This is a genomic window from Pseudomonas fluorescens, from assembly GCF_018614655.1.
GTDB lineage: Bacteria > Pseudomonadota > Gammaproteobacteria > Pseudomonadales > Pseudomonadaceae > Aquipseudomonas > Aquipseudomonas fluorescens_BX.
Window position 1 is genome coordinate 115344 of the sequence record NZ_JAGGOG010000026.1, and the last position, 57671, is coordinate 173014.

44 protein-coding genes (2 of these 44 cut by a window edge) are annotated in these 57671 nt (G+C 60.1%); 27 read left to right on the top strand and 17 right to left on the bottom strand.

All coding sequences use genetic code 11. The features are described from left to right. The 3 genes from J7E41_RS24710 to J7E41_RS24720 form a co-directional block, all read left to right on the top strand. On the top strand, nucleotides 1-5491 hold the final stretch of the coding sequence (locus J7E41_RS24710) for a non-ribosomal peptide synthetase (protein ID WP_214996909.1). Its footprint begins 6014 nt before the window's first position; 5491 of the gene's 11505 nt are visible here — the last part of the coding sequence; its start codon lies beyond the left edge, outside the window; its stop codon occupies nucleotides 5489-5491. A gap of 91 nt (nucleotides 5492-5582) precedes the next feature. Then, entirely contained in the window at nucleotides 5583-6734 is a 1152-nt protein-coding gene (gene macA / locus J7E41_RS24715; protein WP_214996910.1) for a macrolide transporter subunit MacA, read from the top strand. A gap of 3 nt (nucleotides 6735-6737) precedes the next feature. After that, nucleotides 6738-8696 (top strand): MacB family efflux pump subunit, encoded by a 1959-nt coding sequence (locus J7E41_RS24720; RefSeq protein WP_214996911.1) that lies wholly within the window; start codon nucleotides 6738-6740, stop codon nucleotides 8694-8696. A 194-nt stretch (nucleotides 8697-8890) separates the two neighbouring features. On the opposite strand, the gene J7E41_RS24725 is transcribed toward J7E41_RS24720, so the two are convergent. After that, complete coding sequence (locus J7E41_RS24725; protein WP_214996912.1) at nucleotides 8891-9628, bottom strand: helix-turn-helix transcriptional regulator; 738 nt, start codon at nucleotides 9626-9628, stop codon at nucleotides 8891-8893. A gap of 268 nt (nucleotides 9629-9896) precedes the next feature. Beyond that, nucleotides 9897-11147 (bottom strand): methionine gamma-lyase, encoded by a 1251-nt coding sequence (locus J7E41_RS24730; RefSeq protein ID WP_214996913.1) that lies wholly within the window; start codon nucleotides 11145-11147, stop codon nucleotides 9897-9899. Nucleotides 11148-11271: 124 nt separating this feature from the next. On the opposite strand from J7E41_RS24730, the gene J7E41_RS24735 reads away from it, so the two are divergent. Beyond that, complete coding sequence (locus tag J7E41_RS24735) at nucleotides 11272-11742, top strand: Lrp/AsnC family transcriptional regulator (RefSeq protein ID WP_214996914.1); 471 nt, start codon at nucleotides 11272-11274, stop codon at nucleotides 11740-11742. A 119-nt stretch (nucleotides 11743-11861) separates the two neighbouring features. Here J7E41_RS24735 and J7E41_RS24740 read toward each other — a convergent pair whose 3' ends face one another. Together J7E41_RS24740 and J7E41_RS24745 are read right to left on the bottom strand one after the other, a co-directional pair. Continuing rightward, nucleotides 11862-13865: a serine hydrolase gene (locus J7E41_RS24740; protein ID WP_214996915.1), complete on the bottom strand. Its 2004-nt coding sequence runs from the start codon at nucleotides 13863-13865 to the stop codon at nucleotides 11862-11864. Nucleotides 13866-14062: 197 nt separating this feature from the next. After that, a complete protein-coding gene (locus tag J7E41_RS24745) occupies nucleotides 14063-15307 on the bottom strand; it encodes an MFS transporter (RefSeq protein WP_214996916.1) in 1245 nt (414 codons plus the stop codon). A gap of 55 nt (nucleotides 15308-15362) precedes the next feature. On the opposite strand from J7E41_RS24745, the gene J7E41_RS24750 reads away from it, so the two are divergent. Next, nucleotides 15363-16298 (top strand): LysR substrate-binding domain-containing protein, encoded by a 936-nt coding sequence (locus tag J7E41_RS24750; RefSeq protein WP_353049424.1) that lies wholly within the window; start codon nucleotides 15363-15365, stop codon nucleotides 16296-16298. Nucleotides 16299-16531: 233 nt separating this feature from the next. On the opposite strand, the gene J7E41_RS24755 is transcribed toward J7E41_RS24750, so the two are convergent. Beyond that, nucleotides 16532-17932, bottom strand: a complete 1401-nt coding sequence (locus J7E41_RS24755; protein ID WP_214996917.1) for a PLP-dependent aminotransferase family protein — start codon at nucleotides 17930-17932, stop codon at nucleotides 16532-16534. 124 nt (nucleotides 17933-18056) lie between these two features. On the opposite strand from J7E41_RS24755, the gene J7E41_RS24760 reads away from it, so the two are divergent. The 3 genes from J7E41_RS24760 to J7E41_RS24770 all read left to right on the top strand — a co-directional run bounded on the left by J7E41_RS24760 (nucleotide 18057) and on the right by J7E41_RS24770 (nucleotide 21148). Beyond that, nucleotides 18057-18692 carry a LysE family translocator gene (locus tag J7E41_RS24760; protein ID WP_214996918.1) on the top strand — a complete coding sequence of 212 codons (636 nt, stop codon included), beginning with the start codon at nucleotides 18057-18059 and terminating at the stop codon, nucleotides 18690-18692. A 94-nt stretch (nucleotides 18693-18786) separates the two neighbouring features. Continuing rightward, nucleotides 18787-19845, top strand: coding sequence for a diguanylate cyclase (locus tag J7E41_RS24765; RefSeq protein ID WP_214996919.1), 1059 nt, complete (start codon nucleotides 18787-18789; stop codon nucleotides 19843-19845). Between the two features lie 67 nt (nucleotides 19846-19912). Then, complete coding sequence (locus J7E41_RS24770) at nucleotides 19913-21148, top strand: M20/M25/M40 family metallo-hydrolase (RefSeq protein WP_214996920.1); 1236 nt, start codon at nucleotides 19913-19915, stop codon at nucleotides 21146-21148. A gap of 225 nt (nucleotides 21149-21373) precedes the next feature. On the opposite strand, the gene J7E41_RS24775 is transcribed toward J7E41_RS24770, so the two are convergent. Both J7E41_RS24775 and J7E41_RS24780 read right to left on the bottom strand, forming a co-directional pair. Then, entirely contained in the window at nucleotides 21374-24445 is a 3072-nt protein-coding gene (locus tag J7E41_RS24775; RefSeq protein ID WP_214996921.1) for an efflux RND transporter permease subunit, read from the bottom strand. A 1-nt stretch (nucleotide 24446) separates the two neighbouring features. Continuing rightward, nucleotides 24447-25559: an efflux RND transporter periplasmic adaptor subunit gene (locus J7E41_RS24780; protein WP_214996922.1), complete on the bottom strand. Its 1113-nt coding sequence runs from the start codon at nucleotides 25557-25559 to the stop codon at nucleotides 24447-24449. Nucleotides 25560-25670: 111 nt separating this feature from the next. On the opposite strand from J7E41_RS24780, the gene J7E41_RS24785 reads away from it, so the two are divergent. Continuing rightward, nucleotides 25671-26873, top strand: coding sequence for a Bcr/CflA family efflux MFS transporter (locus J7E41_RS24785; RefSeq protein ID WP_214996923.1), 1203 nt, complete (start codon nucleotides 25671-25673; stop codon nucleotides 26871-26873). On the opposite strand, the gene J7E41_RS24790 is transcribed toward J7E41_RS24785, so the two are convergent. After that, complete coding sequence (locus J7E41_RS24790; RefSeq protein WP_214996967.1) at nucleotides 26874-27782, bottom strand: LysR family transcriptional regulator; 909 nt, start codon at nucleotides 27780-27782, stop codon at nucleotides 26874-26876. A 106-nt stretch (nucleotides 27783-27888) separates the two neighbouring features. Between J7E41_RS24790 and J7E41_RS24795 the strand changes: the two genes are divergently transcribed. From J7E41_RS24795 to J7E41_RS24815, 5 genes are all read left to right on the top strand, one after another. Further along, nucleotides 27889-28755: a pirin family protein gene (locus J7E41_RS24795; protein WP_214996924.1), complete on the top strand. Its 867-nt coding sequence runs from the start codon at nucleotides 27889-27891 to the stop codon at nucleotides 28753-28755. 90 nt (nucleotides 28756-28845) lie between these two features. Continuing rightward, nucleotides 28846-29529 (top strand): isochorismatase family protein, encoded by a 684-nt coding sequence (locus J7E41_RS24800; RefSeq protein WP_155586459.1) that lies wholly within the window; start codon nucleotides 28846-28848, stop codon nucleotides 29527-29529. 45 nt (nucleotides 29530-29574) lie between these two features. Continuing rightward, nucleotides 29575-30201 (top strand): isochorismate family cysteine hydrolase YcaC, encoded by a 627-nt coding sequence (gene ycaC / locus J7E41_RS24805; RefSeq protein ID WP_214996925.1) that lies wholly within the window; start codon nucleotides 29575-29577, stop codon nucleotides 30199-30201. 217 nt (nucleotides 30202-30418) lie between these two features. Continuing rightward, nucleotides 30419-31861: a mechanosensitive ion channel family protein gene (locus tag J7E41_RS24810; protein WP_214996926.1), complete on the top strand. Its 1443-nt coding sequence runs from the start codon at nucleotides 30419-30421 to the stop codon at nucleotides 31859-31861. Between the two features lie 104 nt (nucleotides 31862-31965). Next, nucleotides 31966-32403 (top strand): carboxymuconolactone decarboxylase family protein, encoded by a 438-nt coding sequence (locus tag J7E41_RS24815; protein ID WP_169353867.1) that lies wholly within the window; start codon nucleotides 31966-31968, stop codon nucleotides 32401-32403. Nucleotides 32404-33118: 715 nt separating this feature from the next. Here J7E41_RS24815 and J7E41_RS24820 read toward each other — a convergent pair. Both J7E41_RS24820 and J7E41_RS24825 read right to left on the bottom strand, forming a co-directional pair. Then, nucleotides 33119-35293, bottom strand: coding sequence for a TonB-dependent siderophore receptor (locus J7E41_RS24820; protein ID WP_214996927.1), 2175 nt, complete (start codon nucleotides 35291-35293; stop codon nucleotides 33119-33121). A gap of 98 nt (nucleotides 35294-35391) precedes the next feature. Further along, the gene (locus J7E41_RS24825; protein ID WP_214996928.1) at nucleotides 35392-36303 is read right to left on the bottom strand and encodes a helix-turn-helix domain-containing protein; all 912 of its coding nucleotides are present in this window, start codon (nucleotides 36301-36303) and stop codon (nucleotides 35392-35394) included. Between the two features lie 161 nt (nucleotides 36304-36464). Here J7E41_RS24825 and J7E41_RS24830 point away from each other — a divergent pair, with 161 nt between their 5' ends. From J7E41_RS24830 to J7E41_RS24840, 3 genes are all read left to right on the top strand, one after another. Further along, entirely contained in the window at nucleotides 36465-37823 is a 1359-nt protein-coding gene (locus tag J7E41_RS24830) for a glutamine synthetase family protein (RefSeq protein ID WP_214996929.1), read from the top strand. Nucleotides 37824-38060: 237 nt separating this feature from the next. Continuing rightward, nucleotides 38061-39149 (top strand): polyamine ABC transporter substrate-binding protein, encoded by a 1089-nt coding sequence (locus J7E41_RS24835; protein ID WP_214996930.1) that lies wholly within the window; start codon nucleotides 38061-38063, stop codon nucleotides 39147-39149. Continuing rightward, on the top strand, nucleotides 39146-40450 hold the full coding sequence (locus J7E41_RS24840; protein ID WP_214996931.1) for an NAD(P)/FAD-dependent oxidoreductase: 1305 nt from the start codon (nucleotides 39146-39148) through the stop codon (nucleotides 40448-40450). Before J7E41_RS24835 ends, J7E41_RS24840 begins: the two co-directional genes overlap by 4 nt. A gap of 838 nt (nucleotides 40451-41288) precedes the next feature. Here the strand turns inward: J7E41_RS24840 and J7E41_RS24845 are convergent. From J7E41_RS24845 to J7E41_RS24875, 7 genes are read right to left on the bottom strand one after another with little or no spacing between them, the layout of a single operon-like run. Next, complete coding sequence (locus J7E41_RS24845; protein ID WP_214996968.1) at nucleotides 41289-42320, bottom strand: ABC transporter substrate-binding protein; 1032 nt, start codon at nucleotides 42318-42320, stop codon at nucleotides 41289-41291. Continuing rightward, nucleotides 42317-43441 carry an NAD(P)/FAD-dependent oxidoreductase gene (locus tag J7E41_RS24850; protein ID WP_214996932.1) on the bottom strand — a complete coding sequence of 375 codons (1125 nt, stop codon included), beginning with the start codon at nucleotides 43439-43441 and terminating at the stop codon, nucleotides 42317-42319. Before J7E41_RS24850 ends, J7E41_RS24845 begins: the two co-directional genes overlap by 4 nt. Continuing rightward, nucleotides 43438-44781, bottom strand: a complete 1344-nt coding sequence (locus J7E41_RS24855; RefSeq protein ID WP_214996933.1) for an NAD(P)/FAD-dependent oxidoreductase — start codon at nucleotides 44779-44781, stop codon at nucleotides 43438-43440. The genes J7E41_RS24850 and J7E41_RS24855 overlap by 4 nt, the downstream gene beginning before the upstream one ends. Further along, the gene (locus tag J7E41_RS24860) at nucleotides 44778-45068 is read right to left on the bottom strand and encodes a (2Fe-2S)-binding protein (RefSeq protein ID WP_214996934.1); all 291 of its coding nucleotides are present in this window, start codon (nucleotides 45066-45068) and stop codon (nucleotides 44778-44780) included. Before J7E41_RS24860 ends, J7E41_RS24855 begins: the two co-directional genes overlap by 4 nt. Further along, nucleotides 45068-45862, bottom strand: coding sequence for an ABC transporter permease (locus J7E41_RS24865; RefSeq protein WP_214996935.1), 795 nt, complete (start codon nucleotides 45860-45862; stop codon nucleotides 45068-45070). Before J7E41_RS24865 ends, J7E41_RS24860 begins: the two co-directional genes overlap by 1 nt. A 3-nt stretch (nucleotides 45863-45865) precedes the next feature. Beyond that, a complete protein-coding gene (locus J7E41_RS24870) occupies nucleotides 45866-46711 on the bottom strand; it encodes an ABC transporter permease (RefSeq protein WP_169353893.1) in 846 nt (281 codons plus the stop codon). After that, nucleotides 46708-47736, bottom strand: a complete 1029-nt coding sequence (locus tag J7E41_RS24875) for an ABC transporter ATP-binding protein (RefSeq protein WP_214996936.1) — start codon at nucleotides 47734-47736, stop codon at nucleotides 46708-46710. The genes J7E41_RS24870 and J7E41_RS24875 overlap by 4 nt, the downstream gene beginning before the upstream one ends. 241 nt (nucleotides 47737-47977) lie before the next feature. Between J7E41_RS24875 and J7E41_RS24880 the strand changes: the two genes are divergently transcribed. The 10 genes from J7E41_RS24880 to J7E41_RS24925 all read left to right on the top strand — a co-directional run. After that, nucleotides 47978-48814: an IclR family transcriptional regulator gene (locus tag J7E41_RS24880; RefSeq protein ID WP_214996937.1), complete on the top strand. Its 837-nt coding sequence runs from the start codon at nucleotides 47978-47980 to the stop codon at nucleotides 48812-48814. A 54-nt stretch (nucleotides 48815-48868) separates the two neighbouring features. Further along, complete coding sequence (locus J7E41_RS24885; protein WP_214996938.1) at nucleotides 48869-49453, top strand: DUF2239 family protein; 585 nt, start codon at nucleotides 48869-48871, stop codon at nucleotides 49451-49453. 25 nt (nucleotides 49454-49478) lie between these two features. Further along, nucleotides 49479-50834, top strand: coding sequence for an MATE family efflux transporter (locus J7E41_RS24890; RefSeq protein ID WP_214996969.1), 1356 nt, complete (start codon nucleotides 49479-49481; stop codon nucleotides 50832-50834). Between the two features lie 267 nt (nucleotides 50835-51101). After that, nucleotides 51102-52121 carry a hypothetical protein gene (locus tag J7E41_RS24895; RefSeq protein WP_214996939.1) on the top strand — a complete coding sequence of 340 codons (1020 nt, stop codon included), beginning with the start codon at nucleotides 51102-51104 and terminating at the stop codon, nucleotides 52119-52121. 154 nt (nucleotides 52122-52275) lie between these two features. Beyond that, the gene (locus J7E41_RS24900) at nucleotides 52276-52905 is read left to right on the top strand and encodes a LysE family translocator (protein WP_214996940.1); all 630 of its coding nucleotides are present in this window, start codon (nucleotides 52276-52278) and stop codon (nucleotides 52903-52905) included. Between the two features lie 404 nt (nucleotides 52906-53309). Beyond that, entirely contained in the window at nucleotides 53310-54086 is a 777-nt protein-coding gene (locus J7E41_RS24905; RefSeq protein WP_214996941.1) for a transporter substrate-binding domain-containing protein, read from the top strand. Between the two features lie 64 nt (nucleotides 54087-54150). Next, nucleotides 54151-54828: an amino acid ABC transporter permease gene (locus J7E41_RS24910; RefSeq protein ID WP_214996942.1), complete on the top strand. Its 678-nt coding sequence runs from the start codon at nucleotides 54151-54153 to the stop codon at nucleotides 54826-54828. Continuing rightward, complete coding sequence (locus tag J7E41_RS24915) at nucleotides 54825-55559, top strand: amino acid ABC transporter ATP-binding protein (protein WP_285229523.1); 735 nt, start codon at nucleotides 54825-54827, stop codon at nucleotides 55557-55559. The genes J7E41_RS24910 and J7E41_RS24915 overlap by 4 nt, the downstream gene beginning before the upstream one ends. A 20-nt stretch (nucleotides 55560-55579) precedes the next feature. Continuing rightward, nucleotides 55580-56815 (top strand): cysteine desulfurase-like protein, encoded by a 1236-nt coding sequence (locus J7E41_RS24920; RefSeq protein ID WP_214996943.1) that lies wholly within the window; start codon nucleotides 55580-55582, stop codon nucleotides 56813-56815. Nucleotides 56816-56851: 36 nt separating this feature from the next. Further along, nucleotides 56852-57671, top strand: partial view of a MurR/RpiR family transcriptional regulator gene (locus tag J7E41_RS24925; protein ID WP_214996944.1) — the 5' portion only. 50 nt of this gene lie beyond the right edge of the window; the window shows 820 of its 870 coding nt (coding positions 1-820); the start codon lies at nucleotides 56852-56854; the stop codon falls past the right edge of the window.

Below are 57671 nucleotides of genomic sequence, written 5' to 3' on the forward strand. Positions count from 1 at the left end.
AATCCGTGGCCTGCGCATCGAGCTGGGGGAAATCCAGGCACGGCTGACCGAGTACCCACGGGTGCAGGAGGCGGCGGTCCTGGCCCGGGAAGACGTACCGGGGGACAAACGCCTGGTGGCTTACTACACCGGCGAGCAGGCGCAAATCGAACAACTGCGCCTGCATCTGCTGGAGCAGTTGCCGGACTACATGGTGCCGGCGGTGTTTGTTCACCTCGACACCTTTCCCCTGAGCCCCAATGGCAAGCTCGACCGCAAGGCCCTGCCGGCACCGGGGCTGGACGCGGTGATCGTGCGCGCGTACGAAGCGCCGGTCGGTGACACCGAAATCCTCCTGGCCGGGCTGTGGGCCGAGTTGCTGAATGTGGAGCGGGTCGGTCGTCATGACCATTTCTTCGAGCTGGGAGGGCATTCGCTGTTGGCGGTCAGCCTGATCGGGCGGATGCGCCGAGCCGGGTTGTCGGCGGATGTCAAAGTGCTGTTTGGCCAACCGACGCTGGCGGCCTTGGCGGCAGCCATTGGCGGCGGGCGCGAAGTGGTAGTGCCGGCCAATGGCATTGCGGCGCACTGCACACGGATTACGCCGCAGATGCTGCCGTTGGTGGCGCTGGAGCAACCGGCCATCGACCGGATCGTCGCTGCTGTCCCTGGCGGTGCGGCCAACGTGCAAGACATCTATCCGCTGGCGCCGTTGCAAGCCGGCATTCTCTATCGTCACCGGGCCTCGCGCGACGGTGACCCGTACCTGTTGCAAGCGCAGTTCGCGTTTTCCAGCCTGGAACGCTTGCAGGTATTCACCGATGCCTTGCAAGGGGTAATCGAGCGCCATGACATTCTGCGTTCGTCGATGCACTGGGAAGGCCTGGAAGAACCGGTACAAGTGGTCTGGCGTCAGGCGTCGCTGAGCTGTGAGCGGTTTGAACCGGAGGCGGGTGACGCGCTGGCCGGCCTGTTGGAGCGCTTTGACACTCGTCACTATCGCCTCAACCTGGCGCAGGCGCCGTTGATCCGGCTGGTGTACGTCGAGGACACGCTCAACCAGCGCGTTGTAGCGCTGTTGCTGTTCCATCATCTGGTGATGGACCACGTCGCGCTGGAAGTCCTGCAGCAGGAAATGCAAGCCAGCCTGCTGGGCCGACGAGAACAGTTGGTGGCGGCAGTGCCGTACCGCAACTATGTGGCCCAGACGCGTCTGGGGATGACCGAGGAAGAACACGAAGGATTCTTCCGCGAACTGCTGGGTGACATTGACGAACCCACCTTGCCGTTCGGGATGCAAGCGGTAGACGGCGACCACGCACCGACCGAACAGGCTCGGCTGGCGGTCGACTCACTGTTGGGCCAGCGTCTTCGCACCCGTGCGACAGCCCTTGGCGTCAGCGCCGCCAGCCTGATGCACTTGGCCTGGGCCAAGGTGCTGAGCGCGGTTTCCGGTCGCGAACAGGTGGTGTTCGGCACCGTCCTGTTGGGCCGTATGCAAGGCGGCGAGGGCGCCGAGCGGGCGATGGGGGCGTTTATCAACACCTTGCCGTTGCGCGTCGACCTGGAGGAGGGCACGGTGCAGCAAGCGCTGATGGCCACCCATGCGCGCCTGACTCAACTGCTCAGCCATGAGCATGCGCCACTGGCGCTGGCCCAGCGTTGCAGCGGCTTGCCGGCGGCCACGCCGTTGTTCAATGTGCTGTTCAACTACCGTCACGGCGCCCATCAGGGCAGCCTCTCAGCCGAAGTGTTGGAGGCGTGGCAGGGCATGCAGATGCTCAATGCCCAGGAGCGCACCGACTACCTGTTGTCGTTGAGTGTCGATGACCTGGGCGACAGCTTTACCCTGGATGCCATGGCGGCAGCGGGTCTGGGGGCGCAGCGACTCTGTGAGTACCTGCACATTGCCCTGGAACAACTGGTGCAAGCCCTGGAGCACAGCCCCGGTACCGCGATCCGGCAGTTGTCGATTCTGCCGCCGAGCGAACGCCAGCAATTGTTGGTGGAGTTCAACGCCACCCACCGCGACTTCCCGCATGAGCACTCGGTCGAGCGTCTGTTCGAAGGCCAAGCCAACGCACGCCCCGAGGCGCTGGCGGTGGTTCACGGCCAACACGCCGTGAGTTATGGCGAGTTGAACACCCGCGCCAACCAACTGGCTCATCATCTGCTGGGCCTGGGGGTCAAGCCGGGTGACAACGTGGCGATCCTGCTGCCCCGTTCGGTGGACTTGTTGGTCAGCCAACTGGCAATCCTCAAGTGCGCGGCGGCCTATGTACCGCTGGACATCAACGCACCCGCCGAGCGTCAGGGCTTCATGGTGCAGGACAGCGCGGCTGTGTGGCTGTTGACCCACAGCGATGCCGCGATCGACTACCCGGCGCACCGCATCGACCTTGATCAGCTGGTGCTGGATCCGCAACCGTCCCACAACCCGTGCCTGTCGCAGTCCTCGCAAAGCGTGGCGTACATCATGTACACCTCGGGCTCCACTGGCACACCGAAAGGTGTCCGGGTGCCGCACCGGGGCATCACGCGGCTGGTGATCAACAACGGCTATGCCGACTTCAATGCCCATGACCGCGTAGCGTTCGCTTCAAACCCGGCGTTTGATGCAAGCACCATGGACGTCTGGGGGCCTTTATTGCTCGGAGGCCAGGTACGGGTGATCGACCATGCGACCTTGCTCGATCCGGTTGCGTTCGGCCAGGCCCTGAAGGCGCAGGGGGCGACGATCCTGTTCGTTACCACCGCCTTGTTCAACCAATACGTGCAGTTGATTCCTGATGCTCTGGCCGGTCTGCGGATTCTGCTCTGCGGTGGCGAACGGGCAGACCCGGCGGCCTTCCGCAAGCTGTTGGCGCAGGCGCCGCAGTTGCGCCTGGTGCATTGCTATGGCCCAACGGAAACCACTACTTACGCCACCACCCATGAAGTGCGGGCCATGGCGGCCGACGTGGAAAGCGTGCCCATCGGCCGGCCGATCTCCAATACCCAAGTGTATGTTGTGGATGCACGTTTGCAGCCAGTGCCTGTGGGCGTGGTCGGGGAAATCTGCATCGGCGGTCAGGGCGTGGCCAAGGGTTACCTGAACCGTCCCGAACTGACGGCAGAAAAATTTGTGCGTGACCCGTTCAGCGCACAACCCGAGGCGTTGATGTACCGCACCGGCGACCTGGGCCGTTGGAATGCGCAAGGCCTGCTGGAGTGCATTGGGCGTAACGATGATCAAGTGAAGATTCGTGGGTTCCGCATTGAACTGGGGGAAATCGAGGCTCGCCTGGCGACCTGTGACGGCATCAAGGACGTGGTGGTCCTGGCGCGGGAAGATGCGTCCGGCGACAAGCGTCTGGTGGCCTATGTCACCTGGCTGGATGCGCCCGTGGCGATCGAGACGGTACGTGCGCATCTGCAAGGTCAGGTGCCGGAATACATGGTGCCATCGGCCTATGTGGCCCTGGACGAGTTGCCGCTGACTACCAACGGCAAAGTCAATCGCAAGGCCTTGCCTGCGCCTGCGATGGATGCATTGATCACGCGTGTCTATGAAGCTCCGCTTAACCCACTGGAAGAAACCCTGGCGCAGTTGTGGGCCCAGGTGTTGAAGGTCGAGCGGGTGGGGCGCCATGACAGTTTCTTCGAGTTGGGCGGTCATTCGTTGCTGGCGATTCGTCTGGTCAACCTGATGGAAGAGGCAGGCCTTGAAGTGTCTCTGGCGGAGCTGTTCCAGCACGCGAGTGTCGAGTCGGTCGCCTCGATGCTCAGCCAACGCACCACGTCACTGCCGCGCGACACCGCATTGATTCCAGTGCGCGTCGAGGGCAGCCAGCCGCCGTTGTTCCTGATCCACGAGTTCAGTGGCATGGACGTGTATTTCCCGGCGTTGGGGCAACATCTGCCGGGAGACTACCCGATCTACGGCTTACCGGGAGTTGCCTTGGGGCAACCGCACTTGCAGACCATGGAAGGGCTTGCGGCACGTTTGGTGAGCGTGATTCGTTCCGTCCAGCCCCATGGGCCGTATCGCTTGGCGGGCTGGTCGTTCGGCGGAGTGCTGGCCTACGAGGTGGCCTTGCAACTGCAGGGGCAGGATGAACCGGTGGCTTTCCTCGGCTTGATCGACAGCTACGTGCCGCGCCTGACCGATCAGGGCAAGGCGCGCTGGTCGGGGGTTGAGGCCTGCAAGCGGCATTTGCTGTTGCTGTGCACGGCCTATTGGAAGAATCAGGGCGTGGCAGGCATTGAGGCGGTGGCAAGCCTTGCGCAACTGGAAGCCGATAGCGTGCATTTCGATTTCGATGGGCTGCTGCGGTACTGCCGTGACCAGCAGTTGCTGTTCGAGGAAATCGCGGCAGGTTCGGACAGCGACGTGCTGAGCTATCTGGAGCGGGAAGTGGGTCACGGTCACGCGTTGGCTCACTACAGTCTGTTCCCGACCGCGATCGCGGTGCATCTGTTCAGCGCGCTGGAGCGTCCGACGGAACTGTCTCGGCGCAGCACATCCCACGGTTGGGCTGACTTCCTGGCCGACGGCCAACTGCGTCAGGTACCGGTGCCAGGGGATCATCAGAGCATGATGACGGCCCCGCACATTCAGGTCTTGGGGCAGGCCCTCAACCAGGCGTTGGCGGCGAGCGAAGCACCGCTTTTGGCGACTCATCAACCGCTGTTGCGGATTCAGGGCGGGCGGTCCGGGCACGCGCCGATCTTCTGTGTGCCGGGGGCGGGTGACAGCGTCACCGGGTTTGTTGGGCTGAGCGAAGCCTTGGGCCGCGACTGGCCGATCCTTGGCTTGCAACCTCGTGGCCTGGACGGTGAAGGGGTGCCTCACAGCCAGGTCGAAGCGGCGGCCCGGCATTATCTGAAGGCATTGGAGCAGGAATATCCCCAGGGCCCGGTGCACCTGATCGGGCATTCGTTCGGGGGCTGGGTAGCTTTTGAAATAGCGCTGTGCCTGCAGGCCCAAGGGCGGCAAGTGGTATCGCTGACCGTGATTGACAGCGAGTCTCCAGGGGGCAATGGCGTGGTCGGCAAACCCTATACCACCACCGCGGCACTGCAGCGGCTGATCGAGTCGATGCAACTGGCGGCGGGTAAATCCCTGGGCATCGATCCATTGCACTTTGCTGCGCAGGACGAAACGGCACAGCGCGGGTTATTGCATGCGGGCATGGTCGGGGCCGGCTTGCTGCCCCAGCGTTCGACACCGGACGCGATGCACGGGCCGGCACGTACCTATGCCACGGCGTTGCGTACGGTGTATCAGCCGCGCCTGCGCTATGACGGCGTGGTACGGCTGGTGCTGGCGGATGATCCGACCCTGGATGGCGTGGGTAATCAGCGTGAGCAGGCTTCGATGATCGAGGGCTGGCGCCGTCATGCGGCTTCGCTGGAGGTCTGGTATGGGCCGGGGAATCATTTCACGCTGCTCAAGGCGCCGAATGTCTACAGCCTGGCGGCTTGGTGGCATGACGGGTTGGCAGTCGCGGCGGGGGAACGGGTTTCGTGATAGCCGTCAGTAAAACCGCATCACGCTGAATAGTTTAGTGAGGCCCGATCAAACCCGGTCGGGCTTGCCCTCATACCTTTTGTGGTCATTTATGGAAAAGTCGAAGTTTCGCAAGATAGGAATGGGCCTGGTGTTGGTGGTTGCTGCGGGGCTGATTGTCTATGCGGTGCAAGCACCGGCAGATGCCCCGCAATACCTGACCGCCATCGCCGAGCGCAGTGATATCGAAAACGCCGTGCTGGCCACGGGGCTGCTGGAGGGGGTCAAGCAGGTGGATGTCGGCGCCCAGGTTTCCGGTCAGTTGAAGTCCCTCAAGGTCAAGGTCGGGGACAAGGTGAAGAAGGGGCAGTGGTTGGCGGAAATCGATCCGTTGATCTTGCAGAACACCCTGCGCAAGGCTCAGGTGGATGAGGAAAACCTGCAGGCCCAGCGCCGCGCCACCGCCGCGCAGCTCAAACAGGCCAAGTCGGTCTACGAGCGCTATCAAGGGCTGCAGGACGATGAAGCGGTGTCGCGCCAGGATTTCGAGAACGCCGAGTCCGACTATCATGTGCAACAGGCCAACCTGTTGTCCCTGGATGCGCAGATCAAGAGTGCGCACATTCAGATCGACACTGCCAAGGTCAACCTGGACTACACCCGCATCGTTGCGCCGATTGACGGCGACGTGGTGGGCATCGTCACTCAGGAAGGCCAGACGGTGATCGCCAACCAGTTGGCACCGGTGCTGCTCAAGCTGGCGGACCTGGACACCATGACCGTCAAGGCCCAGGTGTCGGAAGCGGACGTCATTCATATCAGCCCCGGCCAGCAGGTGTACTTCACCATCCTCGGCGAGGCCGACAAGCGCTACTACGCCAAGCTGCGTGGTACGGAACCGGCGCCGCAGAACTTCCTGGACACTCAGCCCGCCGGTACCCCGAAACAAAACACGGCGGTGTTCTACAACGCGCTGTTTGAGGTGCCCAACCCCGACCACCGTCTGCGCATTTCTATGACCGCCCAGGTGCGCATTGTGCTTGATACCGCCAAAGCCGCACTGACGGTGCCGGTGGCGGCGCTCGGCCCGCGCAACGCCGATGGCAGTTTCCCGGTACGGGTGGTGGATGCCAAAGGCAAGGCTGTTTCGCGCAACGTGCAGACGGGCATCAACAACAACGTCAAGGTGCAGATTCTTGACGGCCTGGCCGAGGGCGACAAGGTGGTGATCGGCGATCCGTCGCCTGTTGTGGCGGGGGCCTGATTGATGACTCAACCCCTGCTGGAACTCAAAGGCATCACCCGCAGTTTCATGGCCGGCGAGCGCGAGTTTATCGCGCTCAAGGGCATCGACCTGACGATCAACGCCGGGGAAATGGTGGCGATCACCGGGGCTTCGGGCTCGGGCAAGTCGACCTTGATGAACATCCTCGGTGGTCTTGATTACGCCACGGCCGGCAGCTACAAGATCAATGGCATCGAAACCCGCTCCCTCGACGACGATCAACTGGCCGAACTGCGCCGTGATTACTTCGGTTTTATCTTCCAGCGCTACCACCTGCTGGCACACCTGAGTGCTTTGCACAACGTCGAGATACCGGCGATTTATGCCGGTTCCCCGCAGGCGGTGCGCCACAGTCGGGCCGGTGAGTTACTGGCGCGGCTGGGCCTGTCGGGGCACGTCACGCACCGACCGAGCCAGCTCTCCGGCGGCCAGCAGCAACGGGTGAGTATCGCCCGGGCCTTGATGAACGGCGGCGAGGTGATCCTCGCCGACGAACCCACCGGCGCCCTCGATACCCACAGCGGCAAGGAAGTGATGCACATCCTGGCCGAGCTGCACGCAGCGGGGCATACGGTGATCATCGTCACCCACGACCCGAAAGTGGCCGCCAATGCCCAGCGGATCATCGAAGTGCGCGATGGCGAGATCGTCAGTGACCTGGCCAATGACAGCGTTGGCCTGGACCTGCCCAGTGAGGCACCGGTGGAGCCGAAACGGGCCGGCGCCCGGCGCCTGGTGGCCAGCCTGGGGTTGTTCAAGGAGGCCTTCAACATGGCCTGGGTGGCGCTGGTTTCCCACCGCATGCGCACCTTGCTGACCATGTTGGGGATTGTCATCGGCATTACGTCAGTGGTGTCGATTTCGGCCATCGGCGAGGGTGCCAAGCGCTATGTGCTCAAGGACATCCAGGCCATTGGTAGCAACACGATCGATATCTTTCCCGGCACCAGTTTTGGTGACAGCCGGGCCTCGGCGATCGAGACTCTTTTACCCTCCGATGTGGAGGCGCTGAACCAGCTGTACTACGTGGACAGCGCGACCCCGATGGTGGGCCGCAACTTGTTGCTGCGCTACGGCAATATCGACCTGGACGCTCAGGTGAACGGTGTCAGCGACCGCTATTTCCAGGTCAAGGGCCTGAAACTGGAAGCCGGCATTTCCTTTAGCGAAAGCGACGCCCGGCGTCAGGCGCAAGTGGTGGTGATCGATCACAACACCCGTCACCGGCTTTTCGGCGCCGGGGTGGACCCGTTGGGCCAAGTGATTCTGATCGGCAACCTGCCGTGCACGGTGATTGGCGTGACGAAGGAAAACAAGAACATGTTCGCCGCCAGCAAGGCTCTTCAAGTCTGGGTGCCTTATGAGACGGCGGCGGGTCGGTTGTTGGGGCAGCGTCATCTGGACAGCATCACCGTGCGCATCAAGGACGGCCAGCCCAGTAAGGTGGTGGAAGATAACGTCAACAAACTGATGCAGCAGCGCCACGGCACCAAGGACTTTTTCACCAACAACCTCGACAGCATCATGCAGACGGTACAGAAAACCAGCCGTTCCCTGACGCTGCTGCTGTCGCTGATTGCGGTGATTTCCCTGTTGGTGGGCGGGATCGGCGTGATGAATATCATGCTGGTGTCGGTCACCGAACGTACCCGCGAGATCGGCATCCGCATGGCGGTTGGTGCGCGGCAGTCGGATATTCGTCAGCAGTTCCTGGTGGAAGCCGTGATGGTCTGCCTGATTGGCGGGATGATCGGCATCTCGCTGTCACTGGGCATCGGCTCGTTGTTCTCGTTGTTCGTCAAAGAGTGGGAGATGGTGTTTTCGGTGGGCTCAATCGTCACCGCGTTTGCCTGTTCGACGATGATCGGCATCGTGTTTGGCTTTGTGCCGGCGCGCAATGCGGCACGGCTGGACCCTATCGAAGCGTTGGCGCGGGATTGAAGAGGGCGGCGTCTACAGGGGGGGCCGTGTCGAGCACCTGTAACCGCTGGCGCAGCCTGCGATCGGCTGCGCAGCAGTCGCCAGGATCTTGAAACGGCCGAAGGTCCTTCGGCCCTTATCGCAGCCTCGTGCCTCGGCAGCGGCTACAACGGGCCAAATGTATGACCTGACAGAGACGGTATTTAACCAGGGGGCTACAGGGCCGCGCCGTCCTGTGCCGAATACATCCACCGCAACAACGAATGCCGCCCGCTGATGCCCATCTTGATCGCCGCCCGCTTGAGGTAGCTCTCGATGGTGTTGACCTTCAGCGCCAGTTGCTCGGCCAACTCCGGCGCGGTACGTCCGGCCAGCATGCCGACACACACTTCCAGTTCACGGCTTGACAGCTTCAGACCCGATTGCGCCAGGCGTTCGTCAAAGCGTCGACGCAGGGTTTCGATGCCCTGATTTTCGCTGCCCTGGGTGAGGGCGCTGTTGTCGTTGCTGCATGGCTGGATCGCGGCGATGTGTTTCTCGACCATGGGTAACAGCAGCGATGAGAAATCCTGCAGGATGATCCGTTCCTGGGCAGAAAAATTCTGCGACTGGTGCGAGCGATACACCGAGAGTACGTAATTGAAATCGTCCTTGCGCCGAGTCAGGTGCAACTGAGCGGCGGGCCATGCGGGATCGGATGCCGTGGGCGCGGTGTGGATGCTGCCGGCCACTGAGTCGGTGTACACCGGGAGCAGGCCTTCGATCCTTGAGGCACACCCTTTGCGCTTGGGCTGACCCTCTGAATTCACACGCAATTGCGTAATGTGCGTGGCATCCACATCCAGTTGGGTGAGTATCAGGTCATGCAGCATGCGCGGGAAGTGGCGACTGCCGGTGCTGGCGATGACCTTGCCAATGTGTGGGAACAGGTGTGAGTTCATCATTTCGTCCATGAGTTTTGTGGGTGAAGAGGCCGCCTTATCGCGATGGGTTTTAAGATGATAAGTAGAGTGAATAACCTACAGTGATAGTAGTGACGGCCGAGTCGTATCCTAGTACAGCCTTGGGATAGCAGGGGGATCCAATCCGTAAAAAAAATATTAAGTCGCACCAGGACGACAACCCAAAAAGGTCGGACTGAATGGTCTATTGGCGGGGGTAGTTGAACACTGCACTGTTGCAGTGGTGTGTCGAGGAGGCGGACACCTCCTCGGCGTGGGTTTACTTGGCGTGTACCTCAAGCTGAACCGCAGGCTTTGCCACCGGCGCGCGCTTGATGCACTTGGCCAGGGCCTGCTGCACATCCGCCAGCAAATCGGCGACGTCTTCAAGACCTGCCGACAGCCGCACCAGCCCTTCGGAAATCCCGTGATGGGCGCGTTCTTCGGGGGTGTAAGTGGAGTGGGTCATGCTCGCCGGGTGCTGGGCCAATGACTCGGCATCCCCCAGGCTCACCGCACGGCTGAACAGCTGGAGCGCATTCATGAAACGCCGTCCGGTATCGATGCCGCCCTTGAGCTCGAAGGCGATCATGCCGCCGGACAACTTCATCTGGCGGGCGGCCAGTTCGTACTGCGGGAACGACGCCAGTCCGGGATAGGTGACCCATTCCACCGCAGGGTGGGCCTGCAATGCTTCGGCGATGGCCTGGGCGTTACTGCAATGGCGATCCATGCGCAGGGCCAACGTCTTGAGACCGCGCATCAACAGAAAGGCATCCTGAGGCGACAGTACGGCGCCGGTCAGATCCTTGAGGCCTTGCAGGCGAATCCGTTGGGCCAGGGCCTGGGTGGTGACGGCGATGCCTGCGGTGATATCGCCGTGGCCGCTGAGGTATTTGGTGGCTGAATGCACCACCACATCGGCGCCCATTTCCAGAGGGCGTTGCAGGTAAGGGGTGCAATAGGTGTTGTCCACCACCACGGTGATACCGGGCTGTTGGTGCGCGATCTCGGCTACGGCCGTGATGTCCACCAGTTGCAGATTGGGGTTGGCCGGGGTTTCGAAGTAGATCATGCGGGTTTGAGGCGAGAGCGCCGCTCGCAAGGCGGCCAGGTCTGATAGGTCGACATGGCGCACCTTGACGCCGAACTCACCGATCCCGTGGTGCAGCAGGGCGAAGGTGCAGCCGTAGAGCGTCTGGCTGACGATGATTTCGTCACCTGGACGCAGCAGGGTCCAGAAGGTGGCGGCGATTGCCCCCATGCCGGAGCTGAAGGCCACGGCGGCTTCGCCGTTTTCCAGGGTCGCCATGCGTGATTCCAGCAAGGCCAGGGTCGGGTTGGAAATGCGTGTGTAGAAGTGCCCGCGCTCTTCACCGGCAAAGCAACCGGCGCCGTATTCGGCGGTGGGAAAGGCGAAGGTGGCGCTGAGGTAGATCGGCGGGATCAGGGCGCCGTGGTGGTCTTGTGGGTCATAGCCATGGTGGATGGCGCGGGTGGAAAAGCCGAACGTGTTGTGTTTATTGTTCATGGTCGGACGCTCCTTATTTCCTACGATGCTATGCTTATAACCGAGGCCGAACGTTCCATACTTTGCCGAGAAAAGCTGGCATGTTGGGATAAAAATCAATAAAAATGAATTTTTGAGGCAAGACATGCCTGTAAGCCTGGACCGTACCGATAAAGCCCTGCTGGATGCCCTGCAGGGTAATGCCCGTTTGACCGTGGCCGAGCTGGCCGAGCGTGTTTCCCTGACCACTTCGCCGTGTTGGCGACGGGTGAAACATCTTGAAGACAGTGGGGTGATCAGTGGTTATCAGGCGATTCTTTCGCCCAAGGCGCTGGGGTATGGGGTGACAGCGTTTGTCAGCATCATGATGGATACCCATTCCAGGGAAATTGCCCGGGCGTTTGAGCAGCGGTTGTTGGCGATTCCCGAGATTGTGGCGTGTCATAACGTTTCGGGGCGGTACGATTTTTTGCTGGAAGTGGTCGCGAAGGATCTGGAGTCGTTTGGGGAGTTTGCACGGGAGGTTTTGCAGACGTTGCCTTGCGTCAAGGAGATTTATTCGAGTTTTTCGTATAAGTCGGTGAGGTCGTTGAGGGTGCTTCCGTTGCCGGGATGACGTGGCGGCCCGGCCTTTGAAAAGCAGCCTTAGGGCTAACACCGAACCTTGCTTTTTGTAGCCGCAGCCTCCTGCCTCGGCAGCGGCTACAGGACAACCGAACGCCAAAAAGCGTTCGGTCAGTGCTCGTTCTTAATTGATTTTTCAACAACCATGAAAGGGCCGGCTCGTACAGCGGGCTGGCTAACCGTAGACCAGTTCCTGCCACGCTTTACCGTGTCGAGAATGCACCGCAGATCGGTATACAGCGCCATTTGATCGGGCGCGCGCAATATCACCGTAACAATGCGACCGCCATCCGGTGCCTCTGACAGGACCGCGACATTGTAACAGCCGGGCTGGAGCGTTCCTGTCTTGCCGCCCAGGACATCGTAGTCGTCGATAACCTTGATGGTCGAACTGATCTTTTGTTGCCGGGGTGTCGGTCCAAGCACCTGCATGACATGGCTGGGCTTGCCCCAGCTTTCAGTGATGTGCGGATATTGCATCGCTGTCAGCATGAGCGTTGCCATATCGGCTGCGGTCGTCAGCTGTCCGCGTACGGATTGCCCGCTTGGATTATGGAACTGTGTATTGTGCATTCCGATCTGTGCAGCCTTGGCATTCATTTGGGCAATGAACCGCTCTGAAGCGCCGCCTTCAGGGCTGCCCTCGTCATCGATGAGCCATCGGCCGAATGTGCGCCCAATCGCGTTTGCGGTGATGTTGGAGGACGGCAGCATCAGATTGAGGATCGCATCGCGAAACGTGATCTTCTCGCCTGGCTTGACGTTGATGCCGGACTCTCCAACGACGTCTGTCTCATCGATGTCCAGATAATCGGTGAGAGACTTTCCGAACCTTGGCATCAGGTCGAACATGACGACCGCGGTCATCAGCTTCGTCAGCGAAGCCAGCGGTAACTGCTTGGTCGACGACTTGTCGAAGAGCAGTTCGTGCTCATCCTCTGTTCCCTGCGCAACTTTCAGGCTGATGGCGCTCGGGGCGTCGATATCGGGAGGCGAATAACGCTCGAAAGGACGACGGGCAGGAACCGCATTTTCGTTGCAGGCTTGCTCTCGGTCGAGCTTGTTGAGCCTGGCGCGAACCGTCTGCGGCGTTGCGCCTTTGGCAATCAGCGCGGCCGCCAGTCGCGCATGTTCGGTCAGGACATGATGTGCGGGAGCCTTCGCATGCGCGAAGATATGCTGCGGATTGAGTTTCGCTTTACGCAGGTGGCGCACATAGCGCAACTGCGTGTTGAAAGGCACGACCTGGTCCTCTGGATCGGAAATCACATAAAGGGTGGGCGGCGGCGCTTTGGGGATTCGTTCAATATCATCAAGGGGGTCATAAAAGCGGGTGGAATCCTGGAGGAACCGTGCCGGGATATCCCGCTGATATTCCCAGTAAGCGGCCACCTGCCTGACCGAAACCAGGGACGAGGCCAACACGGCAGCAGTAATATCCTCGCGCCGGCTGAGCAGCGCCGCTACGATCTGGCCGCCACCGGATTGTCCGGCCAGGATGAAGGAACCGATAGTGTATCGCTGCTTCAACGCATCAAGCGCCTGATCCATAAGGGCAATCTCGAGCGGTTGCCGCCTCATGAGATGATTGCCCGAGGAGCCGTACAGACCGGGACGCGCAAGGAAGATGGCGGGTGCATTCGCCTCGCAGGACCATTCGGCCGTGGCCGCTTCGATCTTGGCCGGCGTTTGGGACTGATAGGAGGTTGAAATGTGGCGTACACCCTTGGACGTGGTGAGGAGGGCATCGCCGCCGAAATAGACCAGTATCTGCGCGTTCTTTTGGCTCGCCAGGCCGTATGCATAATATCTGACGCAATAACCCTGGCCCTCAACTTCGATCCACAGTCCGCTGGGGATTTGCGCGCATAGTTCCTCAGTGGCCACTGTTCCGTGAAGCGCCTCGTTAGTCGGGAACGGGGTATCGCCAGTTACGATACTGAGGGTTTTCGGGTCAGGTTTCTCGAAGGGGCCAAGCGTGGGCTGATTATCGAGATGCGGGGCCGTAAACCGTGGTCGGCCGGTCACCGCGTAGCAATATTTGAGACACCCCCATTTGAAGAGGCGCCAGAGCCTGCTCCAGGATATGGCCAGCGACCTTGTGAGAATACCCAATCTCTACTCCTCTCTCTGTATTCATAGTCGACGACCTCGTTGTGGATGACAGTGCTTCCATCTCTCGGTAGGGGGCAGCACGGCTCATCGTTCGTGCTGCGCCACGCGGGTGCGGTGCGTTGGCTCGGGAGTATAGTCAAGTAACGACTTGCTGCCGGTGTGCGCAGCGAGGTTGTGAAGCGTTGGCGCTGGCGGATTCAAGCTGACCTTGACTCCAGCGCGCCGGCTTTTTCCACGTGGGGAAATAGCGGCACGGTCAACAGTGCGCAGAAGGCTGCAGCCAGCCATACCGTGCCCCAGGAAAAATGCGTCATGAGGGCCGATGCTGCGATAGGCGTGGCGAACAACACGACAAAGACGCAGGTATTACCCATTGCCAGGGCGGTGCCGGCTCGATTGGCGCCCGCCAGTGTGGCCAGTTCGGTGTAGGCCACGCCGTGCCACGCCGATACGCTGATTCCGGCGACGACCATTACACCGATGATCAAGGCGCTGGCCAAGGGCGATTCGCCCATGCCGTAAAAGCGGGTTGCCGATACCGTGATGCCGAGCAAAAGGAACGTCACGGTACTCAGCCAGGCGCAGGCTTTGAGGTAGCTGCGACGGTTTTTGTTTTTATCGGTCCAGCGTCCGCTCCAGATCCTGCTGACGATAGCGCCAACCTGTATGACAGCCAGGGTCGCGGATACGAGGGTGATAGTGAGGTTACTGAAGTCGTGAAAGAACACCGCCGCGTAGGTGAGAATCGCAAACTGCGGGGCGCAGAGCAGCCCTATGGCTAATACGATTCGCCAGACCCGTAAGTCTTTCAGCGGGCTGTGGTCGGATGCAGCGTTCTGTTTTTTAGCGGCCGCACCGGAGAAGTCCGGCTCATAGAGCCAAAGCCAGGCAAACAGGCACGCCACCAGGCAGAACAGTGCGCTGGCAATAAACACTTCGACAAAGCCGTATCGGTGGGCAAGGTAGGGCAATATCACCGCCCCCAAGGCATAGCCGCCCGGGACCGCTGTTTGCCGAATGCTCATGGCCAGTCCCCGTTCGCCTTCCTTGAACCATGCCATGATCGCCCGGCCACTGGCGCCATTGACGCTACTTCCCAGCAGCCCCACGACAAATAACCCCGCGGCCAGCAATACCAGGGTGGGCGCATACAGCGCCAGCATGGCCAGTACCAACAGGGCTATCCCCGAACTCAGAAGCCCGGTGAGCAGTACCGGTCGATCCCCCCAGCGGTCAGTCAACAGGCCCCAGGGAATTTCGCTGATGGCAATGCCAAGTCCCAAGACGCCCAGCACCAGCCCCAGTTCGGTATTGTCGAGCTGATAGGTGGCACGCATGTAAATAGCGGTTGCCGGCAGCCCTCCCACTACGCTGGAAAAACTGGCATTGGCCGCAACACCGACACCCAGCACCTTCCAGCGGTGACTATTATCGACAGGCATAAGCCCCCTTAAAAAAGCTCAATATGTGTTGGCAAAAGGCTCTCACGGGTCCATCGTGCTGAATGTCAAATTGTTTTGTGTGTTGGTCCCAAAAAACAGGATGGTTATGAGGCCAGTGAATTTTGATTTGGACGTCATGCGCAGCTTCGTCACGGGCGTTGAATTGGGCAGTTTTGCCAAGGCCGCGCAAAAGCTTGCCCGCTCGACTTCAGCCATCAGTGCTCAGCTGAAAAAACTCGAAGCCCAGGCGGGATCACCGCTGTTCACAAAGGCCGGTAGGGGGCTTGCCCTGACCGATACGGGGGAGGTGCTGCTCAACTATTCGCGACGTCTTTTGAGCCTCAACGATGAGACCGTCGCTGCCGTTTCCGAGCTCAAACTCAAGGGCTGGATACGCCTCGGGCTTCAGGAGGACCTGAGCAGTTTCTTGCCAACGGTGCTGGGCCGATTCGCCAGAGCCCATCCTGATGTTCGTGTCGAGGCGCGGATCTCGCGTAATGCCGACCTGCTGAGTCGGATCGACAATGGGACGCTCGATCTGGCAGTGGTGTGGGGCGATGAGCACAAAGGTGGGTACCAGGAACGCGTCGCAGAGTTACAAATGCAATGGATCGGGTCTGCCCACGAGTACTTTGACTGGAGCATTGATTCGGGCGAGCCGTTGCCGATCATTGCCTTCGATGCACCATGCCCCTTTCATTCGATGGCAACCGAGGCACTGAGCCTCAAGGGCATTCCCTGGCGGCTATCGTTCACCAGCTCCAGCCTCAATGGCCTGTCGGCGGCCACGGAGGCGGGGTTGGGCTACACCATCAGGACGTCCTTGGGACTGCAATCGGGGACGGCGCTTCTGGCCGCCGAGGAACGCGGGTTACCACCTTTGCCCAGCATCCCTCTGACGTTGCATCGACGAGAGGCGAGCCCGGATTTGCTGACTGAACGACTGTCGTGCATCGTCATCCAGGCCATTCGCAGCGAAATCATCTATTAGAGTCATGCCGAACCTTGCTTTTTTGTAGCCGCTGCCGAGGTACAAGGAATGTGTCGATCACCTGTAGCCGCTGGCGCAGCCTGCGATCGGCTGCGCAGCAGTCGTCAGGATCTTGAAACTGCCGAAGGTCCTGCGGCCCTTATCGCAGCCTCGTACCCCGGCAGCGGCTACAGGACAACCGAACACCCAAAAGCGTTACCCTAAGCGGCCGTGATCGCATAACGGATAGGTACTCAATCACCCCTCAGCAACCCCTCAATCCCCTCCCAAACCCTAAAATCATCACAATGCCCCACATTAAACCGCATAAAATCACGGAACCCCGCCTCATACCCAAACAACGCCCCCGGCGCCAACACCATCGCGCGTTTCAACCCCGCCTCAGCCAGCCGCTCGCCATTCACCCCCGCCGGCAACCGCGCCCAGATAAACATCCCCCCTTCAAACCCCATGGGCAACTCACACCCACACCGCCGTAACCACTGCTCAACCCGCCCACCGGCCTCCAGCAATCGCTGAACCATCCGCTTGCGATGCTTGGCATAACTCCCTTCACTGAGCAGTCGATAGACAATCTGCTCAAACAACTCAGACGTAATCCCTCCACTCATCAACTTCATATTGGTCAGATTGGCCGCCAATTGCGGTGCCGCCACCACATAGCTGACTCGCACATTCGCGCTGAGGATCTTCGAGAACCCCGACAGATAAGTCACCTGTTCCAGCCCGGCGAGGGCGGCCAGACGTGGCGGCGGGTTGGGGTGCAGGTCGCCGTAAAGGTCGTCCTCGACGATATGGCAACCGTATTGCCGAGTCAGTTGCAACAGGCGAAAGGCTTGCCCCGGGCTGAAGGAATGTCCGGTGGGGTTGTGCAGCACGCCGGTGGTCAGGTACAGGCTGGGCCGCTGCTCGGCGAGTAATTGCTCCAGGGCAGCAAAGTCGAAGCCGTCTGGCCGCCGCGCGATCGTCACCACCTTGACCCCGTGCAACGCCAGGTTGGCGTGGAAGTTGAAGTAGCACGGGGCGTCCAGCAGCACCGTATCTCCAGGACGGGCCAGCAGACGCATCAACATGTCCAGGCCTTGCAGCGTATTGGGGGTGGTGATGATTTGTTCTACCGGCACCGATAGCCCTTCGCCCTGGAGTTTCTGTTGCAGGGCCTGGCGCAAGGGCAGCAGGCCGGCCGGGGTGCCGAGGCTGGCGACGCGCAGGGACGGTGCACGCACTGCGCTGCGCATGGCCTGGCGCAGGGCGTCGGAATCGAGCCAGTCTTCCGGTAGATGGCCGCCGCCGGGGCGTAGGCCGCCGGGGGCGATTGCCAGGGGGCGACGCAATACGCTGAGCAAGTCCTGGGGCAGCAAGTCCACCCAAGTGCTGGAGGATGGCTGGGCCAGGCTGTTGGCGACAAAGTGCCCGCGGCCCTGGCTGGAGGTCAGCAGGTGGCGACCGCGCAAGCGGTCCAGTGCCTCGTTCAGGGTGAATTTTCCGACCCCCAGTTGCTCGGCCAACACCCGTACCGAGGGCAGTTTGCTGCCGGCGGCCAACTCGCCTGTTTCGATGGACTGGGTGAATGCGTCGACGATTTGCTGAACCTTGGGCGCCCGGTCATGGAAGCGAATCTGCGGAATAGGCATGCTGAGTCCTTGGTTTGCCGCAAACTTTACCGGTAAAGTCTGCGTGGATATACGCAGAGTTTACCTGCCTCGGGCAGGCCTTGCAGTTCTAGACTGCACGGCATTCCTTCCTGCGGTGAAACCCATGGCCAGCGCCCTGACTCTGTCGTCCTTTCTGTATTTCCTGCTGTTGTGCACCACCCTGGCGCTCAGCCCGGGCCCCATGACGCTGTTGCTGCTCAGCCTCGGCCTCAAGGACGGTCTGCGCCGCTCCTTGCCGGCGCAGTTCGGGGCCAGCGTGTCGTACCTGATCTCGATCCTGATTTTTGCCGTGGGCTTTTCCGAGTTGATCAAGGGCTATCCGCTGATCACCCAGGGCATTCAACTGGTGGGGGTGGCCTACATCCTCTATCTGGCCTACAAGCAGTGGACCAGTAGCGGTGTGTCGATCGACACCGGCGTCCAAGGTCAGGAAACCACGCGCAGTCTGTTCGGCAAGGGCTTGTTGACCGGGCTGTCGAACCCCAAGGCGATCATCTTGTTCAGCGCGGTGTTTCCTCAGTTCGCCGCCGTGGGTCAGGAAAGTGCGGCACGTGATATCGCCATCCTCGGCCTGACATTCCTGATGCTGCAGTTCGCCAGCGGCTGCCTGTATTGCTATTTCGGCCAGCGAATCAAGCATGTACTGGAGGACCCAAAACGGCGGATGCTGTTGCAGAAGGTCACTGCCGTGTTGCTGCTGGGAGTGGCGATGATGCTGGCGCGGGGCTTTTCCAACTAGATGCCTTGGCACGGGTGTTCCAAGCTCCGGGCGGTAGTGGCTATTTGCTTTCCTCCTGATAGACTCCGAGCATTCATTCAGGATCACATCAGACATGTCAGTCGCAGGAGGAAAGGGACTTTCGCTCGCCGCACGCTTGTATAAATCCCGCATCCTGGGGCTGACCCTCGGGTTTGTCTGTGTGGCGGCCGGGATGTACCCGTTGCATCCGTCGGGCTGGGTCTGGGCCTTGATGATCGCCAATGCTTTTATCTGGCCGCACTTGGCCTACCAGTGGTCGCTGCGTTCCGCCAACTCCCTGCGCGCAGAAAACCGCAATCTGCTGTTTGACTCGTTTTGTGGTGGCTTCTGGGTCGGCGCCATGCATTTCAATCCGCTGCCCAGCGTCACCACCTTGTCGATGATGACCATGAACAATGTCGCCATCGGCGGGCCCCGGTTCATGCTGGCCGGCTGGGTGGCCCAGGCGCTTGGAGTGGGCGTGTCGATGCTGGTGCTCACCCCGGCGTTTATCGCGGTGACCAGCGAGGCGCAGCTCTATGCCTGCCTGCCGATCCTGATGCTGTATCCCCTGGTCCTGGGCTGGATCTGTTACCGCCAGACCGTCACCCTGTCCCGGCACAAGCGCGAGCTGCTGGCCCTCAGTCGCACCGACAGCCTGTCCGGGTTACTCAACCACGGTGCCTGGAAAGATCAGCTGGAAATCGAGTTCCAGCGTTGCCGTCGCGGTCAGCAGGGCGCGGCCATCGCCTTGATCGATATCGACCACTTCAAGGTCATCAACGACACCTACGGCCACGTCACCGGCGATATCGTGTTACGCCAATTGAGCAAGGTATTGCGCCAGAACCTGCGAGTCACCGACCTGGCCGGGCGCTACGGCGGTGATGAGTTTTGCGTGATCCTGCCGGACATGCCCCTGGGCCGTGCCACAGAAGTGATGGAAGCCTTGCGCGACCGCTTCAACTGCGTGGGATATGCTCAGGATCCGACGTTGCGCGCCAGCTTGAGCATCGGCCTGGCGCCGTATCAGGCGTCCCACAGCGACGCCACCAGTTGGCTCAATGACGCCGACCAGGCGTTATATGAAGCCAAGAGCAGCGGGCGTAACCGGGTCAGTTCGGTGCAGGGGAGTTGGTTGAGGTCGGTCTGACGATCAACAAATCGGTTTTTGTCAGGTAGGGTGTGCAACGACTTCCAACAAAAACAAGGACCGGTTCATGACTTTCAACTTCCGCCGCACGGCCCTGGCCGCCACCCTGGCGCTTTCCTTCGGTTTCACGCTCCCGGCGTTCAGTGCAGAACCCCACAAACAGATCCAGGCTGATGCCGAGCAGTACAAGGCCGACGCCCTGAAACTGCTGGAGCGCCTGGTGAACATCGATTCGGGCTCCGGCTACGAGCCGGGCCTGACCCAGGTCCGTGAGATTGCCGTCGACGAGCTGAAAAAGCTTGGCTTCAGTATCGAATTGGTGCCCGATGCCGCCGCTAAAAACAGCCATGTCATCGCCACCCTCAAGGGCACCGGCAAGGCGAAAATCCTGCTGATGGCCCACATGGACACCGTATTCAAGGAAGGTTCGGCCGCTGAGCGACCGTTCCATATCAAGGACGGCCGCGCCTATGGCCCAGGGGTGATGGACGACAAGGGTGGGATCGTCGCCGGGATCTACGCGTTGAAAGTCCTGCAAAACCAGGGCTTCAAGGACTACGCGCAGATCACCTTCCTGCTGGATGCCAGCGAGGAAACCGGCTCCGAGGCTGCCTCCGAACTGATCCGCAAAACCGCCAGGCTCAACGACGTGACCCTGAACCTGGAACCGGGTCGTCCGGCCGATGGCCTGGTGGTGTGGCGCAAAGGCAGCGCCACCGCCGTGGTCGAGGTCAAGGGCAAGGCGGCCCACGCCGGCGTCGCCCCGGAGCTGGGGCGCAATGCGGCGATGGAAGCGGCCCACCAGATTCTGCAACTGGGCAAACTGGGGGACGCCGAGAAGAAAACCACCATCAACTTCACCGTGCTCAACGCCGGGGATCGAGTCAACGTGATCCCGGATCAGGCCACGGCCAAGGCCGATGTGCGGGCGGCGGTGCCGGAAGAGTTTGATCGGATCGAGAAGGACCTGGCGCGAGTCTCGGCCAACAAGTTGATTCCCGACACTGAAGTGACCACCAGCCTGCATCGCGGTTTGCCGCCGATGCCGCAGACGCCGGAGTCCGACAAGTTGGTGGCGATTGCCCAAGGGATCTACGGTGAACTGGGACGCAAGCTGACCATTGAAGGCAGTGGCGGGGCGGCAGATGCCAGCCTGTCGGCAGGTGTGGGGACGCCGACCCTGGATGGGTTCGGGATTGTCGGCGGCAATATTCATACGCCGGAGGAATATGCCGAGGTAGAGAGTGTGGCGCCGCGGATCTATTTGCTGAGCCGGATGATTATGGAGTTGTCCACGCGCTGACTTAAAGCCTCATCAATTTCCTGTGAACACAGATCGAAAGGTGGGAGCGGGTTTGCTCGCGAATGCGACTGTAGCCGCTGCCGAGGTACGAGGCTGCGATGGTTTGCGCAGCAAGCCCCGAGGGCGGTCCTGCGGACACGCATCGCAGCCTCGTACCTCGGCAGCGGCTACAGTCGCTATCGCAGGCAAGCCAGCTCCCACAGGGGGTTTACTGCGTCTTTGAAGTCAGGTTAGCGCCACCACCTCCCGCGTTTTCTCCCGCCCCAACACCAAACTGCACAGCGCGGGCAAGAACAGCAGCGTCAACACCGTCCCCACCAACACCCCGCCAATCAACACATACGCCAGCGACGACCAGAACACCGACAACGTCAGCGGAATAAACGCCAGCGCCGCCGCCAGCGCCGTCAATATCACCGGCCTGGCCCGACGCACCGTCGCCTCGACAATCGCCTCGCGAATCGCCATGCCCTGGTCCTGGTTTTGCCGGATCTGGTCGGTAAAGATCAGCGTGTTGCGCATCAAGATCCCGCCAATCCCGATCAACCCCAAAATCGCATTGAAGCCAAACGGCTGATTGAACAGCAACAAGGTCGGTACCGCGCCAATCAGGCCCAAGGGCGCCGTTGCAAAGACCATGAACATCACCCCGAACGAACGCACCTGGAACATGATCACCGTCAAGGTCAGCAGGATCATGATCGGGAACAGCGCCGCCAGGGCGACGTTGGCCTTGGCGCTTTCTTCCACCGGGCCACCGATGTCGATGCGGTAATCGGCGGGCAGGTTGGCGATCAGCGGCTTGAGGTCGGCGTATACCGCCATTTCCACGTCCGGTGGTTGCACACCGTCGACGATATCGGCACGCACTTCCACGGTTGTCGCACGGTTGCGGCGTTTGAGGATCGGTTCTTCCATGACCGCCTGGAAATGCCCAACCTGGGCCAAAGGCACCGACACGCCCGCGCGGTTGGTCAGGGTCATATTGTCCAGGTTGCCCAGGTCTTCGCGCTGGCTACCTTGGGAGCGTGCCACCACCGACACGGTGCGATTGCCTTCGCGCACTTCAGTGATCGGGTTGCCGCTGAGCAGGGCGTTGAGTTGGGATTTCACTTCGTCAGGGGTGAAACCCAACAGGCGCAGTCGATCCTGGTCGAGTACCAGGCGATAGCCGCTGACGCGCTCGCCCCAGTCGAGGAAGCTGTCTTTGGTCAGCTTGTTGGCCGCCACTATTTGGCGCACGTTTTCGGACAGGCCGCGCAGCACATTCAGGTCCGGACCGGACACGCGAAACACCACGGGGAAGGGCACCGGTGGGCCGAATACCAGTTGGGTGACCCGCACCCGTGCCGAAGGAAACTCCCCGGCAGCGATGCGTTCACGCATGCGCAGTTTCAAGGCGTCCCGGGCATGAGCGTCGGGCGTTTGCACGATCAGCTTGGCGAAGGCCGGGTCCGGCAGCTCGGGGTTCAGTGACAGGAAAAACCGTGGCGCACCACCGCCGACATAGGTGTCGACCATCGTGGTTTGCGGCTCTTCCATCAGCGCCTTTTCCACCTGCGCCGCGACCGCCTCGGTGCTTTTGAAGGCACTGCCGGGCGGCATGTACACCTCAAGAATCAGCTCGGAACGGTCGGAGTTGGGGAAGAATTGCTTGTTCACCACACCCATGCCCAAGCCGCAGAGCACAAATGCCAACACCACCCACCCGGTCACCCACCAGCGTTTACGTACGCAGGCTTCCACCAGGCTGCGCAGCTGCTGGTAGTAACGACCGGCGTAAATCGCGTCATGACCGCCCGGCACCGGCTTGATCTGCGGCAACAGCTTGACCCCCAGGTATGGAGTGAATACCACCGCCACCAGCCACGATGAAATCAGCGCAAAGCCGACGATCCAGAAAATATTCCCGGCATATTCCCCGGCCCCCGAACGGGCAAAACCTACCGGCAGGAAACCGATAATCGTCACCAGCGTCCCGGTCAGCATGGGCGCGGCGGTAGAGCGCCAGGCAAAGGTGGCCGCGTGGATACGGTCAAAACCTTCTTCGAGTTTCACCACCATCATTTCGATGGCGATGATCGCGTCATCCACCAACAGGCCCAGGGAAATGATCAGCGCGCCGAGGGTGACCCGGTCGAATTCGCGGCCAGTCATCAGCATGATCACAAACACGATCGACAGCGTCAGCGGCACCGCCGCAGCCACCACCAAGCCGACGCGAAAGCCCAGGGCCAAGAGGCTGATCACCATCACTACCGCCAGGGCGACGAAGAACTTCAGCATGAATTCGTTGACCGCCAGGCTGATGTTTTTCGCCTGGTCCGACACCTTGGCGAAGTTCACGCCCAGTGGCAGGTCGGCCTGTATTTTTGCCTCCTCGGCCTTGAGGCTCTTGTCCAGCTCCAAGCCGTTCCAGTGTTTCTCCATGATCACCCCGAGCATCAACGCCGGGTCGCCCTGATGGCGAATGCGGTAGCTGGGCGGGTCTTCATAACCACGGCTGACGCTGGCGACATCGGCGATGCGCAGCACCTTGCCGTTAGCTTCCAGGGGGACGTTTTCGATCAGCGACAGGCTGTCGAAGGCACCGTCGATACGGATGTAGGCCCGGGCGCCGACGGTTTCGACAAAGCCCGAAGGCGCCACGGCGTTTTGCGCGGCGAGGGCGGCGAAGATCTGTTCGGGCTTGATGCCCAGCGTGGCCAGGCGTTCATAGGAAAACTCGACGAAGATCCGCTGAGCCTGCTCGCCGAGGATGTTGACCTTCTTTACCCCCGGCAGGTTGAGCAAACCCTGACGCATGGCTTCGGCCATTTGCACCTGTTGCCGGTGGGGCAGGTGCTCGGCTTCCAGGGCGTACAACGCGAAGTACACGTCGGAGTACTCATCGTTGAAGAACGGGCCGATCACGCCTTTGGGTAATTTCGACGCTTCGTCGCTGAGCTTCTTGCGGGTCTGGTAGAACAGGTCCTGGATCTCGCTCGGACGGGTGGACTCCAGGTAGGTCATGCGCATCGAGACAAAACCGGGCTGGGCGATGGTCTCGACGCGGTCGTAGTAATCCAGTTCCTGCAGGCGTTTTTCCAGGCGGTCGGCCACCTGATCCTGCATCTCTTGAGCTGTGGCACCGGGCCAGGCGGCGGTGATGGTCATGACCTTGACGGTGAACAACGGGTCTTCGGCGCGCCCCAGTTTGCCAAAGGCAAAAATCCCGGCGGCGAGGATCGCGATGATCAGGAACAACGTGACGGCGCGGTGCTTGACCGCCAGTTCGGAGAGGTTGATACCGCGCATATCAGTGGTCCTGCTTACGGTTGAATGCCAGCACCTGGGCCGGTAGCAGGCGCACCGCGTCACCACTGTGGAGCAGGTGCGCGCCAAGGGCGACGACGATCTGGCCGGGGCTGACACCGCTGTTCAGCAGCGCCTCTTCCTGACCAAGACTGGCGACGCTCACCGGGGCGAAGCTGACCTTGTCGTCATCGCCAATCAGCCACACCCCGGTGCCGTTACCGGCATCCTGCAAGGCGCCGATGGGCACGCGGGTCTGTTGCGCCTGGCCATTGCCTTGCAGGCGCACGGTGATGGTCGAGCCAAGGGCGAAACGATCGACGGCGCCGTGCAGCACATAGCGTGCGCGGTAGGTGCGGGTGGTCGGGTCGGCGCTGGCGGACAGCTCACGCAACGTGGCAGTCACGGCCTGGTCAGGGGCGCCAAAGGGGAAGGCCTGGGCTTTTTGCGAGGCCTGGTCGCGCTGGTTTTCCGGCAGGTTGACGATGGCTTCCCGGGCGCCGTCATGGGCCAACCGGGCGACAACTTGCCCTTCGGCCACCACTTGCCCGCGATCCACCCGCACATCGGTGATGATCCCGTCGCCATCGGCCTTGAGCACCGAGTAGGTACGGCGGTTTTCGATTTGGCTGGCATCGGATTGCGCGGCGGAAAGCTCGGCTTCGGCGACCCGCAGGTTGGTGGCGGACTGGTCGAAAATCTGCCGCGACACGGCGCCGGTATCGGCCAGGCGCTGGTAGCGGTTTTCGTCGTCACGCCGTTGGCGCAGTTGGGCCTGGGCGGCATTCACGCGGTTTTTTGCCGAGCGCAGGGCCAGCTCGAAGTCGCCAATATCCAACACCAGCAAGGTATCGCCACGGGCTACGCGCTGGCCGGGGTCGACCTTGCGCTCGATCACCTTGCCGCTGACCCGGAAGCCCAGGTCGCTTTCGGTACGCGCCGCCACCACTCCGGTGTAGGCGCTTTGCTGACTACTGGCGGCTTCGACCTTGGCGGCGAGCACCGGGCGGGGCAGGGAGGCTTGTGCAACGGGGTCGGCTTTGCTGTTGCAACCGCCCAGAATCAGCAACAGTGCCAGGGGTGAGAGAAGGCTTAAGCGATGAGAAAGTAGGTTCATGGGGAGGCTCCGTGGGATTCACTCTGACCGTCGGGCAAAAAAATTATGGACATAATCTTTTGCTCATATTATGGTCGAAATATAAATTAATCCAGCCCCCGGAACGCCTCCATGTCGAACTACCCGACGCCGTCTCGCAGCTTGTTGTTTCTACTGGTGGCCCTGACGGCATTGGGTGAAGTCTCGACCCAACTGATCATTCCCGGCCTGGGTTCCATCGAGCAGGCGCTGGTAGCACCCCCCGGTTCAGCGCTGGCGGCGTTGTCGGCGTTTGTTGCCGCGTTTGGTTTGGGGCAGTTGCTGCTGGGGCCGTTGTCGGACCGTATTGGTCGGCGTCCGGTACTGATCGGCGGCTTGCTGCTGTATGTGGCGGCAACGTTGTGGATGCTGCTGGTCAGCAGCATTGGTGAGTTCATTGCCGCCCGGGTCCTGCAAGGTCTTGGCGCCTGCGCGGCGCTGGTGTTGGCGCGCACGGTGGTGCGGGACGTGTGGAAAGCCGAGGCCGGCCCGGCCCTGGCGTTGACGGTGATCGGCATGCTCTGCGCTATCGTTGTCTCGCCGATGCTGGGCGGTTTGCTGGTGAAGCTCGGCGGCTGGCATGCACCGATCCTGCTGGCGTTGGCGATTGGCGTGATTGCGACCCTGACCGTCGTGCTGTTCTACCGCGAAAGCAACCAGAACCTCGACCCCGAGGCTGGCCATTGGAAAACTCTCGCCGGGCAATACCTGGATTTGCTCAAGGGCCGCTCCTACCGCACGTTCGCCGTGACCCTGGCATGTACCTATGGCGCCATGTTCGCGGTGATCGCCGGTTCATCGGCGGTGTACATCAACTTGCTGGGCCTGAGCAGTGCGCAATATGGCGTGACCTTCGGGTGCATGGTGTCGATGCTGATCGTCGGCGCCACCTTCACCCGGCGCAATATCATGCACCTTGGGGCGGAGCGTATCGTCGCCATCGGCGTGACCCTGGTGGCCATTGGCGGGATAACGACAGTGGTGATTTTCGAAGTGTTCGGTTTGTCGGTATTGGGCCTGAGCCTGCCGGTAGCGCTGGTTACCCTGGGTGGCGGCCTGGTTTTACCGGGGGCGGTGACGGGCGGGGTAATGCCCAACGCCCACCGCGCGGGTTTGGCCGCCGGGTTGATGGGCTTTTCGCAGATGTTTGGCGCCACCTTCAGCGGCGTGCTGCTCAGCACCCTGCGAGACGGCAGCGCCACGCCGATGATCCTGCTGCAGGGTGGGTTTGCGGTGGCGGCATGGGTCGCGTTTCATTTGTTGCGCCAACGCCGGGTGGTGTTGGCGTCAGCCTGATCAGGCCATATCACTCTGGGAAAATTCCTCCCCGAGAAAATCAATCAACGTGCGCACTGACGGCAATAATCCCCGGCGCGAGGGGAAAATCGCATGGACGATTCCGGTCCTTGGCGACCAGCCGGGGATCAGGCTCACCAGACGTCCCGCTGCAATGTCTTCGCGTACCACCACACTGGGCAAGTGCGCGATACCCACTCCGGCACAGGCCGCATGCCGCAGCGCCAGCAGATCATCGGTGACCATCCGCGGATAATGGCGGATGACCGCGCTGGCACCGTTCTCGCCAAACAATTCCCACTGATATTCCCGGTGCGGCGATCCCCAATGCAGGCTCGGCAAGCCATTGAGGTCTGCCGGCGAAGGTGGGGTCGACAGCCGTCGCAGAAACTGTGGGCTGCCCACCAGGCACTGGGTGCTGTTGCCCAGTACCTTCATCACCAGGTCAGTGTTTTCCAGTGGCGGAAAGCGGATCCTCAAGGCAATGTCGAACCCTTCGTGAATCACATCGACCCGACGGTTGGTACTCTCGATATGCAATTCCACCAGGGGGTACTGCAGCATGTAGCGGGTGAGCATCGGCCCGACCCACGAGTTGAGCAGGGCGGTGGGGCAACTCAGGCGCACAATGCCCTGGGGTTCGGAGCGGTTGCGCTCGATGACCTCGGCGGCGCTTTCTGCTTCCACGCGCATCGCCAGGCAACGCTGGTAATAGGCCTGGCCGATTTCGGTGAGGGAACAGTGGCGGCTGGTGCGATTGATCAGGCGCACGCCCAGGCGTTCTTCCAACTCGCTGATGCGTCGGCTGAGCTTGGACTTGGGCATGTCCAGGGCTCGTCCGGCAGCAGCAAAACCACGGTGCTCGACCACCTGGGTGAAGTAGTAGAGGGTGTTGAGGTCTTCCACTATCGTTCTCCAAATAGAACGCTAAGGGTTATTTTTGCCGTCTGGCGCTGCAAAGGTAACGGATTTAAGGTGTGTCCATGAACTGCCTTCACCCATTTGGAGACACACCATGAAAAATATCATCGGTATCTACACCAGCCCACGAGGCCATTGGGTGGGCGACGGCTTCCCGGTTCGCACCCTGTTTTCCTACGACACCATGGGCAAGCACATCAGCCCGTTCCTGCTGCTGGACCATGCCGGCCCGGCTGACTTCACCCCGACCGAACAACGTCGTGGTGTTGGCCAGCATCCGCATCGCGGCTTTGAAACCGTGACCATCGTCTACAAGGGCGAAGTCGAGCACCAGGACTCCACCGGCGCCGGCGGCACCATCGGCCCAGGTGACGTGCAGTGGATGACGGCGGCGAAGGGCATTTTGCATGAAGAGTTCCACTCCGAAGCTTTCGCCCGCAGTGGCGGCGCCCTGGAAATGGTCCAGTTGTGGGTCAACCTGCCGGCCAAGGACAAAATGACCGACGCCGGTTACCAGACCATTCTCGACAGTGACATTCCAGCGCTGCCCCTGGCCGATAACGCTGGCAGCCTGCGCCTGATCGCCGGTGAGTTTGCCGGTGTCAAAGGTCCGGCCCACACCTTCACGCCGATTGACGTGTGGGATGTACGGCTCAACGCGGGTAAGGCAGTGACCCTGGACCTGCACGAAGGACGCAACACCGCGCTGGTGGTGCTCAAAGGTACGGTGCAGATCAACGGTGTGGAGTTGGCGCGTGAAGGGCAACTGGTGTTGTTCGAGCGTGACGGCGACCAGCTCAGCCTTGAGTCGAACAACGACGCCACGTTCCTGCTGCTCAGCGGCGAACCCATCGACGAGCCTATCGTCGGCCACGGTCCGTTCGTGATGAACACCGAGCAGGAAATCCACCAGGCCTTTGTCGACTTCCAGTCCGGCGAGTTCGGCCAGATGCACAGCTGATACACCCCGCAACACCACCCATGGAACACGACAGCCCGGCCGGTTTACCGGCCAAGGATGGCTGTTGTCCATAGAAAAGAGGAAAGCCCTATGACTCTCCACGCACCGGCCAACTTCAACGGCCACAAACCGACCATCGACGCCAGCGATGCGGCGATGTTGTTGATCGACCATCAGAGCGGCCTGTTCCAGATCGTCAAGGACATGGACGTGCCGCAACTGCGCGCCAATGCCATTGCCCTCGCGCGTGCGGCAACCCTGTTGAACATGCCCGTGATCACCACCGCCTCTGTGCCCCAGGGGCCCAACGGTCCGTTGATTCCCGAAATCCACCAAGCCGCGCCTCACGCTCAATACGTGGCTCGCAAAGGTGAAATCAATGCCTGGGACAATCCTGAGTTCCACGCTGCTGTTAAGGCCACTGGCAAGAAAACCCTGGTGATCGCCGGCACCCTGACCAGTGTATGCCTGGCGTTTCCGTCCATCAGCGCGGTGTATGAAGGCTACAAGGTGTTTGCCGTGGTCGACGCCTCGGGCAACCACTCCAAACTGGCCACAGACCTGACCATCGCCCGTCTGGCCCAGGCCGGCGTGGTGCCCATCGATATCATGGCTACGCTGTCTGAGCTGCAAGGCAGCTGGAACCGACCGGATGCCGAGCAATGGGCACAGGTTTACACCCAGGCCATGCCGCACTACCAACTGCTGATCGAAAGCTACATCAAGGCCCAGCAGGTGGCAAACGAACACGAAGTGCTGGATTCCCAGCGCTGAGTGCAACCGCAATACCTACCTTCATTGATGAAAGAGGACTACCCCATGAGCACTCCCTACAAGCGTCTCGACAAGGACAACGCCGCCGTTCTGTTGGTGGATCATCAAGCGGGCCTGCTGTCCCTGGTGCGTGACATCGAACCGGACAAGTTCAAAAACAACGTGCTGGCCCTGGCCGATCTGGCCAAGTACTTCAAGTTGCCAACCATCCTTACCACTAGCTTTGAAACCGGCCCCAACGGCCCGCTGGTGCCGGAGCTCAAGGCCCTGTTTCCGGATGCGCCGTACATCGCCCGTCCAGGCCAGATCAACGCCTGGGACAACGAAGATTTCGTCAAGGCCATCAAGGCCACCGGCAAGAAGCAACTGATCATCGCCGGTGTGGTGACCGAAGTGTGTGTAGCTTTCCCGGCGCTGTCGGCCCTGGCAGAAGGTTTTGAGGTGTTTGTGGTGACGGATGCCTCCGGCACCTTCAACGAAATCACCCGTGATGCTGCCTGGGACCGTATGTCAGCCAACGGCGCACAACTGATGAACTGGTTCGGCGTGGCGTGTGAGTTGCATCGCGACTGGCGCAACGATATCGAAGGCCTGGGTGCGTTGTTCTCCAACCATATCCCGGACTATCGCAACCTGTTCACCAGCTATAACGCGTTGACCGGCGCTAAATAACAGCACACTGCAAAACCAAGGTGGGAGCGGGCTTATGTGGGAGCGGGCTTGCTCGCGAAAGCGGTGGTTCAGTTAGTGCATATTTGACTGACACTCCGTATTCGCGAGCAAGCCCGCTCCCACATTTGATTGGGATTTACTCAAGATTGCAAAGGGCCCTATACCCGCCATCAGCATTTCATGCGATCTTCATCCCATTCGCCCTGGAGTCGCCCGGATGCCCTCATTTATCACTGATCACCCGATGTTCTGCGCCATGGCGCTGATCCTGATCGATATTCTCCTGTGGCGCCTGATCGCCACCGATGCCAGCAACTGGAAGCTGGCGGTGCGGCTGGTGATCTTTGCCGTGTTCAGCGCCTTGCTGTTCAACGAAGGCATGAACCCGATGCAGGTCGCGCCCTGGGCGGAGAATGTACCGTTGCACCTGGCGGCCACGGCGTTGCAGATCGGTTGGTGGTTGTACGCCGCGCGCACCCTCACGGTGTTGCTCGGCACGGTGATGATGCAGCGAGTCGGGCACGGCGGGCGATTACTGCAAGACCTGATGGGCGCGGTGATCTTCCTGATTGCGATCATCGCTGCCATGGCCTACGTGCTCGACCTGCCGGTCAAGGGCGTATTGGCCACCTCCGGCGCCGTGGCGATCATCGTCGGCCTGGCATTGCAAAGCACGTTAAGTGACGTGTTTTCCGGCATCGTGCTCAACACCACCAAACCTTATCAAGTGGATGACTGGATCTCCATCGACGGCACCGAAGGCCGGGTCACCGACATCGACTGGCGCGCCACGCGGCTGCAAACCTCCCAGGGCAGCATGGCGGTGATTCCCAACTCGTTGGCGGCCAAGGCCAAGATCATCAACTTCTCGCGCCCGGCGGATATGTTCGGCTTGGCGGTCAGCGTGCAAGTCAGCCCCCATGCGCGGCCACAAACGGTGATCGAAGCCCTGGAGCGAGCCATGCAAGGCTGTCGTCCACTCTTGGTCAAACCGGCACCCAGCGTCGCCTTCAAGGCCTCGGCCAGCGGCGGGGCGGAATATGAAATCAGCGGTTTCGTGCCGGCCATGGGGCAGAAGCGCGAAGTGCGCAACCAGCTCTATGATCTGGCCTATCGGCATCTTGCGGCGGCGGGCGTGAGCCTGCTGTCGGCCACCGAGGGGGCCACCCCAGCGGTCACATCGCGGGCACGGGCGCTGCTGGAAAGCTCGAATATCTTCTCCACCCTGCGTCAGGAGGAGAAGGAAACCTTCAGCCAGAACATGACCCTGCAAACCTTCCGTGCCGGTGACATGATCCTGCCGGCCGGGGAGGTCAGCGACCATCTGTTTATCATCGAATCCGGCGTGGTCTCAGTGATCTTGAGCAAAGGCGGGCACAAATTCGAAGCCGGGCGCATGGGGCCGGGAGAAGTCATCGGCGAGGGCGGGATCCTGTCTGACCAGTCGGTGCCGGCGGACTTCACGGCCAAGACCTATTGCACGCTGTATCGCATCGAGAAGGAATACCTCAAACCTTGCCTGGATGCGCGCCATGACATTGGCGAGGCGATGAAGAACCTGTTGGATTTCCGCTTGCATGCGGCCCAGAACCTGACCCAGGAAGCCCCGGTAGTGCCGGTGAAGAAGGGCTTCTTGCAGTGGCTGCGTAGCCGAGCTTGACGTTGGGGGCATTGGCTACCTGTTCTTCCCCCGAATTGGCTATTTGTCCGCAGCGGTGGGGTGACTAAGCTGGGCACTCATTCCTACCGTCCTGGAGTATCACCATGCACGCTCGTACTGACTTTTACACTGCTTCGCCTGACGCCATGAAAGCCATGCTTGCGCTGGAGGCAGCTGTCGGCAAGCTGTCGCTGGAGCTGCCATTGCTGGAGCTGGTGCGCCTGCGGGTTTCGCAGATCAACGGGTGTGCGTTTTGTCTGGACATGCATACGGCCGATGCCCGTAAAGGCGGGGAGACTGAACGTCGCTTGTATACGTTGTCGGCTTGGCGTGAGACCCCGTTCTTTACTCCGCGTGAGCAGGCGGCGTTGGCCTGGGCCGAGAGTTTGACGTTGATCAGCCAGACGCATGCTTCGGATGAGGATTATGCGCGGGTTGCTGCGGAGTTTAGTCCTAAGGAGCAGGTGGATTTGAGTGTGGCGATTGCTACGATCAATAGTTGGAATCGGTTGGCGATTGGGTTTCGCAAGATGCCTAAGTAATCAGGGTGACGTGGCGGCCTGGTAGCCGGCCAGGCTGTTTGGTTGTTTGAGTACATATCCATTTCTTCGGTGATGGCTACCTATGGTTCCGCTCTTACAGCGGGTCACTTTGGAAAAGAGCCCCAAAGTAACCAAAGGGCTCTTGCCCCACCACTCGGTGCCTCGCTGTGGCTCGGCATGCCCTCACTCCGGCATTACTCCGTGGGCCGCCGCGACGGGCCATCCATGGCCCGGCGCGGCTAAACCGGCGTCCTGCCGGTTTACCCACTGCGTAATACCTGCGTTCGGCCAGCGTGGTTTAACGGGGCGCCTCAGATCAAGATCAAAAACCAGATCAAAAGACCACTGACTTCGTCAGCGAATAAGGATGTAAAAGCCACAGCGCGCACGCCTCAACGATCAGGTCGGCTACTAGGCCGCCTCGCTTTGTTTTTGATCTTAGGCGCCCCGTTAGACCACGATGGCTGAACGTAGGCATTGGTTCGTGGGTAAACCGGCAGGACGCCGGTTTAGCCGCACTGGGCCAGGGATGGCCCATTGCGGCGGCCCACGGAGCAATGCCGGAGTGAGGGCACACCGAGCCTATGCGAGGTGCCGAGTGGTGGGGCAAGAGCGTTTTGCTTACTTTTACGCTGTTCAAAAGTGAGCCGCTGTAAGAGCGGAACCAATAGCAGCCGTTACCGCAGCAACGGATATCCCCCCAAAACCGCCCACCTCAAAAATTAACCGAAGCACTCAACCGAGCCGTCAACGGCGCCCCCTGGAACAAATAATCATCCCCCAGATACTCCCCCGCATCCCGCCAGTAACGCTTGTCAAACACGTTATCCACCGTCAACCGAAACACCGTCTCATACCCATCAATCCGCGTGCTGTAACGGCTACCCACGTTGAAGATCGCATAATCCCCGACCTCAACCTGCCCAGTGCGATTGGCATACTTGCTGGCGCTGTACTGCACCCCACCAAGCACCGCCAGCCCGTCCACCCAGGGCAAGGCATAGTCAGCATACAAACTGGCCCGCAGCTTTGGCACGTTGATCGCCTGATGGCCTTCATATTCCGGCGTACCGCTGCCACTGACCCGAGCCCGAATAGCCGCAGCACTGGCCGCAATCTGCAAGCGCGAAGTCACCCAGCCGTTGGCAGACAACTCCAGTCCGGTGTTTTTCTGTTCGCCCTGTTGCACGTAGGTAAAGTCGCCGTTGGCCTCGGGTTTCGCGTACTGATAGGCCTGACGGGTCTGGAATACGGCGGCGGCAAAACTGATACGGCGCCAGTCGTACTTCACACCTGCTTCGATTTGACGGGAGACGGTAGGGGCGAGGGTTTCGAAGCTGTTGAGGGCGAACCAGGGTGCTTCGCCACCGAGTGACAATCCCTTGCTATAACTGGTGTAGAGGGAAAGGTTTTCCACCGGTTTGTAGATCAGCGCCGCCTGAGGCAGGAACACGTATTGCTGGGTGTGGCGCGATTCGTTGCCGTCAACGTCGTAGGCTCGCTCATCGAGGCGTACTTCGCGGCCACCCACGACCGTCTGCCAGTGTTCGTTGAAGCTGATTTTGTCGGTGACGAACAGGCCATATTGGCGACTGTCCAATCGGCGATGGCTGTCATTCAACGCATCGTCGTAACGCGGAAAATTTTCCGGTTCCTGATTGATATTGCCGGACCCGATCATCACGTTAATCGGATCGCGCTTATCCACCACGCGCCGAAACGCACTACTACCAAACGTGAGTTCATGTCCCAGACCACCGGTATTGAACGATCCGGTCATCGTCGCCTGGATTTCGTCATTGCGCTTCGTGTCATCCGGGCTTCGGAAGTCGTAGATGTCATAGTTGCCTTCCGGGCTGAAATGGTTCGGCACCTTGGTCCCTTCGCAGCTCGTCGAACCGTAGCAACCCCACGCAAACGAACTGTAATCATCAATCACCACCTTGCTACGCGAGGCACTGACACTGCCTTTCCACTGATCGCTGAAGCGGTACTCAAACTTGCCGTTGAGGTTCAGCGAATCAATGCCTACCTGATTGGCACCGCTCTGATGCCCCAGCAGTTTTTTCGGTGAAGCGTGATGCGGCAACTCCGTGCCCCCGAGCAACTGGTATCCAGGTACCGAACGCTGTTGCTTGTTCTGATACTCGGCATCCAATTGCAACACCGCGTCCGGGCTGATGTTCCAGTCAAAGGCCAGCGACAGGAAGTCCCGCTGGCCATTGGCGTGTTCGACATAAGAATTGAGGTCTTCATGGGCCACGTTGGCCCGCAGGCCGAACTGCTGCTCGCTGCCAAACCAGCCGCCTACATCCGTGGCGATATAGCCGCTGCCGCGATCGTCGGTGGACACCATCACCGAACGCACATCTTCCGGGCGTTTGGTCACGTAGTTGATCACACCGCTGGGTTCGGAAATACCGCTTTGCAAGCCCGACAACCCCTTGAGCAATTCCACCCGCTGTTTGTTTTCCAGGGCGACGTTCTGCTCACCGGTGATGGTGCGGCCGTTGATCTTGTAACTGCTGGCGGCATTCAAGGAGAAGCCGCGTACCACGAAGTTTTCGTAGTAGCCGATGGGCGCATAACTTTCACCCACCGAGGCGTCGTTGCGCAGCACTTCACTGAGCAGGCGCGCCTGTTGGTCCTTGATCATTGATTCGTTGATCACTGTGATCGAGGCGGGTGTATCCAGCAATGGTGCGTCGTTGAAACCGCCCACCGAAGCGCTGTCGAGTCGGTATCCGGAAGTGTCCTGCCCTTGAACCTTGACCGCAGGCAACTCGATGTCAGCGGCCATGCTCGTTCCACCACTGCTCATGAGCAGGCCCAAGGCGAGCAGGTCGAAGGCAAAACGCGAGGTAACGGCGGGTCGGAAACGCAAAACCATGGGAAAAGGCCTGAAAGCGCAGAGCGGGGGGCGCATAAGCTAGGCATAACGGCAGGTTTTTACAAGTTACTGAGAATGATTCTTTCGAGGGGCTCGCTTCATCGTAGCTTCTGGTGGCGTTTCAAGGTTTCGCTGGGCAGTTCCTGGAATAACGCCCGATAGTTATTGGAAAACCGTCCCAGGTGCCAGAACGACCAGTTCATTGCCACTTCGGCCACGGTGGTGTTCGCGGATGCCGGGTTGAGCAGTTGCCGACGGGCACTGTTCAGCCGACGCAACCGCAGCCACTGCGCCGGGCTCATCCCGGTGTAGGTCTTGAAGCCGTGCTGCAATTGGCGTAACGGCACACCGGCGATATGTGCCAGTTCCAGCAAGTTGACGGTTTCATCCGGCACATCCGCCGCCCACTCGCCAATACGCGCCATGAGCGTTCGCTCCTCGGTGCGTCGCTGCAATGAACCTTGATCCAGGCACACGCAGGCGTTGTCGAGGATGAACAGGCAATCGTCCAGTAACTGTTGGGTCAAGGCGTCACGGCTGGGGGGATCGACGACTTCTGACAAGCGCGTCAACGTCCCGCTGAGCCAACGGCTGAACAGAGCGTTTTGCAGGGAGGTGAGGGGGGCCATGAACAATCCCTCGAGTTTTGCCACATCCAAACCATGACGCTGGACGAACTGCGGGCCAAACACCACCGCCACTTCCCGGTAGTTTTCCGGGGTGATCCAGGTGTTGCGGCTTTCACCATTGAGCATATACAGCGCGTTGTCGCTGCCATCGAAACAGAACGCCAGGGAGCCCGGTGGCGCGTTGAAGTTCTGTTCTACCCGGGTGTTCATGCACTCTTCGTAAACCTCGACACCTTGCAGGTCGAGGTAGCGGATCAGCCCGGCAAAATGCCCCGGGGACATTTGCTGATACTGCTGGACCCAGCCGGGAGTGGCATTGCATTGAGCGGCTACATCGCCCGTGGTGAAGGCCTGTACACGCAAGGGGGCTGCCTGTGTCATGGATAACCTGGGCGCACTCTATTGGTGCGTTTTGGGTGGCGCAAAGTGGATAGATGCCGTCGCACGGCTGGCCCAAGATAGACCTCAATGCGCTGCGGGGGAAGTGGGTCGTCGAACCTGACCGAACCGCCGGTGCTTTCCAAACCCATGACGAGGTCCTTATGAACGCCCCCTTCGATCAGCTGTCCGCCTGGCTGAAAGAACACAAGATTACCGAAGTCGAATGCGTGATCAGTGACCTGACTGGCATCGCACGCGGCAAGATTTCGCCAACCAACAAGTTCCTGCATGAGCGAGGCATGCGCCTGCCGGAAAGTGTGTTGCTGCAAACGGTAACCGGGGACTTTGTCGACGACGACATCTACTACGATCTGCTGGACCCGGCCGATATCGACATGATTTGCCGCCCGGTGGCCAACGCGACGTATGTGGTGCCTTGGGCCATTGAACCCACCGCCATTGTGATCCACGACACGTTCGACAAGCAGGGTCACCCTATCGAACTGTCGCCGCGCAACGTGCTGAAGAAGGTCTTGCAGCTCTACACCGAGCAAGGCTGGCAGCCGATTGTCGCGCCGGAAATGGAGTTCTACCTGACCCAGCGCTGCGAAGACCCGGACCTGCCGCTGAAAACCCCACTGGGCCGTTCCGGTCGTGCTGAAAGTGGCCGGCAATCGTTCTCTATCGATGCCGCCAACGAATTCGATCCGTTGTTCGAAGACGTCTACGACTGGTGCGAAGCCCAGAACCTGGACCTCGACACGCTGATCCACGAAGACGGCCCGGCGCAGATGGAAATCAACTTCCGCCACGGCGACGCCCTTGACCTGGCCGACCAGATCACTGTGTTCAAACGCACCCTGCGCGAAGCCGCACTGAAGCACAACGTCGCCGCGACCTTCATGGCCAAACCGGTGGCCGACGAGCCCGGTAGCGCCATGCACCTGCACCAGAGCGTGGTGGACATCGCCACCGGCAAGCAGGTGTTTGTCGATGAACATGGCAACAAAAGCCAGCTGTTCCTGAACCACATTGGCGGCTTGCAGAAGTACATCCCCAAGCTGCTGCCGATGTTTGCGCCCAACGTGAACTCGTTCCGCCGCTTCCTGCCGGACACCTCGGCACCGGTCAACGTCGAGTGGGGCGAAGAAAATCGTACTGTCGGCCTGCGCGTACCGAGCTCCAGCCCCGACGCGATGCGCGTGGAAAACCGCCTGCCGGGCGCCGATGCCAACCCGTACCTGGCCATCGCCGCCAGCCTGCTGTGCGGTTATCTGGGGATGATCGAACGCATCGAACCGAGTGCCCCGGTGGAAGGTCGAGCCTATGAGCGCCGCAGCCTGCGCCTACCGGTCACCATCGAAGACGCCCTGGCGCGGATGGAAGAGTGCGAGACCGTGAAGCAGTACCTGGGGGAAAAATTTGTGCGCGGCTACGTCGCGGTCAAACGTGCTGAACACGAGAACTTCAAGCGGGTGATCAGTTCCTGGGAGCGCGAGTTCCTGTTGCTGAGCGTCTGATAGGGTAATTCCCGCCATCCCCACGTAGCAGCTGTCGAGCGCCAGCGAGGCTGCGTAAGGAGCGCCGCGGTGTACCAGACAAAACGGCGGTGCGCTCTACGCAGTCTCGCTGGCGCTCGACAGCTGCTACGCGGTGGTGTCTTTACCCGGTGTGCTTCAAGGCGGTATCTATGCGGGAGAGGGGAGCGATGGTGGGATGGCAGTTACATAAAAACAATCATGCAAAGGGGTGTCGATATGCGTCTTGTGAAAAAACTTCTGCCGCTGACCTTGGCGGTGTTGTTCAGTGCCACGGGCCAGGCCGCACCGACGGTCAGTGTCTACAACTGGACCGACTACATCGGCGACACCACGTTGGCCGACTTCCAGGCCAAGAGCGGGATCAAAGTGATCTACGACGTGTTCGACTCCAACGAAACCCTGGAAGGCAAGCTACTGGCCGGGCGCACGGGCTATGACGTAGTGGTGCCGTCCAACCACTTCCTGGCGCGCCAGGTGAAGGCCGGGGCGTTCCTGAAGCTGGACCGCTCGCAGTTGCCCAACTTCAAGAATCTCGATCCGAAACTGCTCAAGCTGTTGGAGCAAAACGACCCGGGCAACGTGCATTCGGTGCCTTACCTGTGGGGCACCAACGGCATCGGCTACAACGTCGATAAGGTCAAGCAAGTGCTGGGCATCGACCATATCGATTCGTGGGCGGTGCTGTTCGAGCCCGAAAACCTGAAAAAACTCCATCAATGCGGCGTGGCCTTTCTCGACTCGGCGGATGAAGCCTTCCCGGCGATCCTCAACTACATGGGCAAGGACCCACGCAGCTCCGATCCCAAGGATTATGAAGAAGCCGAAGCCAAGCTGCTGACCCTGCGGCCATACATCACTTATTTCCATTCGTCCAAGTACATCTCGGACCTGGCCAACGGCGATATCTGCGTAGCTTTCGGTTATTCCGGCGATGTATTCCAGGCGGCCAACCGCGCCAAGGAAGCCAAGAACGGGGTCAATATCGCCTACTCGATCCCCAAGGAAGGCAGCAACCTGTGGTTCGACCTGCTGGCCATCCCGGCCGACGCGACCAACCCGAAAGAGGCACATGCCTTTATCAACTACCTGCTGGAGCCCGAGGTGATCGCCAAGGTCAGTACTTATGTCGGCTACGCCAACCCGAACCCGGCGGCCAAAGCCTTCATGGCTCCGGAACTGGTGAACAACCCCGAGGTGTATCCGTCCCAGGAAGTCCTCGACAAACTCTATATTTCCACCACGCCCACCCCGGCGGTCATGCGCTTGATGACACGCTCCTGGAGCAAAGTGAAGTCCAACAAATGAATCAGCAAAACCATGGGAATGAACACGCCCGGTCCTATTACGCCGCGACCGCCAACGCGACGCCCAGGCGTGAGCCTTTGGCGGAAGAGCTGAACGCCGATGTCTGTGTCATCGGTGGCGGTTTTACCGGGGTCAACACTGCGATCGAGTTGGCCCAGCGCGGTCTGTCAGTGATCCTGCTGGAGGCCCGGCGCATTGGCTGGGGCGCCAGCGGGCGCAACGGTGGGCAGTTGATTCGCGGCATTGGTCATGACGTGTCGGGCTTTGCCAAGTACGTAGGCGAGGAGGGCGTACGTTACCTGCAACAGGCCGGCATCGATTCGGTGGCGCTAGTGGGCGAGCGTATCCGCGAACAGGGTATCGACTGTGATCTGCGCTGGGGTTTCTGCGAACTGGCCAATACTGCGGCCCAGTTCGCGGCGTTCCAGGGCGAACAGGAAAGCCTGGCGGCCATGGGTTATACCCATGAAACCCGATTGGTGGGGCCACAGGACATGGCGCAAGTGGTGGGCTCCGGGCTGTATGCCGGTGGCCTGGTGGACATGGGTTCCGGGCATTTGCACCCGTTGAATCTGGTGCTGGGGGAGGCGTGTGTTGCCGAGTCCCTGGGGGTACGGATCTTTGAAGACAGTCCGGTGCTGGAGCTGATTCATGGCGATACCGTACAGGTGCGTTGCGCCTCCGGCACCGTGCGTGCCGGCAGCCTGGTGCTGGCGTGCAATGCGCATCTGGAAGAGTTGGAGCCCCGCTTGAGCGGTAAGGTACTGCCGGCTGGCAGCTATATCATTGCTACCGAGCCGCTGTCGGTTGAGGTGGCTGGCCGGTTGATCCCGCAGAACCTGGCGTTATGTGATCAGAAAGTGGGGCTGGATTATTACCGGCTTTCAGCGGATCGCCGTCTGTTGTTTGGGGGCGCTTGCCATTACTCGGGGCGTGATCCTGCCGATATCGCGGCGTATATGCGGCCGAAGATGCTCAAGGTTTTTCCGCAGCTGGCGGATACCGCCATTGAGTTTCAGTGGGGTGGGAAGATTGGTATTACGGCGAACCGGTTTCCGCAGGTGGGGCGGTTGAAGCAGTACCCGAATGTGTTTTATGCCCAGGGGTATTCGGGGCATGGGCTTAATGTCACGCATTGGTGCGCGCGGTTGTTGGCTGAGGGGATTCATGCCGGGCAGAGTCGGGGGCTGGATGTTTTCAGTCAGGTGCCGCATATGACTTTTCCGGGGGGGAAGGTGTTGCGTTCGCCGTTGTTGGCGTTGGGGATGTTGTGGTATCGGGTTAGGGAGATGGTGGGGTGAGGGGGGGGTAGCGGGTGGGTACATATCCGGTTCTTCGGTAACGGCCGCCTAGGGTTTCGCCCTTACGGCGACTCACTTTGCAAAAGCGGCAAAGTAAGCAAAACGCTCTTGCCCCACCACTTGGCACCTCGCTAGTGCTCGGTGTGCCCGAACGCAGGCATTACTCCGTGGGCCGCCGCGACGGGCCATCCATGGCCCAACGCGGCTAAACCGGCGTCCTGCCGGTTTACCCACTCCGTAATACCTGCGTTCGGCCATCGTGGTTTAACGGGGCGCCTCAGATCAAAATCAAAAGCACGGCGGCCTGAAAGCCGACCTGAGTGGTAGAAGCAAAGGCAAGGTCCAGCAAGGGCCAGAGCGAAAGCAGATCTGCTTTTCTGTGGGAGCTGGCTTGCCTGCGATGCAGGCAACTCGGTCTTTCAGGAACACCGAGGTGATGCCATGGCAGGCAAGCCAGCTCCCACAGTAGACCGTGCCCGCTTTTGATTTTGCCTTCGCTTCACACCACTCAAGCCGGCCGGTAGGCCGCTGTGTTCTTGATCTGCTTTTGACTTTGATCTTAGGCGCCCCGTTAAACCACGCTGGCTGAACGCAGGCATTGGTCCGTGGGTAAACCGGCAGGACGCCGGTTTAGCCGCACTGGGCCAGGGATGGCCCATTGCGGCGGCCCACGGAGCAATGCCGGAGTGAGGGCACACCGAGCCTGAGCGAGGTGCCAAGTGGTGGGGCAAGAGCGTTTTGCTTACTTTTGCGCTGTTCAAAAGTGAGTCGCCGTAAGGGCGAAACCATAGGCAGCCATTACCGAAATAACGGATATTCACCCAATCACCCACACACCCTACCGCTCAATCGACCGACTCCACCGCGCATTCCACTCCGGCCGCGCCTGGTTCACCTGATCCCAATCAATCGAAATCGCCGTCTCCAGATACCGATTCATCGCCTCCACCCGTTCCCGGGTTTTGTCGGTAGTCGGGGTACTAGGATTCGAAGGAATCTGATCACCCAACTCCAACGCCGGCGCTTGCGCCTCGGCCGTCAACAAATACTCCGCCAGTTTCTGAGCCAGCGCAGGCTGGTCATTACGGGCAATCACACATTCGGCCACGTTCAGCACCACCGCGCCTTCCTTGGGCTGCGCATACTCCATCGGTACGCCCAGCAGTTTCTGAGTCGCCACCTGCGTCGGCGTCAGGGGAAAGATCGCTGCTTCATCGGTCTGCACCATCTCCGAGATTTTCGCCGAGCTGGCGATGTACTCCAGCACATTGGGACCGACCGTTTTTGGCCAGGCCTTGAAGCCAGGCTCCACGTTGGTTTCATCGCCACCCTGGATCCGGTTGAACATCAAGAACCCATGCAAGCCGAATGTCGAGGAGGCCAGGGACTGGAACACTACCTTGTCCTTGAAGCGTGGATCGGCCAGGTCCATCCATGAAGTCGGCGCGCTCCAGCCTTTGTCCTTGAACATTTTGGCGTTGTAACCCAGGCCAGTGACGCCGAGGGTGACGGCGACTGCTTCGTCCTTGATCCTGGCCTTGGCCGGGATCTGTTCGAGGGTCGGGCTGGCCGCGAGCTTCTCGCACAGACCCATGGAGATGGCGCGGTACATGATGCCGTCGTCCAGGAACATCACATGCATCTGCGGGTTGTCCTTGTTGGCCTGGACCTTGGCCAGGATGTCCGACGAGGTACCGGGGACGATCACCACCTTGACGTTGTTGGCCTTCTCGAACGCGGGCAGCACCTTGTCGGCGTAGACCCGCTCCATGGTGCCGCCGTTCATGCCCAGGTACAGCGTCGGCGCAGCAAAGGCCGTCGAGGAGAGCAGGGCGAGGGACAGGCAAGACAGCGCAGTACGTTTGATCATGGGCATGGTTCTTCCTCCAAGGGTTGGAAACGACGGATGGAAAACGCTTCGATGGGCTGGCGACTGGCTCCGGTGCAGACGATGTCTGCCAGCGCTTCGCCGACGGCGGGGCCGAGCTGGAACCCGGCACCGGCAAAGCCGAAACCGTGAAGCAGGCCAGGTTGGGTACTGCTTTCGCCAATCACCGGTTCGTGATCGGGCAAATAACCTTCGGTGCCGCTCCAGGTACGAATCGCCTGGGCACCTTTGAGGAACGGGTACAACTGCGCGGCATTGCGCAGAATTTCCAGCACCGCTGCTTGCCCCGGCCGAGCCTGCTGCGTGCCGAGGGCGAAGCCACGACCGCCACCGAGGATGCAATTGCCGCGCGCCACTTGCCGCGCATAGATCCCGCCGCCTTCAACGCCGGTGCTGACGTCCATCACCCTCGGCAACGGCTCGGTCACCAGCATCGCCGGGTGCGCCGAGTGCATGGGCACCGACTCGCCAAACTGCGTGGCCACGGTGTTGGCCCAGGCGCCGGCGCAGTTCAGCAGCCAGGGCGCTTGCAGGTGCAAGCCATTGGCGCAGCGCACCTGGAACAGGCGGCTGTCGTGTTCGATATGGCTCACTTCAGACTGTTCGAAGACTTGTGCGCCAAGGCGTTGTGCCGCGCGGGCGAAGGCTGGTGAAACCAATCGTGGATTGGCGTGGCCGTCCTCGGGGCACAACGACGCGCCAACCGCCACATCGCCGACCCAGGGAAAACGCGCCCGCAGTTGGGCATGATCGAGCAGGTGCAAATTCAGGCCAAACCCATGGCTGGCCTCGGCGTAGGCGTGCAGCGCGGCGAGGTCGGCGTGGCTGCGCGCCAACTTCAGATGCCCGGAGCGCACGTACTCCCCATCAATGCCAATCAGCCCCGGCAAGTCTGCCCACAGCTGATGTGCCCGTTGCGACAGCGGCAACTGATGCAGCGGCCGGCCCTGGCGACGCACGCCGCCGTAGTTGACGCCGCTGGAATGGGAGCCACAGAAGTCCCGCTCCAGCAGCACCACGCGTTGACCTTTTTGCGCGAGCATCAGTGCCGCCGAGGCACCGACAATCCCACCGCCGAGGACGATAACGTCACTGTCGATCATGGCTGCACCTCCACGCCAAACGGCAGCGGTTTGATCGGTGCCTGGCCGCGTAACCGGCCAATGCTCTCCAAGGGCCGGCCACTGCGTTGGGCGACGATTTCCGCCGCCGCCAACCCGCACATCCGACCCTGGCAGCGCCCCATGCCGACTCGGCAATGGGCTTTCACCCGATTCAGTTCCCAGTGGCCTTCGTCCACCACTGCGCGTACATCGCCGACGCTGACTTCTTCGCAGCGGCACAGGATCAACTCATCCGGCGCATCAGCAGCCCAGTTCTCGGGGAACGGAAACGCGGTTTCCAGTCCCTGACGAAAGCGTTGGATGCTCGCCAACTGTTGTTCCAGAACGGGGCCGCGGCGGTGATCCAGGGCCACGCCCAGGTCTTCCAGTACGGCCAGTGCCGCTCGCTCCCCGGCCATCTGCGCGGCATCCGCACCCATGATGCCGGCGCCGTCGCCCGCAAGGTAAACCCCTTCGACACTGCTGCGTCCCGCCGCGTCGCGGGTTGGCAACCAGGCACGGTTCAATTCGTTCCAAGCGAACTCACAGCCCAGCAAGTCAGCCAGTTGGGTTTCGCTGCGCAGGGCATGGGCAAAGGCGACGGCGTCACAGGCCAGCGTCTGCTGGTTCCAATGAATGCCCGTGACCCGTTGCTCACCGTCAATCCGCTCCAGGGTTGCGCCCTGATGCACCGGGATACCATGGGCGGTCAGCCAGGCGCGGTAATACATGCCTTTGGCCAAGGTCGGCGGTTGGCCGAGCAGGGCTGGCAGGGCACGGCATTGAGCGCTGAAGGGCGCACTGTCGAGCACCGCGACTACCTTGGCCCCGGCTTTGGCGTATTGATACGCCACCAGGTACAGCAACGGTCCGCTGCCGCAGAACGCCACCCGTTCACCGATGGCGCAGCCCTGATACTTCAAGGCTATCTGCGCGGCGCCCAGGCTGTAGACCCCGGGCAAGGTCCAACCCGGAACCGGCAGAATGCGGTCGGTGGCACCCGTGGCGACGATGATTTTTGAGTACTCGATACTGTCGGCGTGGCCGTTACTGAGGGTGTCCAGGCGAGCGTTTTCGGCGTTCCACACCAGCGTCTCCGGGCGGTAATCAATCAATGGTGCCAGCTCATCCAGTGTGCGATGCGTCGCAACGGCCTTGCTTGCTTCGAAGCCATATAGCTGCTTGGCCGAGCGCTGAAAGTTTGCAGGTGTGCGACGATAAATCTGCCCGCCGCCACGCAGGCTCTCATCCACCAGGCACGGCGTCACACCGTGATCAAGTAACGTGCGCGCAGCGCTGATGCCTGCAGGTCCGGCCCCGACAATCACCACCGTCTTCATGACAGGCGCCCCGGATCACGGCGAATCGCCTGGCCATCTTCCAGTAACGTCGAGCAGGCACGCACCCGGCGGCCATCTTCCAGGCGTACCCAGCAATCCTGGCAAGCGCCCATCAGGCAAAAACCGGCACGCCGTTCGGCACTGAAATCACTGCCGCGCAGGTGCTCGGTGCAGGTCAGCACCGCCGTCAGCAGGGTATCGCCCAGCAAGCCCGTGGCGGGTTGTCCGTCGAGGGTGAAGGCCAGGGTCGGGCGTTCGGTCTCGGCCAATCGTTTGAACAACGCCATCAATGTTTCCCCACCAGCACCCGGTCCAGGCCGTAGACCCGGTCGAGCAGAATCATCGCGGCGGCCGTCAAGGCAATCACCAGTGCCGACACCGCTGCCATCATCGGGTCAATGGATTCGGTGGCGTACACATACATGCGCACCGGCAACGTTTGCGTGGCTGGCGAGCTGACAAAAATCGACAGGGTGACTTCATCGAAACTGTTGATGAACGCCAGCAGCCAGCCACCGGCCACGCCGGGCAGAATCATCGGCAGAGTGATCTTGCGAAACAGAGTAAAGCGGCTGGCACCAAGGGATTCAGCTGCTTGCTCGGCGCTGCGATCGATGCCAATGGCGGCGGCCAATACCAGGCGCAGCACGTACGGTGTGATGATTACCACGTGGGCCAACATCAGCCAGGTGAAGCTGCCATTGACCCCCATCAATGCAAACAGCCGCAGCATCGCCACCCCCAGCACCAGGTGCGGAATGATGATGGGCGAGAGGAACAGCGCACTGAAAAAGTTGCGGCCGGGGAATTGATAACGGCTGATGGCCAAGGCCGCAGGCACGGCAATCAGTGTCGCCAGAGTGGCGGCAACAAACGCCAGGACCAGGCTGTTATAGAAGGCGTGAATAAAATCGGCCCGCTCGAACACCGCGCGGAACCAGCGCAGGGAAAAGCCCGAGGTGGGCAGGCTCAAGGTGTTTTCCGGGGTAAAGGCTACCAGGCACACCACCACCAGCGGCGCCATCATGAACAGCACCACCAGGCCGTGAAACCCCAGGGCCAAAGGACCGTTTCTCGACATCTTTCAGACTCCCAGGGACTTTTTGTAGCGGCCTTCGACCATGCGGTTCCAGCTCAGCATGATCAGCAGATTGACCAACAGCAGCACCACCGCGATGGTCGCGCCCATGGGCCAGTTCAGTTCCGAGAGGTATTGGTCATAGACCACCGTGGCGACCATTTTCAGCCGGCGTCCGCCCAGCAGGCCGGGGATGGCGAAGGAACTGGCCGCTAGGCCAAACACGATCAGGGTTCCGGATAACACCCCGGGCATGACCTGGGGCAGGACGATCTTGCGCATCACTGTGGCCTGGCTGGCACCGAGGGACAGGGCCGCCTGCTCCGCCGAGGGGTCGAGTTTTTGCAGGGAGGTCCACACCGGAATGATCATGAACGGCAGCATCACGTGAACCAGTGCGATGATCACTGCGAATGAGGTGTACAGCAGCTTCACCGGGCGCCCGCCGAGGGCCTGGATAACTTGGTTGACCAAACCGTCGGCGCCCAGCAACAGGCTCCAGCCGAAGGCCCGCACCACCACCGAAATCAGCAACGGTGTGAGGATCAGAATCAGGAAGATCGAGCGCCATGGCGTGCCCATGCGGCTGAGGACGTAGGCCTCGGGAACACCGATTACCACGCACAACAAGGTGACCACGGCGCTGATCCAGAAGGTGCGCCAGAAGATTTCATAGAAGTACGAGTCACTGAACAGCGACAGGTAGTGGGCGAAGGTCCATTCATCAGCCTTGACCCCCACCTGATAGTCGAAGACGTTGAACGACAACACCAGCGTCAGGCCCAGGGGCAGAATCAACAGCCCGAAAAACAGCACCAGCGCCGGCAACGACAGCAGGTAGCCACGGCTCATGTGCGCACCTCATCTGCCGCCAGTACCCGCAGCAGGCTGGCTTGCCAATCCAGGCCCACCGCCGCACCGCAACCCAGGGGCGCGCTGCCGTCGTTGCGGCGTACGACGGTCAGTTCGCCGATATCGGTCTTGATGCGGTACAGCCATTGGCTGCCGAAGAAGTAGCTGTCGAGGATGTTGCCTTGCAGGCGCCCGGCGCCTGCGGCCACCAGGTCGATTTTTTCCGGGCGCAGGCTCAGGGTCAGTGCGCCGTCACCTTTGTCGAAGCGCACTTTTGGCGCACCGAGTTCATCGAAGTCGCCCGCCAGCAAGTTGGCCTTGCCGACAAAGTCAGAGATGAAACGGGTGCGCGGGTGTTCGTAGAGTTTGTAGGGCGCATCGATCTGAGTCACACGCCCGGCTTGCATCACGACGACTCGGTCGCTGATGGACAACGCTTCGGCCTGGTCGTGGGTGACCATCAGGGTGGTGATGCCGACTTCGCACTGGATGCGGCGGATTTCGAACTGCATCTCCTCACGCAAGTTGGCGTCGAGGTTGGACAGCGGCTCGTCCAGCAGCAACACCGGCGGTTCGATCACCAACGCGCGGGCCAGGGCCACACGCTGGCGTTGGCCGCCGGAGAGTTCCCGGGGATAACGCTCGGCGTGGGGCGCCAGGCGCACCAGGTCCAGCACGGTTTTCACTCGGCTGGCGATCTCGGCGGCCGGCACCTTGCGCATCTTCAAGCCGAAGGCGACGTTGTCGCGCACGCTCATGTGGGGGAACAGGGCGTAGCTCTGGAACACCACGCCGAGGCCGCGGCTGGCGGGTTTGGCGTGGGTGATGTCGCGGCCGTCGAGGAGGATCTTGCCGGCGCTGACATCGACGAAGCCGGCGATCATTTGCAGGGTGGTGGTCTTGCCGCAACCGGAAGGGCCGAGCAGGGAGACGAACTCGCCTTTTTCTACCGAGAGGTCGGTGGCGACTACGGCGTCGACGGCACCATAGCGTTTGCTCAAGGCCTGGAGTTGGAGAAATGCCATGTCTGCGTTCCACCTTTTTTGAGTCGCGTCGAGACGCGCTTTTTTGTTTTGGGCAGATGCGAAAAGGGTAGTGCGGGTGCGTTGGCGCTCGATCTCGGTCGGCTGCCGTTAGTTGTTCATTTCGCCCCTGTGGACGCAGATTAGGACGAAGACTAGGATGGGCGAAAGGTGGAATTTCACTGAAAGGAGTACTTTTTTCAGTTTCATTCACTGACCAGAATTTGTAGTGAGATTGAACCTTATGAATTCCACTGAACGGAATGAAAGTGTCAGGGAAGTTGGCGTCGGCAGTGTTTCGCGTTTGTTCGCGCTGTTGCGCATTCTCGGGGCGGCGCCCGAGGGTGGCGAACGGGTGACGCAGTTGGCGCAGCAGGTGGGCCTGTCGCAGCCCACCACCCACCGGTTGTTGCGCAGCCTGATGGACGAGGGCATGGTCGAGCAGGACGCGCGCAGTAAACGCTATCGCTTGAGCTTGGAGTTTTTCGCCCTGGCGGCTAACGCGGGGAATACCGGCAACTTGCGCGACCTGGTGCGTCCGAGCATGTTGCGGCTCAGTGCTTCGCTGGGGGATTCGCTATTCCTGCTGGCTCGCAGCGGCTTTGACGCGGTCTGCCTGGACCGCAGCGAAGGCCCGTACCCGATCCGCACGTTCACCGGCGATATCGGTGGCCGCGTGGCCCTGGGCGTGGGGCAGGGCAGCCTGGCGATCCTGGCGTTCTTGCCGGAGGAAGAGCGTGAAACGGTGATCCGCTACAACTTACCGAGGCTCAAGGACTTTCACCTGTATGACGAAGTATTCCTGCGTTCGGAAGTAGAGAACGTCCGTCGCCTGGGCTATGCCGCGCGCAATACCGGGGTGCTGGAAGGCATGGCGGGCCTGGCGGTGCCGATCCTCAATCGTGATGGCCATGCGGTGGCGGCGTTGAGTGTGGCGACCATCAGTGACCGGTTGGGACCCAGTCGTTTACCGACGGTGGTGGAACTGCTCAAGCGCGAAGCGGCAGCCATCGGCCCGCGCATCAATCCGTTTGATCCGACCTTGCGTCGGCCTTCACAAATCTTTAGTGGCAAAGATTAGGGTTACGACTAATATAATCCGGGTAAAACATATATCACCCGGATTATATTAATTATGAACACGCAGACGTTTCCCCGTTGCACTGCCTTTCTCGGTCATCGACGTGTGGCCGACGGTTCCTATGCCGATGTCGCCGATGACCTGGCGGGCCTTGACTTATCGGTAGGTGGCTTGCTGGTGTTTGATGATGCCAGCGGTATTCAAGTCGACTACCCCTGGCCCGTGGGCTACGCTGCGGCGCAGCCAGGAGGTGTGTCGGCGGCCGATGTTGAGCCTGCGACGACGCCTTCCGTGGGGCGCCCGCGTCTTGGAGTGGTAGCCCGTGAAGTGACCTTGTTGCCCCGGCACTGGGAGTGGCTGGGGCAACAGCAAGGCGGTGCATCGGCCGCGTTGCGGCGGCTGGTGGATGAGGCCCGCAATGCGCATGCCGAGCGAGATGTGGTGCGCCAGGCGAAGGAATCCAGCTATCGTTTCATGAGCGCCATCGGCGGTGACCTGCCGGGTTTTGAAGAAGCCTCACGGGCGTTATTTGCCCAGGATGGGGCTGAGTTTTCCAATAAGATTGCCCATTGGCCGATCGATGTACAGACGTACCTCGCCTGGCTGTCGCGCAACGCTTTTCCTGTCAAACCGCACTGAGACCCGAACCCTCATGCAAGTCGCTATGCCACAAACCGTGCAACGGCCGCTATGGCGGATCTACCTGATCTTTCTGGCACCGATGGTGCTGTCCAACTTTCTCCAGAGCTTTTCCGGGACCCTCAACGGCATCTACGTCGGGCAAATGCTCGGTACTCAGGCGCTGGCGGCGGTGTCGGGGATGTTTCCCATCGTGTTCTTCTTTATCGCCCTGGTGATCGGTTTGGGCGCGGGCGCTTCGGTGCTGATCGGCCAGGCCTGGGGCGCGCAGGAGACGGGGATGGTCAAGTCGATCACCGGCTCCACCTTGACCCTCGGTGCGTTGATCGGGGTGATCGCTGCAGTCCTGGGCAGCCTGTTCGCCCGCCCGGCGATGCTGGCGTTGGGCACACCGATGGATGTGTTGGACGATGCCGTCAGCTATGCGCAAGCGATGATGCTGATCATGCCGTTGCTGCTGGTGTTCATTTTGTACACCCAGCTGCTGCGGGGGGTGAGCGACACGGTGTCACCGCTGCTGGCGCTGGTGGTATCGACCACGGTCGGCCTGGTATTGACCCCTGCGTTGATTCTCGGCTGGGTGGGCTTGCCGCCCCTGGGCATTCAGAGCGCGGTGTTCGCCAGCCTGGTGGGGAACGCCTTGGCGATGCTGTTTCTGATCTTGCGCCTGCGCCATAAAAACCATGTGATGGCGCCTGACCGAGAACTGATGGCAGCGTTGCGCCTGGACCGAGTGATCCTCGGCAAGGTTCTGCGTATCGGCTTGCCCACCGGCTTGCAGATGGTGGTGCTGTCCCTGTCGGAGCTGGTGATCCTGGCCCTGGTCAACGGCCATGGCTCCCAGGCCACGGCGGCTTACGGCGCGGTGACGCAGATCGTCAACTATGTGCAATTCCCTGCACTGTCGATTGCCATCACCGCATCGATCCTCGGCGCCCAGGCCATTGGCGCCGGACGCCTGGAGCGCATCGGGCCGATCCTGCGCACCGGGATCTGGATCAATACGTGTCTGACCGGCGGCTTGATTGTGCTCAGTTATGTGCTGTCCCACTGGTTGCTGGGGTTGTTCATCACCGACACCGAGGCGCGGGTCAAGGCCGAGCATCTGTTGCACATCATGTTGTGGAGCATTCTGGTATTTGGTTTCCAGGCGGTGGTGGGTGGGATCATGCGGGCCAGCGGCGTGGTGCTGGTGCCGGTGGGGATTTCGATCTTCTGCGTCCTGGGCGTGGAGCTGCCGGTGGCGTATCTGCTCAATGCACGGTTTGGGCTGGAAGGCGTGTGGATGGCGTTTCCGGTGACGTACCTGGCCATGCTGGGGTTACAGGTGGCCTATTACCGTTTGGTCTGGCGGCACAAACAAATTACGCGATTGATATAAGGGTGGGGGCCGTTTATGGCCCTTTCCTACAAAAAGATGCGCTTTTTACCAGCGCTGAGTTTGATGTTTTCTACTGGTTCTTTTGGTCGTTGCTCCAGGCGCCGGTGCGGTTTTCTCGCTGGATACTGGCCGTTCTGGAACTGTTTTCGGGGCGGTTGCCACACACCAGTGGTCCATCTTCTTTCATATCAAAGCCGCTTGATGGGTGGCTGATATGCCTCAGTCGAAGATGGAAACTTCAACGTCGAACGAATCCGAGATCCAGTTATGACATCGTCAATACCGAGCGCATTAACTCCCTCCTTTAATCCGAATGTCGCTGGTCAAAACGTCCCCCTTCCGCCTCCCGTAAACATTTATGCAAATGCGACTGACGATGACACGAAGGCGGTGATTGAAAATAATCGCGATGTGTTTCAAGACTCAAACGGGAATATCACCCAAGCAAAAATCCGCGAGGTCGCCAATCGACCCTTTACCGGAAAAACGGCGGACGACAACCTGACGGTGTTGGCTAATGAGATTCTCAGGCGCCCGGCAATGAACCGTTCACTGGTCTCGGGTGGCAAGGATCAGGACAGTCAGGCCGGGAGCGTGAAGCAGAACAACGAAAGTGCTCAGTCCGGCAATGGCCTGACACGCCATAAGTTGGAGAACCCGCCTGCATCCGATAAAACACGGACTGCCGAGAAGGAAAATCCGTACGCCAACAACAGTGCCGCGGACCTTGCCGGGTATGCACTTGCCAGCTTCAGTTCACTGGAAGACCCTGACGCCAAAGGGCATATAACCGATAGGTCTCTCAGCGCGGTCGCCTCTGGAACACGATTGGATGGCACGCGGGCTCTGCCTGCGGAGACAAACCTGGCCAAGGCGATATTGAATAATCCCAGTTTCTTCAGGGGGGTCGATAGAGATGAAACCGGTACGTTTGATGGAAAATTCTCCAGGCAGGATCTCGGTGATGTGAAGTATCGGACGATGAGTGACCAGGGGCTGCTCCAAGGTATAAAGGATCACTTCAGGGATCTTTTGTTCAGCAACGACAATGGTTATCGCAACTTTGATGAGTTGGAAAAGGCCGCGGGTATACAGACATCGTCGAAAACCTATTTTCCAGAGATAAGGGCACTGGCTCAGGAACTCCTTAAACGTCCTGGCCTTCTTCTGGAGTTGGATATCGGAATTGCCGGCAATGAGCCCGGCAAAAAAGACAAAAGATTTGACATGGAGAACCTCGACTACATGATCGGTAAGTCCTCCACGTCGCCTCATCAGTTTCGCTGATTGAATCTACCGATGGCTGCTGCCGATTACATCGGCAGCAGCTGATGCTCGAGTCGCTTGAAACGACGCTCATCATCAGCCATTGTCGTGCCGACGTTGTATGCCATCACGCTGATGCCATGGCCCAACCCTTGGGCAGTGGAAAGAGAAAATCATGATTGAGCTATCGGTCCTCACCCTGTTCGCAGGGGCTTGCATTGCACTTAACCTGACGCCAGGCCCGGATATGTTGCTGATCGCCTCTCGTAGTCTGAGTCAGGGGCGGGCCTCGGGTTTTATGTCGCTGGCGGGCATTCAGGCTGGGACCTACTGTCATGCGCTGGCGGCGGCATTAGGGTTGTCGCAGCTATTTGTCACCGTGCCTGTTGCCTATGATGTGGTGCGTTTTGCCGGCGCGGCCTACTTGGGCTATCTGGCCTGGAAAGCTTTCACCTCGACCACAACCCCGCTGGCGGTCGAGACACCGCAGGTGTTGTCCCTGACGGATATCTTCAGGCAGGGGTTGGTGACCAATTTGTTGAACCCCAAGATGGCGCTGTTTGTGCTGGCGTTGTTCCCACAATTTGTTCAACCCGATAAAGGTTCCATTGTCACCCAGATGCTGGTGCTGGCGACGGTGCTGAATTTCACCGGGCTGTTGGTGAATGGTGCGGTGATTGTGCTGGCGACCAGACTCAGAAGCCGGATCACCGGCAATCTGCAGGTGGCCAAGCGACTTAACCAATTGTTGGGTGTGGTTTTCCTGGGGTTGGCCTGTCGTCTGGTGTTGGTCAGTGGGCGGTAGAGCATTCAACGGTTGTGGGTTTTCAAAAAACATGATTTTTCATGAAATCAAGTGCATTGCAGTTCAGCGCGACGGGCACCTATCGACCCAAAGAAGCCGATCGTAGGCCATACGAATAAGCGCACGTTAGATCACGCACTGCAATGATGTTAAATCGTCCGTCCCTCTGCGCTGTTGGTAAAGCCGCAGTCATGCGCGTCTACAGTACAGAAATCCGTTCAGTGCCGATTGCTTCGATGCAGCCTTTGACCGTGGCCATCCGGGAAAATTGAAGACACCAGTGAAGTAAAAAATTCACGAATGAACTGTATTGAAATAAATACTCCATTGCTTTACTCTCGGTCCCACGTCGTACGAGATCAACCGCTGTTAGCACCTAAAAAAACAAACAATCGGGAGCAAACATGAAAGCGAAAGTGATGTTGGGATTATTCATGACTGCCGCAGTTGCACTGCCGGCCTGGTCAGCTGACTGGACTGTTGGGGCTAACGTTGGCAACGTGCCCTGGGAGTTTCAGAACGCTAAAGGTGAATTCGTCGGATTCGAAGTCGATGTTGTAAAAGAAGTGGCCAAACGCGCAGGCAAAAGCGTCGAGTTCATCAATATTCCCTTCAACGGCCTGTTCAGTGCCGTTCAATCCAAACGTGTCGAGATCGCTATCTCATCGATCACCATCACCCCCAAACGCCTTGAGTCGGTCGCGTTCGCTCAACCTTACTTCGACAGCGATCAGTCCCTTACCACACTGACCACGTCCAAGGTCAAGAGCCTGGCCGATATGGCTGACAAGGTTGTTGGCGTCGATACCGGCTCGACCGGTGACATGTGGATTGGCCAACACAAAGACGAGTACAAGTTCTCCGATGTGTCGCGTTATGAAGGGCTATCGCCGGCCATGCTCGATCTGGCTTCCGGCAGAATCGATGGCTACCTCAGCGACATTCCTGCGGTGCTCTACTACATCAAAGACAAACCGCAATATTCCATCGTGGCGCGTATTCCCAGCGGTGAACGTTACTCGCTGATGCACGCCAAAGGCTGGGCGATGAGCGATCAAGTCAACGACATCATCAGCAAGATGAAAGAGGACGGCACGCTCGGAAAAATCCACAAGGAGTGGTTCGGCACCGAAGCCGATAAAGATTCGAGCACCATGAAAGTGACCGCTGTCCTTAAGTAAACCCTGTTGATGATGCTTGTGAGTGGCGGCGCCCGTTCGCCACTTGTATTGACCGAGGTATCCGATGGATCTTTTGCAGACATTTTTTAATTGGAATGTGCTCGTCGAGTCGCTTCCGCTGATGATGCGGGGTCTGGGCGTGACCGTTTTGCTTGGGGTGGTGAGTATCGTCCTGGGCTTGGTGGGTGGTCTTTTGCTGGCGTTGTTGCGGCTGTACTCCTACACCCCCGTTCGAGCCCTTGCACGTATCTACATCGATATCATGCGCTCCATTCCATTGCTGGTTTTGCTGGTACTCATCTATTACGCGCTGCCTTTTGTAGGCATTCGGTTGTCGTCTTTTGCGGCCGCTGCCAGTGCGCTCTCGCTTGTGTCCTGCGCCTACAGTGCGGAGATTTTTCGGTCGGGCATCGAGGCCATTCCCCGGGGCCAGTTCGAAGCGTCGGCCTCCCAAGGCATGAGCTTTTTCAACACCATGCGCGACGTTGTTTTGCCGCAAGCCATCCGCATCGTAATGCCGCCCATGACCAGCAACTGCATAAACGTGATGAAAGACACCGCGCTTGCCTCGGTGGTAGCGATGCCTGACTTACTGAAGCAGGCAACCCAGGCGCAGGCACTGGCTGCTAACCCGACACCGCTGGTAGGGGCTGCCTTGCTGTACCTGTTGCTGCTGTTGCCGCTGGTGCAGATGGTCAGCTGGGTTGAGCGTCGTAACGCCTCTGGAGGGAAATCCGCATGAGCACGTTGATCGACATCGAAAAACTCGACAAGTACTACGGCAACTTCAAAGCGTTGAGCGATATCAACCTGCAGGTTGAAGAAGGTGAAGTGGTGGTCATTCTTGGCCCGTCCGGTTCAGGAAAATCGACCTTGATTCGCTGTATCAATCTGCTTGAAAGCTACCAGCAGGGCCATATCCATGTGGCAGGTGAACGGGTTGAAGACGGTCCGCGACTGGCCGCCATCCGTAGTGAAGTCGGCATGGTGTTTCAGAGTTTCAACCTCTATCCGCACCTCAGTGTTCTCGACAATGTGTCACTGGCGCCGATCCGTGTCCGCGGTCTAAGTCGGCGTGATGCGCATGCCCGGGCCAAGGAACTATTGGTGAGGGTTGGGATGGGCGATCACGCGCACAAATACCCGAGCCAATTGTCTGGCGGCCAACAGCAGCGTGTTGCTATCGCCCGCACCATGGCCATGGAACCTCGCGTAATTCTGTTTGACGAACCGACTTCGGCACTGGACCCGGAAATGGTTGGCGAGGTACTCGATGTCATGCAGAACCTCGCCCGCTCTGGTGTCACGATGGTCGTGGTCACTCATGAAATGGGCTTTGCCCGCCGGGTCGCCGACCGGGTGATCTTCATGGAAAGTGGACGCATTGTTGAGCAGAACAACCCGGAACCGTTTTTTACCGCACCTCAGGAACCACGTACACAAGCGTTCCTGCAGGCCATCTTGCATCATTGAATCCGGCTGGAGAAAGTAGAGTGAATCCTCTCGATATCGATTACGTTCGCAAGCAATTTCCAGGTCTGGCCGATGGCTACGCCTACATGGATAACGCCGGTGGTTCGATGGTGCTGGGCACCGTAGCTGAGCGGGTCGTTGATTACATGCTCAACAGCAGTGTGCAACTGGGCGCTTCTTACCAACCTTCCGTTGACGCTGGCGCGCGAGTGATGCAAGCGCGGCACTCGGTCATGCAGTTGATCAACGCCGAGCATCCCGAAGAAGTGATCATGGGCGGCTCGACCACTCACTTGTTGCAAATACTGTGTCGAGCGATCGCCCCGTCAATCGTTCCAGGCGATGAAATCATCGTCACCAATTGCGACCATGAGGCCAATATCGGCCCATGGGTCAACCTGTGTGAAAGCCGCGGTGCGACCTTGCGTGTGTGGCAGGTCAATCTCGATAGTTGTGAGCTTGAGCTGGAGGACCTGCAGGTCCTGCTCACTGATAAAACCCGTTATGTGGCCATGACCCACACCTCGAACATTCTCGGTTCGGTCAATCCAGTCGCCGAGGTTGCGCGGCGTGTTCATGCGGTGGGCGCCAAGCTGTGCGTGGACGCTGTCGCTTATGCGCCACACCGTCTGGTGGATGTGCAGGCCAGCGGAGCCGACTTCTACGTCTACAGCTTCTACAAAACGTTCGGCCCGCACTTTGCCGTGCTCTGGGGGCGACGTTATCTGTTGCTGGAATTGCCGAGCCTTAACCACTTTTTTATAGGCAAGGATGTGGTGCCTTACAAATTGCAGCCGGGCAACGTCAACTACGAGTTGTCCTTCGGTTGCATCGGCATTACCGACTATCTGCTCGACATCGGCACCCGGCTCGGCGCGCAAGGCAGCGAACGAGAATGCATGCAGGTTGCGCTCGATGCCTTTGAGGTACAGGAAGATTTACTCGCCGAGCGTCTGTTGGCATTTTTGCGCCAGCACGAAGGTGTTCGGATCATTGGCAAAGCACATACCCGCAATCGAGTGCCAACGATCAGTTTCGTGGTTGCGGGCGTTCAGTCAGAGGCTATTGTGCGCAGGCTTGATGAGCACCGGATAGGCATTCGCTTTGGTGACTTCTATGCGCGGCGACTGATCGAGTCCCTTGGACTTGACCAGTTTGGTGGGGTAGTGCGGGTGTCATTGGCGCATTACAACACGCTGGAAGAAGTCGACCGCCTTATCACTGCGCTGGATCAGGCAATCAATGCATTGCGTTGACTGGCGCATACACTCCTAATTTTACGAGCCTTCACTATGGCCTTACCTGAAACCCTTGCAGAGCTGCGTGACTGTATAGCGGCCCAGCACGAACAACTGACCGGTCGTCAGCGCGATGCTGCGCGATTTCTGATCGACAACCCGCACGAGATCGCACTCAACACGGTGGCCGAACTGGGTAAGCGCTCCAGCATTGCGCCTTCCGCTTATATTCGGCTCGCTCAGGCCCTTGGCTTTGCAGGTTTCAAGGATTTGCAAAGGTTGTTCCGCGCGCCGCTGCAACAGGCTGCCGACACCCACAGCGAGCGCATTCGGTACTACGGCGGTGAGACGTTGCTGGAGGACCCGAGTGACGTCGGTTCGATTCTGCGTGAGTTCAGTCAGGCCAATATCGTTTCTCTGGAACACCTGGCCGAAGGTGGCGAGCAGGCCAATATCGAAGCAGCCATTGCCCATCTGCAAGTCGCGCGCACTACCTTCGTCATCGGCATGCGCCGTGCCTTTCCGGTGGCGGCGTATCTGAGCTACGCGCTGAGTCGTGTGGGCCGGCGAACCGTGCACATCAGCGGCGCCGGCGGCACGTTGCCGGAGCAGGTCAGCGCCATTGCCGATGATGATTTGTTGATAGCCGTCAGTTTTCCACCCTACGCCAATGACACCGTTGAGGCGTGTCGTCAGGCGCGAGAGGCAGGCGTGACGCTGGTGGCGATCACTGACAGCGTTCTGAGCCCTATCGGGCAAATGGCCGATACGGTGATTGAGGTCAACGACGCCGAATTACTGGGCTTTCGCTCGCTCACCGCTTCGTTTTGTATTGCGCAAACCCTGGCCATGGGCCTGGCCTTCAGCGAGTGGC

Bases quoted from the DNA above. Each gene is read 5' to 3' on its own strand.
- macA (WP_214996910.1), top strand. From the start codon at position 5,583: ATGGAAAAGTCGAAGTTTCGCAAGATAGGAATGGGCCTGGTGTTGGTG.
- J7E41_RS24720 (WP_214996911.1), top strand. From the start codon at position 6,738: ATGACTCAACCCCTGCTGGAACTCAAAGGCATCACCCGCAGTTTCATG.
- J7E41_RS24725 (WP_214996912.1), bottom strand. From the start codon at position 9,628: ATGGACGAAATGATGAACTCACACCTGTTCCCACACATTGGCAAGGTC.
- J7E41_RS24730 (WP_214996913.1), bottom strand. From the start codon at position 11,147: ATGAACAATAAACACAACACGTTCGGCTTTTCCACCCGCGCCATCCAC.
- J7E41_RS24735 (WP_214996914.1), top strand. From the start codon at position 11,272: ATGCCTGTAAGCCTGGACCGTACCGATAAAGCCCTGCTGGATGCCCTG.
- J7E41_RS24745 (WP_214996916.1), bottom strand. From the start codon at position 15,307: ATGCCTGTCGATAATAGTCACCGCTGGAAGGTGCTGGGTGTCGGTGTT.
- J7E41_RS24755 (WP_214996917.1), bottom strand. From the start codon at position 17,932: ATGCCTATTCCGCAGATTCGCTTCCATGACCGGGCGCCCAAGGTTCAG.
- J7E41_RS24760 (WP_214996918.1), top strand. From the start codon at position 18,057: ATGGCCAGCGCCCTGACTCTGTCGTCCTTTCTGTATTTCCTGCTGTTG.
- J7E41_RS24765 (WP_214996919.1), top strand. From the start codon at position 18,787: ATGTCAGTCGCAGGAGGAAAGGGACTTTCGCTCGCCGCACGCTTGTAT.
- J7E41_RS24770 (WP_214996920.1), top strand. From the start codon at position 19,913: ATGACTTTCAACTTCCGCCGCACGGCCCTGGCCGCCACCCTGGCGCTT.
- J7E41_RS24775 (WP_214996921.1), bottom strand. From the start codon at position 24,445: ATGCGCGGTATCAACCTCTCCGAACTGGCGGTCAAGCACCGCGCCGTC.
- J7E41_RS24780 (WP_214996922.1), bottom strand. From the start codon at position 25,559: ATGAACCTACTTTCTCATCGCTTAAGCCTTCTCTCACCCCTGGCACTG.
- J7E41_RS24785 (WP_214996923.1), top strand. From the start codon at position 25,671: ATGTCGAACTACCCGACGCCGTCTCGCAGCTTGTTGTTTCTACTGGTG.
- J7E41_RS24795 (WP_214996924.1), top strand. From the start codon at position 27,889: ATGAAAAATATCATCGGTATCTACACCAGCCCACGAGGCCATTGGGTG.
- J7E41_RS24800 (WP_155586459.1), top strand. From the start codon at position 28,846: ATGACTCTCCACGCACCGGCCAACTTCAACGGCCACAAACCGACCATC.
- ycaC (WP_214996925.1), top strand. From the start codon at position 29,575: ATGAGCACTCCCTACAAGCGTCTCGACAAGGACAACGCCGCCGTTCTG.
- J7E41_RS24810 (WP_214996926.1), top strand. From the start codon at position 30,419: ATGCCCTCATTTATCACTGATCACCCGATGTTCTGCGCCATGGCGCTG.
- J7E41_RS24815 (WP_169353867.1), top strand. From the start codon at position 31,966: ATGCACGCTCGTACTGACTTTTACACTGCTTCGCCTGACGCCATGAAA.
- J7E41_RS24820 (WP_214996927.1), bottom strand. From the start codon at position 35,293: ATGGTTTTGCGTTTCCGACCCGCCGTTACCTCGCGTTTTGCCTTCGAC.
- J7E41_RS24825 (WP_214996928.1), bottom strand. From the start codon at position 36,303: ATGACACAGGCAGCCCCCTTGCGTGTACAGGCCTTCACCACGGGCGAT.
- J7E41_RS24830 (WP_214996929.1), top strand. From the start codon at position 36,465: ATGAACGCCCCCTTCGATCAGCTGTCCGCCTGGCTGAAAGAACACAAG.
- J7E41_RS24835 (WP_214996930.1), top strand. From the start codon at position 38,061: ATGCGTCTTGTGAAAAAACTTCTGCCGCTGACCTTGGCGGTGTTGTTC.
- J7E41_RS24840 (WP_214996931.1), top strand. From the start codon at position 39,146: ATGAATCAGCAAAACCATGGGAATGAACACGCCCGGTCCTATTACGCC.
- J7E41_RS24845 (WP_214996968.1), bottom strand. From the start codon at position 42,320: ATGATCAAACGTACTGCGCTGTCTTGCCTGTCCCTCGCCCTGCTCTCC.
- J7E41_RS24850 (WP_214996932.1), bottom strand. From the start codon at position 43,441: ATGATCGACAGTGACGTTATCGTCCTCGGCGGTGGGATTGTCGGTGCC.
- J7E41_RS24855 (WP_214996933.1), bottom strand. From the start codon at position 44,781: ATGAAGACGGTGGTGATTGTCGGGGCCGGACCTGCAGGCATCAGCGCT.
- J7E41_RS24860 (WP_214996934.1), bottom strand. From the start codon at position 45,068: ATGGCGTTGTTCAAACGATTGGCCGAGACCGAACGCCCGACCCTGGCC.
- J7E41_RS24865 (WP_214996935.1), bottom strand. From the start codon at position 45,862: ATGTCGAGAAACGGTCCTTTGGCCCTGGGGTTTCACGGCCTGGTGGTG.
- J7E41_RS24870 (WP_169353893.1), bottom strand. From the start codon at position 46,711: ATGAGCCGTGGCTACCTGCTGTCGTTGCCGGCGCTGGTGCTGTTTTTC.
- J7E41_RS24875 (WP_214996936.1), bottom strand. From the start codon at position 47,736: ATGGCATTTCTCCAACTCCAGGCCTTGAGCAAACGCTATGGTGCCGTC.
- J7E41_RS24880 (WP_214996937.1), top strand. From the start codon at position 47,978: ATGAATTCCACTGAACGGAATGAAAGTGTCAGGGAAGTTGGCGTCGGC.
- J7E41_RS24885 (WP_214996938.1), top strand. From the start codon at position 48,869: ATGAACACGCAGACGTTTCCCCGTTGCACTGCCTTTCTCGGTCATCGA.
- J7E41_RS24890 (WP_214996969.1), top strand. From the start codon at position 49,479: ATGCCACAAACCGTGCAACGGCCGCTATGGCGGATCTACCTGATCTTT.
- J7E41_RS24895 (WP_214996939.1), top strand. From the start codon at position 51,102: ATGACATCGTCAATACCGAGCGCATTAACTCCCTCCTTTAATCCGAAT.
- J7E41_RS24900 (WP_214996940.1), top strand. From the start codon at position 52,276: ATGATTGAGCTATCGGTCCTCACCCTGTTCGCAGGGGCTTGCATTGCA.
- J7E41_RS24905 (WP_214996941.1), top strand. From the start codon at position 53,310: ATGAAAGCGAAAGTGATGTTGGGATTATTCATGACTGCCGCAGTTGCA.
- J7E41_RS24910 (WP_214996942.1), top strand. From the start codon at position 54,151: ATGGATCTTTTGCAGACATTTTTTAATTGGAATGTGCTCGTCGAGTCG.
- J7E41_RS24915 (WP_285229523.1), top strand. From the start codon at position 54,825: ATGAGCACGTTGATCGACATCGAAAAACTCGACAAGTACTACGGCAAC.